Source organism: Pseudomonas fortuita (assembly GCF_026898135.2).
Lineage (GTDB): Bacteria > Pseudomonadota > Gammaproteobacteria > Pseudomonadales > Pseudomonadaceae > Aquipseudomonas > Aquipseudomonas fortuita.
Genome location: NZ_CP114035.2, coordinates 5,137,690 through 5,193,401, shown reverse-complemented (window position 1 = coordinate 5,193,401; position 55,712 = coordinate 5,137,690). Strand labels below are relative to the sequence as shown.

General features: G+C 61.9%; 51 protein-coding genes and 1 other RNA gene (2 of these 52 only partly in view). 36 read left to right on the top strand and 16 right to left on the bottom strand.

Annotated features, from left to right (window positions below):
* Nucleotides 1-297: the 3' portion of a ClpXP protease specificity-enhancing factor gene (locus OZ911_RS23770; RefSeq protein ID WP_016488977.1), read on the top strand. It extends 132 nt beyond the left edge of the window; the window shows 297 of its 429 coding nt (coding positions 133-429); its start codon lies off the left edge, out of view; it ends in the stop codon at nucleotides 295-297.
* Nucleotides 298-348: 51 nt separating this feature from the next.
* Here the strand turns inward: OZ911_RS23770 and OZ911_RS23765 are convergent, their stop codons facing one another.
* The 5 genes from OZ911_RS23765 to OZ911_RS23745 form a co-directional block, all read right to left on the bottom strand.
* Complete coding sequence (locus OZ911_RS23765) at nucleotides 349-567, bottom strand: YgdI/YgdR family lipoprotein (protein ID WP_016488976.1); 219 nt, start codon at nucleotides 565-567, stop codon at nucleotides 349-351.
* Nucleotides 568-728: 161 nt separating this feature from the next.
* On the bottom strand, nucleotides 729-1,307 hold the full coding sequence (locus tag OZ911_RS23760) for a BON domain-containing protein (RefSeq protein ID WP_016488975.1): 579 nt from the start codon (nucleotides 1,305-1,307) through the stop codon (nucleotides 729-731).
* Nucleotides 1,304-1,897 (bottom strand): phosphoheptose isomerase, encoded by a 594-nt coding sequence (locus tag OZ911_RS23755; protein ID WP_012274070.1) that lies wholly within the window; start codon nucleotides 1,895-1,897, stop codon nucleotides 1,304-1,306. The genes OZ911_RS23760 and OZ911_RS23755 overlap by 4 nt, the downstream gene beginning before the upstream one ends.
* Nucleotides 1,898-1,983: 86 nt before the next feature.
* On the bottom strand, nucleotides 1,984-2,355 hold the full coding sequence (locus OZ911_RS23750) for a YraN family protein (protein ID WP_016488974.1): 372 nt from the start codon (nucleotides 2,353-2,355) through the stop codon (nucleotides 1,984-1,986).
* Nucleotides 2,355-4,172: a penicillin-binding protein activator gene (locus tag OZ911_RS23745; RefSeq protein ID WP_016488973.1), complete on the bottom strand. Its 1,818-nt coding sequence runs from the start codon at nucleotides 4,170-4,172 to the stop codon at nucleotides 2,355-2,357. The genes OZ911_RS23750 and OZ911_RS23745 overlap by 1 nt, the downstream gene beginning before the upstream one ends.
* Nucleotides 4,173-4,439: 267 nt before the next feature.
* On the opposite strand from OZ911_RS23745, the gene rsmI reads away from it, so the two are divergent.
* The 18 genes from rsmI to lpxC all read left to right on the top strand — a co-directional run bounded on the left by rsmI (nucleotide 4,440) and on the right by lpxC (nucleotide 23,799).
* Complete coding sequence (gene rsmI, locus OZ911_RS23740) at nucleotides 4,440-5,234, top strand: 16S rRNA (cytidine(1402)-2'-O)-methyltransferase (RefSeq protein WP_231995346.1); 795 nt, start codon at nucleotides 4,440-4,442, stop codon at nucleotides 5,232-5,234.
* Nucleotides 5,235-5,301: 67 nt separating this feature from the next.
* Nucleotides 5,302-5,677: RNase P RNA component class A (gene rnpB / locus OZ911_RS23735), an RNA gene on the top strand.
* Nucleotides 5,678-5,986: 309 nt separating this feature from the next.
* Complete coding sequence (mraZ, locus tag OZ911_RS23730; protein ID WP_019439042.1) at nucleotides 5,987-6,442, top strand: division/cell wall cluster transcriptional repressor MraZ; 456 nt, start codon at nucleotides 5,987-5,989, stop codon at nucleotides 6,440-6,442.
* A complete protein-coding gene (gene rsmH / locus OZ911_RS23725; RefSeq protein WP_016488970.1) occupies nucleotides 6,439-7,386 on the top strand; it encodes a 16S rRNA (cytosine(1402)-N(4))-methyltransferase RsmH in 948 nt (315 codons plus the stop codon). The genes mraZ and rsmH overlap by 4 nt, the downstream gene beginning before the upstream one ends.
* Complete coding sequence (ftsL, locus tag OZ911_RS23720; RefSeq protein WP_016488969.1) at nucleotides 7,383-7,676, top strand: cell division protein FtsL; 294 nt, start codon at nucleotides 7,383-7,385, stop codon at nucleotides 7,674-7,676. The genes rsmH and ftsL overlap by 4 nt, the downstream gene beginning before the upstream one ends.
* A complete protein-coding gene (locus OZ911_RS23715; protein WP_161775544.1) occupies nucleotides 7,676-9,415 on the top strand; it encodes a peptidoglycan D,D-transpeptidase FtsI family protein in 1,740 nt (579 codons plus the stop codon). The genes ftsL and OZ911_RS23715 overlap by 1 nt, the downstream gene beginning before the upstream one ends.
* Nucleotides 9,412-10,902 (top strand): UDP-N-acetylmuramoyl-L-alanyl-D-glutamate--2,6-diaminopimelate ligase, encoded by a 1,491-nt coding sequence (locus tag OZ911_RS23710; RefSeq protein ID WP_016488967.1) that lies wholly within the window; start codon nucleotides 9,412-9,414, stop codon nucleotides 10,900-10,902. The genes OZ911_RS23715 and OZ911_RS23710 overlap by 4 nt, the downstream gene beginning before the upstream one ends.
* The gene (locus OZ911_RS23705; protein WP_023048837.1) at nucleotides 10,895-12,262 is read left to right on the top strand and encodes a UDP-N-acetylmuramoyl-tripeptide--D-alanyl-D-alanine ligase; all 1,368 of its coding nucleotides are present in this window, start codon (nucleotides 10,895-10,897) and stop codon (nucleotides 12,260-12,262) included. Before OZ911_RS23710 ends, OZ911_RS23705 begins: the two co-directional genes overlap by 8 nt.
* Entirely contained in the window at nucleotides 12,262-13,344 is a 1,083-nt protein-coding gene (gene mraY / locus OZ911_RS23700) for a phospho-N-acetylmuramoyl-pentapeptide-transferase (protein WP_016488965.1), read from the top strand. Before OZ911_RS23705 ends, mraY begins: the two co-directional genes overlap by 1 nt.
* A 6-nt stretch (nucleotides 13,345-13,350) precedes the next feature.
* Nucleotides 13,351-14,697 (top strand): UDP-N-acetylmuramoyl-L-alanine--D-glutamate ligase, encoded by a 1,347-nt coding sequence (murD, locus tag OZ911_RS23695; RefSeq protein ID WP_060517484.1) that lies wholly within the window; start codon nucleotides 13,351-13,353, stop codon nucleotides 14,695-14,697.
* Nucleotides 14,694-15,908 carry a putative lipid II flippase FtsW gene (gene ftsW, locus OZ911_RS23690; RefSeq protein ID WP_016488963.1) on the top strand — a complete coding sequence of 405 codons (1,215 nt, stop codon included), beginning with the start codon at nucleotides 14,694-14,696 and terminating at the stop codon, nucleotides 15,906-15,908. The genes murD and ftsW overlap by 4 nt, the downstream gene beginning before the upstream one ends.
* The gene (gene murG, locus OZ911_RS23685) at nucleotides 15,898-16,977 is read left to right on the top strand and encodes an undecaprenyldiphospho-muramoylpentapeptide beta-N-acetylglucosaminyltransferase (RefSeq protein WP_016488962.1); all 1,080 of its coding nucleotides are present in this window, start codon (nucleotides 15,898-15,900) and stop codon (nucleotides 16,975-16,977) included. The genes ftsW and murG overlap by 11 nt, the downstream gene beginning before the upstream one ends.
* A complete protein-coding gene (gene murC / locus OZ911_RS23680) occupies nucleotides 16,970-18,418 on the top strand; it encodes a UDP-N-acetylmuramate--L-alanine ligase (protein WP_016488961.1) in 1,449 nt (482 codons plus the stop codon). The genes murG and murC overlap by 8 nt, the downstream gene beginning before the upstream one ends.
* Complete coding sequence (locus tag OZ911_RS23675) at nucleotides 18,415-19,371, top strand: D-alanine--D-alanine ligase (RefSeq protein ID WP_016488960.1); 957 nt, start codon at nucleotides 18,415-18,417, stop codon at nucleotides 19,369-19,371. Before murC ends, OZ911_RS23675 begins: the two co-directional genes overlap by 4 nt.
* Nucleotides 19,372-19,376: 5 nt before the next feature.
* Complete coding sequence (locus tag OZ911_RS23670) at nucleotides 19,377-20,246, top strand: cell division protein FtsQ/DivIB (protein WP_012274056.1); 870 nt, start codon at nucleotides 19,377-19,379, stop codon at nucleotides 20,244-20,246.
* 14 nt (nucleotides 20,247-20,260) lie between these two features.
* Complete coding sequence (gene ftsA / locus OZ911_RS23665; protein WP_016488959.1) at nucleotides 20,261-21,523, top strand: cell division protein FtsA; 1,263 nt, start codon at nucleotides 20,261-20,263, stop codon at nucleotides 21,521-21,523.
* Between the two features lie 55 nt (nucleotides 21,524-21,578).
* Nucleotides 21,579-22,775: a cell division protein FtsZ gene (gene ftsZ, locus OZ911_RS23660; RefSeq protein WP_016488958.1), complete on the top strand. Its 1,197-nt coding sequence runs from the start codon at nucleotides 21,579-21,581 to the stop codon at nucleotides 22,773-22,775.
* A gap of 112 nt (nucleotides 22,776-22,887) precedes the next feature.
* Entirely contained in the window at nucleotides 22,888-23,799 is a 912-nt protein-coding gene (gene lpxC / locus OZ911_RS23655) for a UDP-3-O-acyl-N-acetylglucosamine deacetylase (protein ID WP_016488957.1), read from the top strand.
* 80 nt (nucleotides 23,800-23,879) lie between these two features.
* Here lpxC and OZ911_RS23650 read toward each other — a convergent pair whose 3' ends face one another.
* Nucleotides 23,880-24,836, bottom strand: coding sequence for a hypothetical protein (locus tag OZ911_RS23650; protein ID WP_016488956.1), 957 nt, complete (start codon nucleotides 24,834-24,836; stop codon nucleotides 23,880-23,882).
* A 90-nt stretch (nucleotides 24,837-24,926) separates the two neighbouring features.
* Entirely contained in the window at nucleotides 24,927-25,403 is a 477-nt protein-coding gene (locus OZ911_RS23645) for a DUF721 domain-containing protein (RefSeq protein WP_016488955.1), read from the bottom strand.
* Nucleotides 25,404-25,734: 331 nt separating this feature from the next.
* Between OZ911_RS23645 and secA the strand changes: the two genes are divergently transcribed.
* From secA to OZ911_RS23625, 4 genes are all read left to right on the top strand, one after another.
* Nucleotides 25,735-28,470 carry a preprotein translocase subunit SecA gene (gene secA, locus OZ911_RS23640; protein WP_016488953.1) on the top strand — a complete coding sequence of 912 codons (2,736 nt, stop codon included), beginning with the start codon at nucleotides 25,735-25,737 and terminating at the stop codon, nucleotides 28,468-28,470.
* 193 nt (nucleotides 28,471-28,663) lie between these two features.
* Nucleotides 28,664-29,881: a bifunctional glutamate N-acetyltransferase/amino-acid acetyltransferase ArgJ gene (gene argJ, locus OZ911_RS23635; RefSeq protein WP_060517478.1), complete on the top strand. Its 1,218-nt coding sequence runs from the start codon at nucleotides 28,664-28,666 to the stop codon at nucleotides 29,879-29,881.
* A 155-nt stretch (nucleotides 29,882-30,036) separates the two neighbouring features.
* The gene (locus tag OZ911_RS23630) at nucleotides 30,037-30,669 is read left to right on the top strand and encodes a glutathione S-transferase family protein (RefSeq protein ID WP_023048840.1); all 633 of its coding nucleotides are present in this window, start codon (nucleotides 30,037-30,039) and stop codon (nucleotides 30,667-30,669) included.
* Nucleotides 30,666-31,610: a Nudix family hydrolase gene (locus tag OZ911_RS23625; RefSeq protein ID WP_016488950.1), complete on the top strand. Its 945-nt coding sequence runs from the start codon at nucleotides 30,666-30,668 to the stop codon at nucleotides 31,608-31,610. Before OZ911_RS23630 ends, OZ911_RS23625 begins: the two co-directional genes overlap by 4 nt.
* Before the next feature lie 140 nt (nucleotides 31,611-31,750).
* Here OZ911_RS23625 and OZ911_RS23620 read toward each other — a convergent pair whose 3' ends face one another.
* Genes OZ911_RS23620 through OZ911_RS23610 form a run of 3 tightly spaced genes read right to left on the bottom strand, consistent with a single transcriptional unit; the run spans nucleotide 31,751 to nucleotide 35,299 of the window.
* Nucleotides 31,751-32,317: a cob(I)yrinic acid a,c-diamide adenosyltransferase gene (locus tag OZ911_RS23620; RefSeq protein ID WP_016488949.1), complete on the bottom strand. Its 567-nt coding sequence runs from the start codon at nucleotides 32,315-32,317 to the stop codon at nucleotides 31,751-31,753.
* A 1-nt stretch (nucleotide 32,318) separates the two neighbouring features.
* The gene (locus OZ911_RS23615; RefSeq protein ID WP_016488948.1) at nucleotides 32,319-34,343 is read right to left on the bottom strand and encodes a sensor histidine kinase; all 2,025 of its coding nucleotides are present in this window, start codon (nucleotides 34,341-34,343) and stop codon (nucleotides 32,319-32,321) included.
* Between the two features lie 38 nt (nucleotides 34,344-34,381).
* Entirely contained in the window at nucleotides 34,382-35,299 is a 918-nt protein-coding gene (locus OZ911_RS23610) for a putative 2-dehydropantoate 2-reductase (RefSeq protein WP_023048841.1), read from the bottom strand.
* A gap of 100 nt (nucleotides 35,300-35,399) precedes the next feature.
* Between OZ911_RS23610 and OZ911_RS23605 the strand changes: the two genes are divergently transcribed.
* From OZ911_RS23605 to OZ911_RS23595, 3 genes are all read left to right on the top strand, one after another.
* The gene (locus tag OZ911_RS23605) at nucleotides 35,400-35,885 is read left to right on the top strand and encodes a YajQ family cyclic di-GMP-binding protein (protein ID WP_016488946.1); all 486 of its coding nucleotides are present in this window, start codon (nucleotides 35,400-35,402) and stop codon (nucleotides 35,883-35,885) included.
* A gap of 114 nt (nucleotides 35,886-35,999) precedes the next feature.
* The gene (locus OZ911_RS23600; protein WP_016488945.1) at nucleotides 36,000-36,842 is read left to right on the top strand and encodes a mechanosensitive ion channel family protein; all 843 of its coding nucleotides are present in this window, start codon (nucleotides 36,000-36,002) and stop codon (nucleotides 36,840-36,842) included.
* A 188-nt stretch (nucleotides 36,843-37,030) separates the two neighbouring features.
* Nucleotides 37,031-38,275: an MFS transporter gene (locus OZ911_RS23595; protein ID WP_023048842.1), complete on the top strand. Its 1,245-nt coding sequence runs from the start codon at nucleotides 37,031-37,033 to the stop codon at nucleotides 38,273-38,275.
* Nucleotides 38,276-38,406: 131 nt separating this feature from the next.
* Here OZ911_RS23595 and OZ911_RS23590 read toward each other — a convergent pair whose 3' ends face one another.
* Nucleotides 38,407-39,954: an AmpG family muropeptide MFS transporter gene (locus OZ911_RS23590; RefSeq protein ID WP_016488943.1), complete on the bottom strand. Its 1,548-nt coding sequence runs from the start codon at nucleotides 39,952-39,954 to the stop codon at nucleotides 38,407-38,409.
* A 43-nt stretch (nucleotides 39,955-39,997) separates the two neighbouring features.
* Entirely contained in the window at nucleotides 39,998-40,351 is a 354-nt protein-coding gene (locus OZ911_RS23585; RefSeq protein ID WP_016488942.1) for an MGMT family protein, read from the bottom strand.
* 151 nt (nucleotides 40,352-40,502) lie between these two features.
* Here OZ911_RS23585 and OZ911_RS23580 point away from each other — a divergent pair, with 151 nt between their 5' ends.
* The 5 genes from OZ911_RS23580 (at nucleotide 40,503) to groL (ending at nucleotide 45,095) form a co-directional block, all read left to right on the top strand.
* Complete coding sequence (locus tag OZ911_RS23580) at nucleotides 40,503-41,513, top strand: DUF481 domain-containing protein (protein ID WP_016488941.1); 1,011 nt, start codon at nucleotides 40,503-40,505, stop codon at nucleotides 41,511-41,513.
* A 91-nt stretch (nucleotides 41,514-41,604) separates the two neighbouring features.
* Entirely contained in the window at nucleotides 41,605-42,336 is a 732-nt protein-coding gene (locus OZ911_RS23575) for a HugZ family pyridoxamine 5'-phosphate oxidase (protein ID WP_023047346.1), read from the top strand.
* 67 nt (nucleotides 42,337-42,403) lie between these two features.
* Nucleotides 42,404-42,865 (top strand): FxsA family protein, encoded by a 462-nt coding sequence (locus OZ911_RS23570; protein ID WP_023047345.1) that lies wholly within the window; start codon nucleotides 42,404-42,406, stop codon nucleotides 42,863-42,865.
* Between the two features lie 244 nt (nucleotides 42,866-43,109).
* A complete protein-coding gene (locus OZ911_RS23565; RefSeq protein ID WP_016488938.1) occupies nucleotides 43,110-43,403 on the top strand; it encodes a co-chaperone GroES in 294 nt (97 codons plus the stop codon).
* Between the two features lie 48 nt (nucleotides 43,404-43,451).
* Nucleotides 43,452-45,095, top strand: coding sequence for a chaperonin GroEL (groL, locus tag OZ911_RS23560; protein WP_016488937.1), 1,644 nt, complete (start codon nucleotides 43,452-43,454; stop codon nucleotides 45,093-45,095).
* A gap of 186 nt (nucleotides 45,096-45,281) precedes the next feature.
* Here the strand turns inward: groL and OZ911_RS23555 are convergent, their stop codons facing one another.
* The gene (locus OZ911_RS23555; protein WP_016488936.1) at nucleotides 45,282-46,010 is read right to left on the bottom strand and encodes a phosphatase PAP2 family protein; all 729 of its coding nucleotides are present in this window, start codon (nucleotides 46,008-46,010) and stop codon (nucleotides 45,282-45,284) included.
* A 183-nt stretch (nucleotides 46,011-46,193) separates the two neighbouring features.
* On the opposite strand from OZ911_RS23555, the gene colR reads away from it, so the two are divergent.
* The 5 genes from colR (at nucleotide 46,194) to OZ911_RS23530 (ending at nucleotide 49,904) form a co-directional block, all read left to right on the top strand.
* Complete coding sequence (colR, locus tag OZ911_RS23550) at nucleotides 46,194-46,877, top strand: two-component system response regulator ColR (RefSeq protein ID WP_016488935.1); 684 nt, start codon at nucleotides 46,194-46,196, stop codon at nucleotides 46,875-46,877.
* Nucleotides 46,867-48,177: a sensor histidine kinase gene (locus tag OZ911_RS23545; protein ID WP_016488934.1), complete on the top strand. Its 1,311-nt coding sequence runs from the start codon at nucleotides 46,867-46,869 to the stop codon at nucleotides 48,175-48,177. Before colR ends, OZ911_RS23545 begins: the two co-directional genes overlap by 11 nt.
* A gap of 108 nt (nucleotides 48,178-48,285) precedes the next feature.
* Nucleotides 48,286-48,966, top strand: coding sequence for a class I SAM-dependent methyltransferase (locus tag OZ911_RS23540; protein WP_016488933.1), 681 nt, complete (start codon nucleotides 48,286-48,288; stop codon nucleotides 48,964-48,966).
* A gap of 6 nt (nucleotides 48,967-48,972) precedes the next feature.
* Entirely contained in the window at nucleotides 48,973-49,671 is a 699-nt protein-coding gene (locus OZ911_RS23535) for a lipopolysaccharide kinase InaA family protein (RefSeq protein ID WP_070086390.1), read from the top strand.
* Complete coding sequence (locus tag OZ911_RS23530; protein ID WP_023047343.1) at nucleotides 49,671-49,904, top strand: hypothetical protein; 234 nt, start codon at nucleotides 49,671-49,673, stop codon at nucleotides 49,902-49,904. Before OZ911_RS23535 ends, OZ911_RS23530 begins: the two co-directional genes overlap by 1 nt.
* A gap of 89 nt (nucleotides 49,905-49,993) precedes the next feature.
* Here OZ911_RS23530 and OZ911_RS23525 read toward each other — a convergent pair whose 3' ends face one another.
* From OZ911_RS23525 to OZ911_RS23515, 3 genes are all read right to left on the bottom strand, one after another.
* Nucleotides 49,994-51,181 (bottom strand): MFS transporter, encoded by a 1,188-nt coding sequence (locus OZ911_RS23525; protein WP_023047342.1) that lies wholly within the window; start codon nucleotides 51,179-51,181, stop codon nucleotides 49,994-49,996.
* Between the two features lie 619 nt (nucleotides 51,182-51,800).
* On the bottom strand, nucleotides 51,801-54,845 hold the full coding sequence (locus OZ911_RS23520) for a multidrug efflux RND transporter permease subunit (protein WP_016488929.1): 3,045 nt from the start codon (nucleotides 54,843-54,845) through the stop codon (nucleotides 51,801-51,803).
* A 12-nt stretch (nucleotides 54,846-54,857) separates the two neighbouring features.
* On the bottom strand, nucleotides 54,858-55,712 hold the 3' portion of the coding sequence (locus tag OZ911_RS23515; protein ID WP_016488928.1) for an efflux RND transporter periplasmic adaptor subunit. The gene runs 294 nt beyond the window's last position; the window shows 855 of its 1,149 coding nt (coding positions 295-1,149); its start codon lies beyond the right edge, outside the window — the gene reads right to left on this strand; the stop codon is at nucleotides 54,858-54,860.

The following is a 55,712-nucleotide window of genomic DNA, read 5'->3' as shown; positions in this document are numbered from 1 at the left end:
CAGATCGTCTTGAATATCTCGCCAAGTGCCGTGCGCAGCCTGCACATGGATAACGACGCAGTCAGCTTCGAGGGCCGCTTCAGTGGCGTGGCCCATTCGCTGTTCGTGCCGGTTGGCGCCATCCTGGGCATCTATGCCCGTGAAAATGGCCAAGGCATGGTCTTCGAGCTGGAGTCGCCGATGGATGGCGACGAGCTGGAAGAGGATGATGTGCAGCCGGACGACGATGGCCCGCCGGAAGGGGGTGGCCAGCCGCCGCGCCCAAGTGGTCGGCCAAGCCTGAAAGTGGTCAAGTAACAAAAAAGGCGATCCAACTGGATCGCCTTTTTCTTTGCCGCCAACTTCGGGTTACAGGTCGCTGATAGTGCGTACCTGGTCCTTGTTGATGCGGGTGCGCTTGCCATCGAGTTGCTGGAACTCGTAGAAGCCTGCATCGCGGTCGTACTTCGGTGCGTCGACAGCCTGGATTTCACGGCCATCGTTGAGGGTGATCAGGCTTGGCGTGGAGCAGCCGGCCAGGGTGGCGAAGGTGCCGATCAGCAGGGCAGGCAGCAGAAGCTTTTTCATGCGGTGTTTCCTGGGTTTCTGAAAGGTGGGGCATTGTTGTTGCTTGTACTGGCCCTTTCGCGGGTAAAACCGCTCCCACAGGAATGCACAAGGCTTGAAAGCTGTGAGATCCCTGTGGGCGCGGGTTCACCCGCGAAGAGGCCGGTGCAGGCAGCAATGAATCAGTCGATGTACTCGAACAGCTTGACGATCTTCTGCACACCCGACACGCCCTGTACCACGGCGGTGGCCGAATTGGCCTCCTGTTGGGTCACCAGGCCGAGCAGATAGACGATACCGTTTTCGGTAATCACCTTGATGCGCGAGCTTGGCACGGCGCTGTCACCCAGCATCTGGGTCTTGATCTTGGTGGTCAGCCAGGCGTCGTTGTTGCGTGCCAGGATGGAGGAGGGTTGCATCACCTGCAGTTCGTTGTGCACTTTCTTGACGCGCTGTACCTGGCTGGCGGTTTGCTCGGCGAGGCTCTTGAGGTCGGCGCGTGGGGTCTGGCCGGCCAGCAGGACGATGCCGTTGTAGCTGCTGACAACAATGTGCGAGCCCTTGTCCAGGTCAGGGCTGGCCTTGGAAATGTTCACCGAGGCCTTGGTTTCGATCAGCGAGTCGTCGATCTTGCTGCCAATGGTGCGCGTACCGCGATCGTCTTCGATCGGCGAATTGCGCGTAGAAGTAAGTACCGAGCTGCAACCGGTGACGCTCAGGCACAGAGTCAGGGCCATCAGGCCGAGGCGCATAGGGGTCATTCTTCACTCCCGAACAGTTGGCTGTCGATCAGATCGCACAGGCAGTGGATCGCCAGCAGGTGGACTTCCTGGATGCGTGCGGTAACCGTCGAAGGTACGCGGATTTCCACGTCTTCGGGCAGCAGCAGCGAAGCCATGCCGCCGCCGTCGCGGCCGGTCAATGCTACGACAATCATTTCGCGGTCATGTGCGGCCTGGATCGCCTGGATGACGTTGGCCGAATTGCCGCTGGTGGAGATTGCCAGCAGAACGTCGCCGGGCTGGCCCAGGGCGCGAATCTGCTTGGAAAAGACTTCGTTGTAGCTGTAGTCGTTGGCGATCGAGGTCAGGGTCGAGCTGTCGGTGGTCAGCGCGATGGCTGGCAGGCTCGGGCGCTCGCGCTCGAAACGGTTGAGCAGTTCCGACGAAAAGTGCTGGGCATCACCGGCCGAGCCGCCGTTGCCACAGGCGAGCATCTTGCCCTCGTTGAGCAGCGCATTGACCATGACCAGGCTGGCCTGCTCGATGTGCGGTGCCAGGATGTCCATTGCCTGTTGCTTGGTATCGATGCTGGCCTGGAACAGCCGGCGAATTCGGGATTGCATGTCCATCTGGTGACCTTAAGTGGGGCGGTGGCCTTTGCGACGCGCAACAACGACCAGCCCGCGAAACATAGAGCAAAAAAAACGAAGTGGGTTCAGCATTCGAAGGCGTTTTTCAGCCATTGAAGCGGCCTGCCTGCATGGTGGCTGCCCTGCAGGGCGACTACGTCGAAGCGGCAGGGGTGGTTGCCCCAGTGGGGCGCCTTCTGCAGGTACCGGCTGGCGGCGAGCACCAACCGTTTCTGCTTGCGCCCGTCGATGCTGGCGAGGGCGCCACCGAAGCACGCGTGCAACCGGTAGCGGACTTCGACGAATACTACTGTATCGGCGTCAAGCATGACCAGATCAAGCTCACCGCCTTTGCATCGCCAGTTACGCGCCAGCAGCTGCAGGCCCTGCCCTTGAAGGTACTCAAGGGCTTGGGTTTCTGCTGCTTGCCCGGCGCTTGTGGGCGACGCTGTTGGCATCAGCGCGCGGTGTCAGGCAGGCGCTTGACCTGGCCGCCGGCAAACTCGGCCCATGGCAGCTGGCGCTCGATACGCTGGTTGGCGTTGATGCTCAGGCTGCCCGAAAGGCCCTGGACACGGTTGTCCGGCAGCGCTTTCAGCTGGCCCAGGCGCGGCGCCAGGCTGTAGGCATCGACGCCCATGGCATACAGGCGGCCAAGGCTGCCAGCGGCCTGCGGCCACTGCTGTACCACTTGCTGGCGCAGGCTGTTGCTGGTGTCGAGCAGCCACGGCGTTTCGCAGAAGCGGATGCCGTTCATGTCATTGTACTGGTTGACGTCGCCGCTGGCGCTGTACAGGTTCGAGGTGGCATAGACCGGGACGTCACCGGCGTACTGGAAGTTCAGGGTCGGCTTGATCTGCTGGGCCTGTTGCGGGGTCGAGGCCAGGAAGATGAAATCGATATCCTGGCGGCGCGACGGTTGTGCGGCGATGCTGCCGCCTACCGTGCTTTGCAGGCTCTTGGCGCGGCCTTCGCTCTGGCGCAGCTGGAACAGGTCGGCGATCTGTTGGGCGAGGGCAACCGGCTGGGCAATGCGCTCGGCAGCGAGCAGGGTGCCGCCATTGCCTTCCCAGTCCTGGCGGAAGGCGGCCAGCACGCGGTCACCCCATTCGCCACTCGGCACCAGGGCCACGGCGCGGACCATGCCGTCGGCGCGAGCGCGGCGGGCGACTTCGCGTGCTTCATCTTCGGCAGCCAGGCCGAACTGGAACAGTTGCGGCGGGGCCTTCTGGCCGGCGTCGGCGTAGTTCAGGGCCAGTGTGGTGATCGGCAGTTGCGGTTTGGCGGCCAGTTGTTTGACCAGTGGCTTTTCAAGCGGGCCGATGACCAGTTGCACGCCGGCGGCCTGGGCCTGGCGATAGAAATCGTCTAGCGAGCCGATGCGCGAGCTGTCGAACACTTGCACCGCAGGCGCTGGCTGGCCAGCTTGCTGGGCCTGGAAGTGGGCGGCCATGAAACCGTCACGCAGGGCGCGGGCAACACCGGCAAGCGGGCCTTCCTGGGGCAGCAGCAGGGCGATCTTGGTCAGTGGCTGGCTGGCCAGCTCCTTGAGCTTGGTCAGCGCCAGCGGCAGTTGCTGGGCGGCAGGGTGGCCTGGGTGCTGTTTGACCCAGGTATCGATGGCCGCTTGCTGCTGCTCCAGGGTGCCGGCGCTCTTCACGGCGAAGGCGAGGCTGGTCCAGCCGGCCAGGGTCTGGTCGTTGGCTGGCTGCTGCAGTTGCTCTGCCGGCAACGAGGCGACCAGTGCCCAGATGGCGTCATTGTTGGCGCTGGCAGCCTGGCCGCTGAGCAGCGGGGCCAGCAGCACGCGCTGTTGCGCGGCAGCCAGGGTCTGGCCGTCGGCTTCAAGGGCGGCGGCGTGCACATTGTAAGTGCGCGCTTGCTGCTCCGCCGGCAGCTCGGCTACACGTTGCAGGCTGGGGTGAGCCAGGGCAGTCAGGGCCGCCTTGGGCTGGTTTCGACTCATGGCCAGCTCGGCCGCGAGGGTGCTGGCGAACACTTGCTGGGCCGGCTTGAGTGTGTCCAGCGGGACTTGCTCAAGAATGCGTGCGGCGCGTGGGAAGTCCTTCTGCTTGTAGGCCAGGTCGGCCGCGCTCAGGCGCAGCAGGGCGGCATCTTCCGCTGACTTGCTGGAAGCGGCTTTTTCGAGCAGTTGCTCGATGCTGGCATCCGGGGTGCGTGGCAGTTCGCCCAGGCTGGATGAGGGCGAGCTGGCGCAGGCTGCCAGCAGGGCAGCGAGGCAGAGGGCTGTGAGCAGCCGCAGGCAAGCGATCATGTAAAGGTCCTGTTACTCGATCAAGTTGGCCGGCAATTGTACCCAAGCACTGGCCGGGGCGCGATGTTGCTGTGCTGATCCTTCACTATAGGTGGCCTGCCGCCGATCGCTGGCGAAGTTCTTTGCGCCCTGTTGCAGGCGCTCGGGCTACAATGGCGCCTTTGATCCGAATGACAGGTGTGCGCAGTGACTGATGTGGCAGGGGCTTCGAAATCCACGGTGGGGACGCTGTATGTGGTGGCAACCCCCATCGGCAACCTCGACGACATGAGCGCCCGGGCGCTGAAGGTGCTGGCGGATGTGGCGCTGATCGCCGCCGAAGACACCCGCCATTCGATCCGCCTGCTGCAACACTTTGGCATCGACACACCGCTGGCGGCCTGTCATGAACACAATGAGCGTGATGAGGGCGGGCGTTTTCTCACCAAGCTGCTGGCTGGCGAGAACGTGGCACTGGTTTCCGATGCCGGCACGCCGCTGATTTCCGACCCGGGCTACCACTTGGTACGCCAGGCGCGGGCTGCGGGGGTGAGCGTGGTGCCGGTGCCGGGCGCCTGCGCCTTGATCGCCGCACTGTCGGCGGCCGGCCTGCCGTCGGACCGCTTCATTTTCGAAGGCTTCCTGCCGGCCAAGCAGGCCGGGCGCCGGGCGCGCCTCGAGCAGGTGAAGGAAGAGCCGCGTACGCTGATTTTCTATGAGGCCCCGCACCGTATCCTCGAATGCCTCGAAGACATGGAGCTGGTTTTTGGTGGCGAACGCCCGGCACTGCTGGCGCGCGAGCTGACCAAGACCTTCGAGACCCTGAAGGGCCTGCCGCTGGCCGAGCTGCGCGCGTTCGTTGCCGGCGACAGCAACCAGCAGCGCGGTGAGTGCGTGGTACTGGTTGGCGGCTGGAGCGCGCCGGAGGGCGAGCAGGCCATCAGTACCGAGGCCCAGCGAGTACTCGACCTGCTGTTGGCCGAGCTGCCACTGAAGCGGGCTGCGGCGCTGGCGGCGGAAATTACCGGTGTGCGCAAGAACCTGTTGTATCAACTTGCGCTGGAAAAGCAGAAAACCGAATAGTGGCAGTTTGATATAATTGCCGGTATTGCTTGTTCTTGTGCGCGCGTGCCGGTAACCTTGGCGGCGGAGAGTCGATCGGACAGTCGCTGCCTGTTTTTGTTCCGCAACTTTTTGTTGTGTGAGCAGCAGGGGGAGGAAAGTCCGGGCTCCATAGGGCAGAGTGCCAGGTAACGCCTGGGAGGCGCGAGCCTACGGAAAGTGCCACAGAAAATAACCGCCTAAGCACTTCGGTGCCGGTAAGGGTGAAAAGGTGCGGTAAGAGCGCACCGCACGTCTGGCAACAGTTCGTGGCTAGGTAAACCCCACTCGGAGCAAGACCAAATAGGGTTCCATCAGGCGTGGCCCGCGTCGGAACCGGGTAGGTTGCTAGAGGCGTCCAGTGATGGCCGTCGTAGAGGAATGACTGTCCTCGACAAAACCCGGCTTACAGATCGACTCTCCACCTTTTCCTCCCCTGCTTGATTCGATAGCAGATCCTCTCTGGTAATACCGAAAAAATCTTACTCTTGATAAATCACTTTAAGTTCGAACTCCATTTGCTTGCGTGGGTTTGATTTTTCTCGTGTTTTCTCTTCCTCGGTAGTGCTTCCACATTCCCTTATCGCGCTAAATCTCGGTCCTGTAAGGCTTTTCCTTATGAACGTGCCTTGACGGTGCTGCGGGCGGATTCCTATAGTGTGCGCAAGTGGCAGAAAGTGGGATGAAGTGGGTTTTCTGGCACAAAAAAGCTAACATTGTGGGGAATCACAGCCTTGTTCCGCGGAGCCAACGCCGTCAGCCTCGATGCCAAGGGACGTCTCGCCATGCCGAGTCGGTACCGTGACGAGCTGGATTCGCGTTGCAATGGCCAGCTGATCGTGACCATTGACGCCGTTGACCCCTGCTTGTGCGTATACCCCCTCGATGAGTGGGAACAGATAGAAGCCAAGTTGCGAGCCTTGCCATCGTTGCGTGAGGAAAACCGCCGTCTGCAGCGTTTGCTGATCGGTAATGCGGTTGACCTGGAGCTCGATGGCAGTGGGCGTTTCCTGGTGCCGCCCCGCCTGCGTGAGTACGCCAAGCTCGACAAGAAGGCGATGCTGGTGGGGCAACTGAACAAATTCCAGCTGTGGGATGAAGATGCCTGGAACACGGTTTCGGCAGCCGACCTTGCAGCTATTCAACAACCGGGCGCCATGCCCGACGAATTGCGTGACCTGATCCTGTGACCATAGATAGCGGCTTCAACCACATTACCGTCCTGCTCGACGAAGCTGTCGAGGCATTGGCCCTGCGCGCCGACGGTTGCTATCTGGACGGCACCTTCGGCCGTGGCGGACACAGCCGGCTGATTCTCAGCAAGCTCGGGCCGCAAGGGCGGCTGCTGGGCTTCGACAAAGATCCACAGGCGATTGCCACGGGGCAAGCGCTGGCGGCCGAAGACGGCCGCTTTGTCATTGTGCAGCGCAGCTTTGCCGAGCTGGGTGCAGAAGTGGCCGAACGCGGCCTGCACGGAAAGGTCAGCGGTGTACTGCTGGACCTGGGCGTGTCCTCGCCGCAACTGGATGACCCAGAGCGTGGCTTCAGTTTCCTCAATGATGGCCCGCTGGACATGCGCATGAACCCGGATCAGGGCATCAGTGCCGCCGAGTTCATCGCCACTGCGCCTGTGGAAGAAATTGCCCGTGTCTTCAAAGAGTACGGTGAAGAGCGTTTCTCCGGCCGCATGGCGCGTGCCGTGGTCGAGCGCCGCGAAAAGGAGCCGTTCACCCGCACTGCCGACCTGGCGGAAGTGCTGAAGGTTGCCAACCCGGCCTGGGAAAAAGGCAAGAACCCGGCTACCCGTGCCTTCCAGGGGCTGCGGATCCATGTCAACAACGAGCTGGGTGACCTGGAGGCTGGCCTGGAGGCCGCGCTGGATGCACTCGAGGTCGGTGGCCGCCTGGCAGTGATCAGTTTCCACTCCCTTGAGGACCGTATCGTCAAGCTGTTCATGCGCAAGCTGGTCAAGGGCGAGGCCGACAACCTGCCACGCAACCTGCCGGTACAGCACAAAGTCTTCGAGCCGAAAATCAAGCTCATCGGCAAGGCCCAGTTCGCCTCCGAAGCCGAGCTCAAGGCCAACCCACGCTCGCGTAGCGCCGTGATGCGTGTGGCGGAGAAACTGCGGTGAGCAGGCTCTTTGCCAAGCCTTTGCCAGGCGGAAGCTTCCTGATGCTTCTGCTGTTTATCGGCGTGCTGGTTTCGGCCGTCGCCGTGTCCTACAGCGCGCACTGGAACCGTCAGTTGCTCAATACCCTTTACGGCGAGTTGAATGAGCGTGACAAGGCCCAGGCCGAGTGGGGCCGGCTGATTCTGGAACAGAGCACCTGGACCGCCGCCAGCCGTATCGAAAACCTGGCTTCCGAGCAGTTGAAAATGCGCGTGCCTGCGGCTGACGAAGTGCGGATGGTGGCGCCATGATGAAGCTCGAAGGCGCACTCTACCCGTGGCGCTTCCGCGTGGTGATCGGCTTGCTGGCAATCATGGTCGGCGCTATCTGCTGGCGCATCATCGACCTGCAAGTGGTCGACCGTGACTTCCTCAAGGGGCAGGGCGATGCGCGCAGTTTGCGTCACATCCCTATCCCTGCGCACCGTGGCCTGATCACCGACCGCAACGGTGAACCATTGGCTGTGAGTACCCCGGTCACCACCCTGTGGGCCAACCCCAAGGAAATGCAGGCGTCCAAAGACCGCTGGCCACAGCTGGCCGCAGCGCTGGGGCAAAACCCGCAGCAACTGGTCGAGCGCCTGACCCAGCAGGCCAGCAAAGAGTTCATCTACCTGGTCCGCGGCCTGACCCCGGAGCAGGGCCAGCACGTGCTCGACCTGAAAGTGCCTGGTGTGTACGGCCTGGAAGAATTCCGCCGCTTCTATCCGGCCGGCGATGTCACCGCGCACATGGTCGGCTTCACCGACCTCGACGACCACGGTCGCGAAGGGGTGGAACTGGCCTATGACGAGTGGCTGGCCGGCGTGCCCGGCAAGCGGCAGGTGATCAAGGACCGGCGTGGCCGGCTGATCAAGGACATCCAGGTAACCAAGAACGCCAAGGCCGGCAAGACCTTGGCGTTGTCGATAGACCTGCGCCTGCAGTACCTGGCTACCCGCGAGCTGCGCAACGCCATTGCCGAGCAGGACGCCAAGGCCGGCAGCCTGGTGATCATGGACGTCAAGACTGGTGAAGTCCTGGCCATGGTCAACCAGCCAACCTACAACCCGAACAACCGCCGCAGCATGTTCCCGGCAGCGATGCGCAACCGGGCAATCATCGACGTGTTCGAGCCCGGTTCCACGGTCAAGCCGATTTCCATGAGTGCGGCACTGCAAAGCGGCCGCTGGAAGCCGACCGACAAGGTCGAGGTTTACCCGGGCAGCTTGCAGATCGGCCGCTACACCATCAAGGACGTGTCGCGCAGCGAGGGCCCGATCCTCGACCTGACCGGCATCCTGATCAACTCCAGTAACGTCGGCATGAGCAAGATCGCCTTCGACATTGGTGGCGAGGCCATCTACCGCGTCATGTCCCAGGTCGGCCTGGGCCAGTACACCGGCCTTGGCTTCCCGGGTGAGCGTGTCGGCAACCTGCCCAACCACCGCGAGTGGCGCAAGGCTGAAACCGCGACCCTTTCCTATGGCTATGGCCTGTCGGTGACCGCCCTGCAGCTGGTGCATGCCTACGCGGCGCTGGCCAACGACGGCAAGATGGTGCCGCTGTCGATCATCAAGGTCGACAAGGCTCCGGAAGCTGTGCAAGCCATTCCGAAGGAAACCGCCGAAACCGTTCAGGGCATGCTGCAGCAGGTGATTGAAGCACCGCGTGGTGTGTTCCGTGCCCAGGTGCCGTTCTATCACGTGGCCGGCAAGTCCGGCACAGCGCGTAAAGCCACGGTGGGGTCCAAGGGGTACACCGAAAACGCCTACCGTTCGCTGTTCGCCGGCTTCGGGCCAATGAGCGACCCGCGCTACGCCATCGTCGTGGTCATCGACGAGCCGGGCAAGGGTGGTTACTTCGGTGGCCTGGTTTCGGCGCCGGTATTCAGCAAGGTCATGTCCGGCACCCTGCGTTTGATGAACGTACCGCCAGACAACCTGCCGCCACCGGCACCCGCCGAACAGTCGCAAGTCAATGCAGCAGCCGCCAAGGGAGGGCGTGGATGATGACAATGCCATTGAGCAAGCTTTTCGCTCACGCCAGCCGTGACCCGCTGATTCGTGAACTGACCCTGGACAGCCGCAATGTACGCCCCGGCGATCTGTTCCTGGCCGTGCCGGGCGCCAAGGTTGATGGCCGCGAACATATCGCCGATGCCTTGGCCCGTGGCGCTGCCGCCGTGGCCTATGAAGAGCAGGGCGCCAACGTGCTGCCGCTGACCGATGTGCCGCTGATTCCGGTCAAGGGCCTGATCGCCCAACTCTCGGACATCGCCGGGCGCTTCTATGGTGAGCCCAGCCGCCAGCTGAACCTGGTGGGTGTGACCGGTACCAACGGCAAGACCAGCGTTACTCAATTGGTGGCCCAGGCGCTTGATGTGCTCGGCCAGCGCTGCGGCCTTATTGGCACTTTGGGGACCGGCTTTTACGGTGAACTGCAAAGTGGTCGCCTGACCACGCCAGACCCGATTGCCGTACAGTCCACCCTTTACGACCTGAAAAAGCAGGGCGCCAAGGCCGTGGCCATGGAGGTTTCCTCTCACGCCCTGGAGCAAGGGCGTGTCGCTGCGTTGGCGTTCGACATCGCGGTCATGACCAACCTGTCCCGTGATCACCTGGATTACCACGGCAGCATGCAGGCGTATGAGGCGGCCAAGGCCAAGCTGTTCGCCTGGCCAAACCTGCGTTGCCAGGTGGTCAACCTGGATGACGACTTTGGTCGTCGCCTGGCCGAAGACTTTGCTCGCCGCCCGAGTGTCGACCTGGTCGAGACCCGGCTGCTCAGCTATAGCCTGGAAAACCCCGACGCCTCGCTGTTCTGCCGCGAGGCCGTGTTCAGTGACGATGGCGTGCGAGCCACGCTGGTGACTGCTCAGGGTGAGCGCACCCTGCGCAGCCAGCTGCTGGGCCGCTTCAACCTGAGCAACATGCTGGCCGCCGTGGCAACCCTGCTGGCGCTGGATTACGCGCTGGACGAAATCCTTGAGGTCACCCCGCGCCTGCAAGGTCCAGTAGGCCGCATGCAGCGCCTGGGTGGCGGTCAAAAACCACTGGTGGTGGTCGACTACGCGCACACCCCGGACGCCCTGGAAAAAGTGCTTGAAGCCCTGCGCCCGCATGCCCACGGCCAACTGTTGTGCCTGTTTGGCTGCGGCGGCGACCGTGATCGCGGTAAGCGCCCATTGATGGCTGAAGTGGCCGAGCGCCTGGCCGACCGTGTGCTGGTCACCGACGACAACCCGCGCACGGAAGACCCGCTGCGCATCTTCGACGACATCCGTCCCGGCTTCACCAAGCCTGAAGACGTCGAGTTCGTCGCCGGCCGTGGCGAAGCCATTGCGCACCTGATCGCCTCAGCCGCTGCCAACGACGTGATCGTGCTGGCGGGCAAGGGGCATGAGGATTATCAGGAGATCAATGGCGAGCGCCATGGCTTCTCCGACCTGACCGAAGCCGAGAAGGCCCTTGCAGCCTGGGAGGCTCCACATGCTTAAGCCGATGACACTCAGCCAGCTGACCACAGCACTGAGTGGTCAACAAGTCGGTACCGACGCCACTTTCACCGGTGTCAGCATCGACAGCCGCAGTGTCAGCGCCGGGCAGCTGTTCGTCGCCTTGGCCGGCCCGCGTTTCGATGGCCATGACTACCTGGCTGATGTCAAAGCCAAAGGCGCAGTCGCCGCCCTGGTCGAGCGTGAGGTGGCCGGTGTCGACCTGCCGCAGTTGCGGGTCAATGATTGCCGGGTAGCGCTTGGTCAGCTCGGCGCCCTGAACCGCGCTGCGTTCGACAAGCCCGTGGTGGCGATTACCGGTTCCAGTGGCAAGACCACGGTCAAGGAGATGCTTGCCAGCATCCTGCGCACCCGCGGCCTGGTGCATGCCACCCGCGGCAACCTGAACAACGACCTTGGCGCGCCGCTGACCCTGCTGGAAATCGCTCCGGAGCACAGCGCTGCAGTGATCGAGCTGGGTGCGTCGCGCATCGGTGAAATCCGCTACACCGTCGGCCTGGCCAACCCTCAGGTGGTCATCATCAATAACGCAGGTACCGCCCACGTTGGCGAATTCGGTGGGCCCGAGAAGATCGTCGAAGCCAAGGGCGAAATTCTCGAAGGCCTGGATGAGGGCGGTGTCGCCATCCTCAACCTGGCCGACAAGGCGTTCGAAATCTGGCGCAAACGTGCCGGCAACCACCGCATCTTCACGTTTGCACTGGATAACCCGCAGGCCGATTTCCACGCCAGCGACATTGGTCGCGACGCGCGTGGCTGCCCGTCGTTCACCCTGCACGGGCCTGATGGCAGCGTGCAGGTACAGCTGAACCTTCTGGGTACCCATAACGTCAGCAACGCCCTGGCTGCCGCCGCTGCCGCCCATGCCGTTGGTCTGACCCTGAACGGCATTGCCGCCGGCCTGGCTGCCGTGCAGCCGGTCAAGGGCCGCACCGTGGCGCAGGTCGCGCCGAACGGTGTGCGGGTGATCGACGACAGTTACAACGCAAATCCCACCTCCATGTGCGCGGCCGTTGATATACTCGCCGGCTTTTCCGGACGCACCGTCCTGGTGCTTGGGGATATCGGCGAATTGGGGCAATGGGCGCAAGAAGGCCACCGTCAGGTGGGTGACTACGCGCGTGGCAAGGTCGACGCCCTGTACGCAGTGGGTTCCAACATGATGCATGCGGTCACGGCGTTCGGCGCCAATGGCCATCATTTCGCTACTCAAGCTGAGCTGATCGACGCTGTTCGCGCTGAAAATGCCAGCGACACCACTATCTTGATCAAGGGCTCGCGCAGCGCTGCGATGGAAAACGTCGTGGCGGCATTGTGCGGTGCCAGCGGGGAGAAACATTAATGCTGCTGCTGTTGGCCGAGTATCTGCAACAGTTCCACAAAGGCTTCGCGGTCTTCCAGTACCTGTCCCTGCGCGGGATTCTTGGTGTACTGACCGCGTTGTCCCTGGCGCTGTGGCTGGGGCCGTGGATGATCCGTACCCTGCAAATTCGCCAGATCGGCCAGGCCGTGCGTAACGACGGCCCGCAATCGCACCTGTCCAAGTCCGGCACCCCGACCATGGGTGGCGCACTGATCCTGTCGGCCATCGCCATCAGCACCCTGCTGTGGGCTGATCTGTCCAACCGCTACGTGTGGGTGGTGCTGATCGTGACCTTGGCATTCGGTGCGATCGGCTGGGTTGACGACTACCGCAAGGTGATCGAAAAGAACTCCCGTGGCCTGCCAAGCCGCTGGAAGTACTTCTGGCAGTCGGTGTTCGGGCTGGCTGCGGCCGTGTTCCTGTACAAGACGGCGCCGACCAGCGTCGAGACCACGCTGATCCTGCCGTTCATCAAGGATGTCACTATCCCGCTGGGCATTGGCTTCGTCGTGCTGACCTACTTCGTGATCGTCGGCTCCAGCAACGCGGTCAACCTTACCGATGGCCTCGACGGCCTGGCAATCATGCCGACGGTGATGGTGGGCGGCGCCCTGGGCATCTTCTGCTACCTGTCGGGTAACGTGAAGTTCGCCGAATACCTGCTGATCCCCTACGTGCCGGGCTCGGGTGAGCTGATCGTGTTCTGCGGCGCGCTGATCGGCGCCGGCCTGGGCTTCCTGTGGTTCAACACCTACCCGGCACAAGTCTTCATGGGTGACGTCGGCGCGCTGGCGCTGGGCGCCGCGCTGGGCACCATCGCCGTGATCGTCCGCCAGGAAATCGTGCTGTTCATCATGGGCGGCATCTTCGTGGTGGAAACCCTGTCGGTGGTGATCCAGGTCGCCTCCTTCAAGCTGACCGGCAAGCGCGTGTTCCGCATGGCGCCGATCCACCACCACTTTGAACTCAAGGGCTGGCCAGAGCCACGGGTGATCGTCCGCTTCTGGATCATCACCGTGATTCTGGTGCTGATCGGCCTTGCAACCCTGAAACTGAGGTAGATGAGCGTGTCTTTGATCGCTTCCGACCAATTCCGCATCGTTGTCGGCCTCGGCAAGAGCGGCATGTCCCTGGTTCGCTTCCTGGCGAGCCGGGGCATTGCCTTTGCGGTCGCCGATACCCGCGAGCAACCGCCGGAACTGGACACCCTGCGCCGTGATTACCCGCAGGTGGAAGTGCGCTGTGGTGAACTGGACGTGGACTTCCTGTGCCGCGCCAACGAGCTGTACGTGAGCCCCGGTCTGGCCTTGGCCACCCCGGCCCTGCAGCAGGCCGCCGCGCGTGGCGTGAAGCTGTCCGGTGATATCGAGCTGTTCGCCCACCACGCCAAGGCGCCGATCATTGCCATCAGCGGCTCCAACGCCAAGAGCACCGTTACCACCCTGGTCGGCGAAATGGCCGCCAAGGCAGGCAAACGTGTGGCTGTGGGCGGCAACCTCGGTACCCCGGCGCTGGACTTGCTGGCTGATGACGTCGAGCTGTACGTGCTGGAGCTGTCCAGTTTCCAACTGGAAACCACTGACCAGCTCAATGCTGAAGTGGCCACTGTGCTGAACATCAGCGAAGACCACATGGACCGCTACAGTGGCCTGCCGGCCTACCACCTGGCCAAACACCGGATTTTCCGCGGTGCCCGCCAGGTGGTGGTCAACCGCCAGGATGCCCTGAGCCGACCGTTGCCTGTGGAAGGCCGCCCATGCTGGACATTCGGCCTCAACCAGCCCGATTTCAAAGCCTTCGGCTTGCGTGAAGTAGACGGTGAAAAATACCTGGCGTTCGAGTTCCAGGCGCTGATACCAGCACGCGAGCTGAAGGTGCGTGGCGCCCATAACCAAAGCAATGCCCTGGCAGCCTTGGCCCTGGGGCATGCGGCCGGCCTGCCGTTCGAGCCCATGCTCGAAGCCCTGCGTGAATTCGGTGGCCTGGCCCACCGTTGCCAGTGGGTACGTGAGCGTAACGGCGTGAACTGGTATGACGATTCCAAGGCCACCAACGTCGGTGCGGCCCTGGCAGCCATCGAGGGCCTGGGTGCCGATATCGAAGGCAAGTTGGTGCTGATCGCCGGTGGCGATGGCAAAGGTGCCGATTTCACTGCGCTACGCGAGCCAGTCAAGCGTTTCTGCCGCGCCGTGGTATTGCTTGGCCGTGATGCCGAGCGCCTGGCCGAGGCCTTGGGTGATGACGTGCCGCTGGTGCGGGTCAAGACCCTGGACGACGCCGTGCAGCAGTGTGCCGAGCTGGCCCAGGCGGGCGATGCGGTGTTGCTGTCGCCGGCGTGCGCCAGCCTCGACATGTTCAAGAACTTTGAAGAGCGCGGGCGCCTGTTTGCCCAGGCAGCGGGAGGCCTTGCATGATCTTCGGCATCTTCAAGCCCTACCCGTCGCCGCTGATCAGCGGTCGTGGCATCGACCTGGACTTCCCGATGCTCGCAGGCTGCCTGGCCTTGCTGGGCCTTGGCCTGGTGATGATCACCTCGGCCTCCTCGGAAGTGGCTGCGGTGCAGTCGGGCAACCCGCTTTACCACATGTTCCGCCACTTGGTGTATGTGTTCCTGGGCCTGGTTGCCTGTGGCGCGACCATGCTGGTGCCGATCGCCACCTGGCAGCGCATGGGCTTCATGATGCTGCTAGGCGCTTTCGGGCTGCTGGTACTGGTGCTGGTGCCGGGTATCGGCCGTGAAGTGAACGGTTCCATGCGCTGGATCGGCTTCAGCTTCTTCAACGTCCAGCCTTCGGAAATCGCCAAGGTGTTCGTGGTCGTCTACCTGGCGGGTTACCTGGTGCGCCGGCAGACCGAGGTGCGCGAAACCTGGATGGGCTTCTTCAAGCCGTTCATCGTGCTGCTGCCCATGGCGGCCTTGTTACTGATGGAGCCGGACTTCGGTGCCACCGTGGTGATGATGGGCGCGGCGGCGGCCATGCTGTTCCTCGGCGGGGTTGGGTTGTTCCGCTTCAGCCTCATGGTGGTGTTGGCGGTACTGGCGGTGTTCGTGCTGGTACAGGCGCAGCCCTACCGGATGGCGCGGCTTATCACCTTTACCGACCCGTGGTCCGACCAGTTCGGCTCGGGCTACCAGCTGACCCAGGCACTGATCGCCTTCGGCCGCGGCGAGTGGCTGGGTGTTGGCCTGGGCAATAGCGTGCAGAAGCAGTTCTACCTGCCCGAAGCACACACCGACTTTGTGTTCTCGGTACTGGCCGAAGAACTGGGCGTGGTCGGCTCGCTGCTGACCATTGCACTGTTCGTGTTCGTGACCGTGCGTGCCCTGTACATCGGTCTGTGGGCCGAGAAGGCCAAGCAGTTCTTCGCCGCCTATGTGGCCTTCGGCCTGGCGTTCCTGTGGATCGGCCAGTTCCTGATCAACATCGGGGTGAACGTCGGCCTGCTGCCAACCAAGGGCCTGACGCTGCCGTTCCTCAGCTACGGGGGCAGCTCGCTGGTGATCTGTTGCGCCTGCGTGGGCCTGTTGCTGCGTATCGAGTGGGAGAGCCGCACGCACCTGGGTAGCGAAGAACACGAGTTCAGCGAAAGCGATTTTGCCGAGGAGACCAGTCATGGCCGCTGACGGCAAAAACATATTGATCATGGCGGGCGGCACCGGGGGGCATGTATTCCCGGCCCTGGCCTGCGCCCGGGAGTTCCAGGCGCGTGGTTTTACCGTGCACTGGCTGGGCACCCCGCGTGGCATCGAAAACGAACTGGTGCCCCAGGCTGGCCTGCCGCTGCACCTGATCCAGGTCAGCGGCCTGCGCGGCAAAGGCAAGCTGTCGTTGCTCAAGGCGCCGTTCACCCTGATCAAGGCGGTACTGCAGGCGCGACGCATCATTCGCCAGCTCAAGCCGGTATGCGTACTGGGCTTTGGCGGTTATGTGACTGGCCCCGGCGGTGTGGCCGCGCGGCTGTGCGGCGTGCCATTGGTGATCCACGAGCAGAACGCCCGTGCCGGTACCGCCAATCGGTTGCTGGTGCCACTGTCTGCGCGGGTCTGCGAAGCTTTCCCGAACACCTTCGAGGCGAGCGACAAGCGTCGTACCACCGGCAACCCGGTGCGCCCGGAGCTGTTCATGGATGCACAACGCGCGCCCCTGGCCCAGCGCCGAGCGCGCCTGCTGGTGCTCGGTGGCAGCCTGGGTGCGGAACCCTTGAACAAATTGTTGCCTAAGGCCCTGTCCGAAGTCCCTGCTGCGCTGCGGCCAGAGGTGTTCCACCAGGCCGGCAAGCAACACGCGCCAATCACCGCCGAGCGTTATCACGAGGCGGGCGTCGAGGCTCAGGTAGAGCCCTTCATCAAGGACATGGCCCAAGCCTATGGCTGGGCCGACATGGTGGTGTGCCGGGCCGGTGCCCTGACCGTTAGCGAGCTGGCGGCAGCGGGCCTGCCTTCGCTGCTGGTGCCATTGCCCCACGCCATCGACGATCACCAGACCCACAACGCCCAATATCTGGCCCGTGAAGGCGCTGCCTTCCTGATGCCACAAGCGACAACTGGCGCAGCGCAGCTCGCTGAACGCCTGAACGAGGTGCTGATGCAACCCGAGAAACTCACCGTAATGGCAGGCACCGCACGGCGCCTGGCCAAACCTGCTGCAACCAGCACCGTGGTCGATATCTGCCTGGAGGTGGCCCATGGTTGAGAGCCAGAAAGCCATGCCCCAGCCCAAGATGGGCCGTATCCGCCGTATTCACTTTGTCGGTATCGGCGGCGTGGGCATGTGCGGTATTGCCGAAGTGTTGCTGAACCTGGGCTATGAAGTGTCCGGTTCGGACCTGAAAGCGTCGCCGGTGACCGAGCGCCTGGAATCGTTCGGTGCCGAGATCTTCGTCGGCCACCGCGCCGAGAACGCCGCCACCGCTGATGTGCTGGTCGTGTCCAGTGCCATCAACCCGGCCAACCCGGAAGTGGCTACCGCCCTTGAGCGACGCATTCCGGTGGTGCCGCGTGCCGAGATGCTCGCCGAGCTGATGCGCTACCGTCACGGCGTGGCGGTTGCCGGTACCCACGGCAAGACCACTACCACCAGCCTGCTGGCCTCGGTGTTCGCTGCCGGTGGCCTGGACCCGACCTTTGTCATCGGTGGCCGCCTGACCGCTGCCGGTACCAATGCCCAGCTGGGCACCAGCCGCTACCTGATCGCCGAAGCAGACGAAAGCGATGCCAGCTTCCTGCACCTGCAGCCGATGGTGGCCGTGGTCACCAACATCGACGCCGATCACATGGCGACCTACGAAGGTGACTTCAACAAACTGAAGAAAACCTTCGTCGAGTTCCTGCACAACCTGCCGTTCTACGGCCTGGCGGTGATGTGCCTGGACGACCCGGTGGTGCGCGAAATCCTGCCGCAGGTGAAGCGCCCGACCGTGACTTATGGCTTCAGCGAAGAGGCAGACATCCGCGCCATCAACGTGCGTCAGCAGGGCATGCAGACCCACTTCACCGTGCTGCGCCGTGACTGCGAGCCGTTGGACGTGTCAGTGAACATGCCTGGCAACCACAACGTGCTCAACGCCCTGGCCACCATTGCCATTGCCACTGACGAAGGCATCACTGACGAGGCCATCATCCAGGGCCTGTCAGGCTTCCAGGGGGTCGGCCGACGCTTCCAGGTATACGGCGAACTGCCGGTCGAAGGCGGTAGCGTGATGCTGGTGGACGACTACGGCCATCACCCGACCGAAGTAGCTGCAGTGATCAAAGCCGTGCGTGGTGGCTGGCCTAGCCGCCGCCTGGTGATCGTTTACCAGCCGCACCGCTACAGCCGCACCCGCGACCTGTACGACGATTTCGTGCAGGTGCTGGGCGATGCCAACGTGCTGCTGCTGATGGAAGTCTACCCGGCCGGCGAAGAGCCAATCCCTGGAGCCGACAGCCGTCAGCTGTGCCACAGCATCCGTCAGCGCGGCAAACTGGACCCGATCTACATCGAGCGTGGCGCAGAACTCGCGCCGCTGGTCAAACCACTGCTGCGCGCTGGTGACATCCTCATCTGCCAGGGTGCCGGTGATGTCGGAGGCCTGGCCCCACAGTTGATGAAAAGCCCGCTGTTCGCAGGCGCCAAGCAGGAGAAGTCGAAATGACCAGCGCCTACGAAAAGCTGCACTCGACCCTGGACGTCAAGGCGTTCGGCCGTGTTGCCGTGCTGTATGGTGGCAAGAGCGCCGAGCGTGAAGTGTCGCTGAAGTCCGGCGCAGCGGTGATCCACGCGCTGACCACGGCCGGTGTCGACGTCGTTGCCATCGACGTGGGAGATGACCTGCTCGAGCGCCTGCAACGCGAGAAGATCGACCGTGCGTTCATCATCCTGCACGGCCGTGGTGGTGAAGACGGCAGCATGCAAGGCCTGCTGGAGTGCCTGGGCATCCCCTACACCGGCAGCGGCATCCTCGCCTCGGCGCTGGCCATGGACAAGCTGCGCACCAAGCAGGTGTGGCAGAGCCTGGGCATTCCGACCCCGCGTCACGCGGTGTTGGCGAGCGAAAGCGATTGTTTGTTGGCCAGTACGGAACTGGGCTTCCCGCTTATCGTCAAACCCGCCCATGAAGGCTCTAGTATCGGCATGGCCAAGGTGAACAGCGCCCAGGAACTGGTCGCCGCCTGGCAGGACGCCGCCAAATACGATTCCCAGGTACTGGTGGAGCAGTGGATCCACGGCCCGGAGTTCACCATCGCGGTCTTGCGCGGCCAGGTGCTGCCGCCGATCGCCCTGGGTACGCCGCACGTGTTCTACGACTACGACGCCAAGTACATCGCCAACGATACCCAGTACCGCATCCCGTGCGGCCTGGATAGCGTCAAGGAACAGGAACTGATCGACCTGACTGCACGTGCCTGTGATGCCATCGGCATCGAAGGCTGGGGGCGGCTGGACGTGATGCAGGACGAGCAGGGCCGGTTCTGGCTGCTCGAAGTCAACACCGCACCGGGCATGACTGATCATAGCCTGGTGCCAATGGCGGCCCGCGCGGCCGGCCTGGACTTCCAGCAACTGGTGCTGGCAATCCTGGCTGAAAGCGTGACGACGCGAGGTTAACAACCATGCAAGGCGCGATGATACGTCAGCAGCAACCCGTTACCGGCCGTAGCAAGCCGGTGCCGCGTGGTGCCAGCCGGCTGGTGGCCGACGAGCCCGTATCGGCGCGCCTGCCGCGGCCAAGCCTGGGAGGCCTCAAGCGCCTGCTGTGGCCGGTGCTGCTGGTGGCGGCCGGCTTTGGTGCCTATGAGGGCGCCATTCGCCTGATGCCGTATGCCGACCGGCCGATCACCAAGATCGACGTGCAGGGCGACCTCAGCTACATCAGCCAGCAGTCGGTGCAGCAGCGCATCGCACCGTACGTGGCGGCGAGCTTCTTCAGCGTCGACCTGCCGGCGATGCGTGCGGAGCTCGAACAGATGCCATGGATCGCTCACGCCGAAGTGCGCCGGGTGTGGCCTGACGAGGTGGTGATCCGCCTGGAAGAACAGCTGCCGGTGGCGCGCTGGGGCGACGAAGCCTTGCTCAACAACCAGGGCCAGGCCTTCACCCCGCGCGAACTGGCCAACTACGAGCACCTGCCGCAGCTGGCTGGGCCGCAGCGTGCTCAGCAACAAGTCATGCAGCAGTATCAGGTATTGAGCCAGATGCTGCGCCCCCTGGGCTTTTCCATCGCTCGCCTGGAGCTGCGCGAGCGGGGCAGCTGGTTCCTGACTACCGGTGCGAGCAGCGCCGGGCCCGGTATCGAGCTGCTGTTGGGGCGCGACCATCTGGTGGAGAAGATGCGCCGTTTCATTGCCATTTACGACAAGACACTCAAAGACCAGATCACCACTATCGCCCGCATTGATCTGCGTTATTCCAACGGACTTGCCGTTGGTTGGCGGGAACCGATTGCACCGACGACGGCCCAACCCGCCGTTGCGAAGAATTAGAGAGAGGCAGGACCATGGCAAACGCGCATAGCGGCAAAATGATCGTCGGGCTGGACATTGGCACCTCCAAGGTGGTGGCGCTGGTGGGCGAAGTGGGCGAAGACGGCACCCTGGAAATCGTCGGGATCGGCACCCATCCGTCCCGCGGCCTGAAGAAAGGCGTGGTGGTGAACATCGAGTCCACCGTGCAGTCGATCCAGCGCGCCGTCGAAGAAGCGCAGCTGATGGCCGGCTGCCGCATCCACTCGGCTTTCGTCGGGGTGGCCGGCAACCACATCCGCAGCCTGAACTCCCACGGCATCGTCGCCATCCGCGACCGCGAGGTCAGCCTGGCCGACCTGGAGCGTGTACTCGACGCTGCCCAGGCTGTGGCGATTCCGGCCGACCAGCGCGTGTTGCACACCCTGCCGCAGGACTACGTGATCGACAACCAGGAAGGCGTGCGCGAACCGCTGGGCATGTCTGGCGTGCGTCTGGAAGCCAAGGTCCACGTGGTCACTTGCGCAGTCAACGCGGCGCAGAACATCGAGAAGTGCGTACGCCGCTGCGGCCTGGAAATTGACGACATCATCCTTGAGCAGCTGGCCTCGGCCTACTCGGTGCTGACCGACGATGAAAAAGAGCTGGGTGTTTGCCTGGTGGACATCGGTGGCGGTACCACCGACATCGCCATCTTCACCGAAGGCGCCATCCGTCACACCGCGGTCATCCCGATTGCCGGCGACCAGGTGACCAACGACATCGCCATGGCCCTGCGTACCCCTACCCAGTACGCCGAAGAAATCAAGATCCGCTACGCCTGTGCCCTGGCCAAACTGGCTGGCGCCGGCGAAACCATCAAGGTGCCGAGCGTGGGCGACCGCCCACCGCGCGAGCTGTCGCGTCAGGCGTTGGCTGAAGTGGTAGAGCCACGTTACGACGAGCTCTTCACCCTGATTCAGGCCGAACTGCGCCGCAGCGGCTACGAAGACCTGGTGCCAGCCGGCATCGTACTCACCGGTGGCACCGCGAAGATGGAAGGTGCCGTGGAACTGGCCGAGGAAATCTTCCACATGCCGGTACGCCTGGGCGTACCGCACAGCGTTCGGGGGCTGAGCGACGTGGTTCGCAACCCGATCTATTCCACCGGCGTGGGCTTGCTCACTTACGGTCTGCTGAAGCAGTCCGAGGACCTGATCCTGACCGGTAACACAAACAGCAGCAACAACAGCTATGGCGATGAACCGAAGGCCCCAGTGCTTGAGCGCTTCAAGAAGTGGGTCCAGGGCAACTTCTAAGTTTCAAAGCAGTAGTGGTAGGCGCAACAACTAGAGAACTGTAAGGAGAGGGAAAATGTTCGAGCTCGTAGACAACGTCCCGCAAAGCCCGGTCATCAAGGTGATCGGCGTTGGTGGTGGTGGCGGCAACGCCGTCAACCACATGGTCAAGAGCAGCATCGAGGGCGTGGAATTCATCTGCGCCAACACCGATGCCCAGGCGCTGAAAAGCATTGGCGCGCGCACCATCCTGCAATTGGGCACTGGCGTGACCAAGGGCCTGGGTGCCGGTGCCAATCCGGAAGTGGGCCGTCAGGCTGCGCTGGAAGACCGTGAGCGCATCGCTGAGGTACTGCAGGGCACCAACATGGTGTTCATCACCACTGGCATGGGTGGCGGTACCGGTACCGGTGCAGCGCCGATCATTGCCGAAGTGGCCAAGGAAATGGGCATTCTCACCGTAGCCGTGGTGACCCGTCCGTTCCCGTTCGAAGGCCGCAAACGTATGCAGATCGCCGATGAAGGCATCCGCATGCTGGCTGAAAGCGTCGACTCGTTGATCACCATCCCCAACGAGAAACTGCTGACCATCCTGGGCAAGGATGCCAGCCTGCTGTCCGCCTTTGCCAAGGCCGACGATGTGCTGGCCGGTGCCGTTCGCGGCATCTCCGACATCATCAAACGCCCAGGCATGATCAACGTCGACTTCGCCGACGTGCGTACGGTGATGGGCGAAATGGGCATGGCAATGATGGGTACTGGCTGTGCCAGCGGCCCGAACCGCGCCCGTGAAGCCACCGAAGCGGCGATCCGCAACCCATTGCTGGAAGACGTCAACCTGCAGGGCGCCCGTGGCATCCTGGTGAACATCACCGCAGGTCCGGACCTGTCGCTGGGTGAGTACTCCGATGTGGGTAGCATCATCGAAGCCTTCGCCTCTGACCACGCCATGGTCAAGGTCGGCACCGTGATCGACCCGGACATGCGCGACGAGCTGCACGTTACCGTTGTGGCCACTGGCCTGGGCGCGCGCATCGAGAAGCCGGTCAAAGTGGTCGACAACACCCTGCAGACCGCTCAGCAGGCATACGAGGCGTCCAATCCTGCGCCGGTACGCCAGGAGCAGCCAGCGGTCAACTACCGTGACCTGGAGCGCCCGACCGTGATGCGCAATCAGGCCCATGCAGGTGCTGCTGCAGCCGCTAAACTGAACCCTCAGGATGACTTGGACTACCTTGATATCCCGGCTTTCCTGCGTCGTCAGGCTGATTAATGGAATTTATCAGGGGTATAAAGGTGATTGGTATTCATCAAAGGTTGGGTCTGTTATCATCCCCAGCCTTTGTTGATACCTGTTCGCAATTTGCGCTGAAGCGGCCAATGCCATGATTAAACAACGCACCCTGAAGAATACCATCCGTGCCACAGGTATCGGTCTGCACTCTGGGGAGAAGGTTTACCTGACCCTCAAGCCCGCACCTGTTGACACCGGCATCGTCTTCCGCCGCGCCGACCTTGACCCTGTGGTCGAGATCCCTGCGCGTGCGGCCAACGTCGGCGAGACAACCATGTCGACGACGCTGGTCAACGGTGACGTCAAGGTCGATACGGTCGAGCACCTGCTCTCCGCCATGGCGGGCCTGGGCATCGATAACGCCTACGTCGAGCTCTCCGCCTCGGAAGTGCCGATCATGGATGGCAGCGCCGGACCCTTTGTATTCCTGATTCAGTCTGCCGGCCTGGAAGAGCAGGACGCAGCCAAGAAGTTCATCCGCATCCTGCGTGAGGTAACCGTGGAAGAGGGCGACAAGCGCGCCACGTTCCTGCCTTTCGAAGGGTTCAAGGTGAGCTTCGAGATCGACTTCGATCACCCGGTGCTTCGCAACCGGACCCAGAGCGCCAGCGTCGACTTCTCCAGCACCTCGTTTGTGAAGGAAGTCAGCCGCGCGCGTACTTTCGGCTTCATGCGTGACATCGAGTACCTGCGCAAGCACAACCTTGCATTGGGTGGCAGTGTCGAGAACGCCATCGTGGTCGATGAAGACGGCGTGCTCAACGAGGACGGCCTTCGTTACGAAGACGAATTCGTAAAGCACAAGATCCTCGACGCCATTGGCGACCTTTACCTGCTGGGCAACAGCCTGATTGGCGAGTTCAAGGGCTTCAAGTCCGGCCACGCGCTGAACAACCAGCTGTTGCGCAAGCTGATTGCTGAAACCGATGCCTGGGAAGTGGTCACGTTCGAAGATGCCAGCACGGCACCGATCTCTTATATGCGCCCTGTTGCGGCCGTGTAAGTTCGAGCACTCTCTCTAGTGATTAAGGCCACCCTCGGGTGGCCTTTTTTATTCGCTGAGTTCCCCAAGCGTGATTGGGGTTATGCGTCGTGGCTATCTCTGTCGTAGGCACTCAGGACAGCATGGGTTTTCAGCAGGATGAAATCGATGTAACTGTGGTCTGTCGAGGTGCACTCCACGCGTGTGATTGGCTTGCCGTACGGCGACCGGAAACTCACCAGAAAGTGCTTGGGTGTGCCGTCGCTCGCCAAGTTGATCGTTTTCAGCGGGTCTGGCTCAGTCGAGGTGAAGAAACTCACGGACCCCTCGTAATGAATCAGGCTCCAGGCGAACTGCATGTACCCGTACTCACCGTTCAGATCCAGTGCGATTTTATTGCTGTCGGAACTTTGGCCTTTGGAAAGTACAATTGCCTTTCCCTCAGCCATGTTTTCGACGGTTTCATTGACTTTCTCAATGCCTGTTTTAGAGCCATAATTGCTACTAAGATGGTGCAGCGTAAAATGCGGAAGTACGAGTGATTGCCCGGGTAGAATGAGCTGCTCGCCAGGTTGCTCCTCGAAATTGATATGCAGTACGTGCGGGTAAATGCGGATATCGTCGAAAGCGAAATGCACATGCGTATTGTCAGGCTCGAAACTGCCAAGTGTCAGGGTATGAGTCGGGGATGTCGCGCGGAAGTCGACAACGAAACGTTGCCAGTCCTGGTGGTTTTCAAGCTTTGAGCGATGCTGGACAGTATCGTCTATGTACCAGGTGAGGTGTGGGACGGGGTCCTTGGGGAATCGCTTGACACGCAAGCTGATAGAGTAGAGGTGTCCCTGGACCAGACCGCTTATCGTCTTCTGGATCAGCAGCACGCCATCGTGTCGGGGAAGCGGTGGGAGGTTTGGCGGCGAGTCATATTCAACATAAATGTTGCTTTGATTTGCGGTGTTGAATGTTAATGAGTGTCCGCTGCGTATTGCGTTCCAGCCGTTGTATGCCTTGTCAGTGAAAGTTGTATGTTCGCTATAGTCAGTCGTGGGCAGGGTCATGATGCAGTTCCTGGGTTAAGAACGCTCAATAAACCATCTCCAAAATCTACCGGCTACTGGTAAAATTGTCAGTCTTAAAGTGCAGGTTTTTTAGCTTGTTTTATTCTGAAGGCTTTTTTTGCGCGAAGCATTGTTAGCCAAACGCTCCAATGCGGCGCGCAGCTTCTCGTCGGTAATGCCTTCAGCGGAACCGCGAATACTCTGCGCGGCATTGGCCGACAGCTCGGTGGTGTTTAGGCCACGCTTGGCCGGCACCAGCGGTGGCTGCACCTTAAACAGGATGCGCCTGAGGTTGCCGAACGCCTCCATGGCCTGCAATGCCGCCAGCAGGCGCTTCTGCTGGTAGCGCAGGCGGGTTGCCCAATGGCCGTCGGTCACAACCAGCAGCAAGGTGCCATCGCGCCATGACGCGACATGGCAGTGCTCGCGGGCAGCGGGTTGCAGCTGGCTTTCCAGCAGGCGTTGCAGGTGCTCCAGGCGCTCGGCCTGGTTCAGCAGCAGGCGCAGCGGGCGGACCTGGCGCAGCAGTGCGGAGGGCGGCTGGGCAGGGGAGGGTTTGTAGGCCATGGGACTGTGCATGAGGTTCAAGGTCAGCAGTTTAACACCTCTGTAGCCGGTGCCGGCCTCTTCACGGGCTTGCCCGCTATTACAGGCATTCCCCAGTGCAGGCCAGATAAGACCAATTCTCGATAGCTTTCATGTTGCCAAGCCTTGAACTCACGGAGAATGCCCCTATCTAAGACAAGCCCCTGCCAAAACGCTGTAATAGCATCGTGGAAATCCACCACTTTCCTCACCATCGTTTCCGGGTAGAATGCTCGTTCGCATGCGGCCTCAGGGCTGCACGGGCGACTCATGGGGCCGCCCTCCATCCCTACGTGTGGAAGATCCTGCCGATATGTTTGCGCCTTTGTTAAAAAAACTTTTTGGAAGCAAGAACGAGCGTGAAGTGAAACGCATGCTCAAGACGGTGAGTATCGTCAATGCCTTCGAAGAGAAGATGGTGGCCCTCTCCGACGAGCAACTGCGGGGCAAGACCGCAGAGTTCAAGGAGCGCCTGGCCAAAGGCGAGACACTGGACCAATTGCTGCCTGAAGCTTTCGCCGTGGCCCGAGAGGCCGGCAAGCGTGTGATGGGCATGCGCCACTTCGATGTGCAGCTCATCGGTGGCATGACCCTGCACGAGGGCATGATCGCAGAAATGCGCACCGGTGAAGGCAAGACCTTGGTCGGTACCCTGGCCGTGTACCTGAACGCACTGTCCGGCAAGGGCGTGCACGTGGTCACCGTCAACGACTACCTGGCCCGCCGTGACGCCAACTGGATGCGTCCGCTGTACGAGTTCCTCGGCCTGTCGGTCGGTATCGTCTCGGCCTTCCAGCCGCCAGAAGAAAAGCGTGCCGCCTATGCGTCCGACATTACCTACGGCACCAACAACGAATTCGGGTTTGACTACCTGCGCGACAACATGGCGTTCAGCCAGGAAGAGAAGTTCCAGCGTGAGCTGAACTTCGCCGTGATCGACGAAGTCGACTCCATCCTCATCGACGAAGCACGCACCCCGCTGATCATCTCCGGCCAGGCTGAGGACAGCTCCAAGCTGTACATCGAGATCAACCGCCTGATCCCGCGCCTGACCCAGCATATCGAAGAAGTGGAAGGCCAGGTCACCCAGGAAGGCCACTTCACCATCGACGAGAAGAGCCGCCAGGTCGAGCTCAACGAAGCCGGTCACCAGTTCATCGAAGAAATGCTCACCCAGGCCGGCCTGCTGGCCGAGGGCGAGAGCCTGTACTCAGCGCACAACCTGGGCCTGCTGACCCACGTTTACGCTGGCCTGCGCGCGCACAAGCTGTTCCACCGCAACGTCGAGTACATCGTCCAGGACGGCCAGGTCCTGCTGATTGACGAGCACACCGGCCGCACCATGCCGGGCCGTCGCCTGTCCGAGGGCCTGCACCAGGCCATCGAGGCAAAAGAAAACCTGAATATCCAGGCCGAGAGCCAGACCCTGGCTTCGACCACCTTCCAGAACTACTTCCGCCTGTACACCAAGCTGTCCGGCATGACCGGTACCGCCGACACCGAAGCGTTCGAGTTCCAGTCCATCTACGGCCTCAACGTGATGGTGATCCCGCCGAACAAGCCGCTGGCACGTAAAGACTTCAACGACCTGGTGTACCTGACCGCCGACGAGAAATACGCCGCGATCATTGCCGACATCAAGGAAAGCATGACCCAGGGCCGCCCGGTGTTGGTGGGTACTGCGACCATCGAAACCTCCGAGCACATGTCGAACCTGTTGCTCAAGGAAGGTATCGAGCACAAGGTCCTGAACGCCAAGTACCACGAGAAGGAAGCCGAGATCATCGCGCAGGCTGGTGCTCCAGGCGCACTGACCATCGCCACCAACATGGCCGGCCGTGGTACCGACATCCTGTTGGGTGGTAACTGGGAAGCCGAAGTGGCCACCCTGGAAAACCCGACCGCCGAACAGATCGCCCAGATCAAGTCCGACTGGCAGAAGCGTCACCAGCAAGTGATCGAGTCGGGCGGCTTGCACGTGATCGCCTCCGAGCGCCATGAGTCGCGCCGTATCGACAACCAGCTGCGTGGCCGTTCGGGCCGTCAGGGTGACCCGGGCTCCAGCCGCTTCTACCTGTCGCTGGAAGACAGCCTGATGCGCATCTTCGCCTCTGACCGGGTGAAGAACTTCATGAAGGCACTGGGCATGCAGTCGGGCGAGGCCATCGAACACCGCATGGTCACCAACGCGATCGAGAAAGCCCAGCGCAAGGTTGAAGGCCGCAACTTCGACATCCGTAAGCAATTGCTCGAATACGACGACGTGGCCAACGAACAGCGCAAGGTGATCTACCACATGCGCAACAGCCTGCTGGCCGCCGAGAACATCGGCGACACCATCGTCGAATTCCGCAAGGAAGTGCTGGACGCTACCATCAGCCAGCACATCCCGCCGCAGTCGCTGCCAGAGCAGTGGGATGTGGCCGGTCTGGAAGCCTCGCTGGCCAGCGATTTCGCCATGAAACTGCCGATCCAGCAGTGGCTCGACGAGGACGATCACCTCTACGAGGAAACCCTGCGCGAGAAGCTGCTGAACGAGATCACCACTGCCTACACCGAGAAGGAAGACCAGGCCGGTATCGAAGCCCTGCGTACCTTCGAGAAGCAGATCCTGCTGCGCGTGCTGGACGACCTGTGGAAAGACCACCTGTCGACCATGGACCACCTGCGCCACGGTATTCACCTGCGTGGCTATGCGCAGAAGAACCCGAAGCAGGAGTACAAGCGCGAGTCGTTCAGCCTGTTCCAGGAGCTGCTCGAGTCGATCAAGCGCGACACCATCCGCGTGCTGTCGCACGTTCAGGTTCGCCGCGAAGATCCGATCGAGGAGGAAGCACGCCTTCGCCGCGAGGCCGAGGAACTGGCCAGCCGCATGCAGTTCCAGCATGCCCCTGCCCCAGGGTTGGAAAGCGAGCAACTGAGCGAGGAGGGCGCCGAAGTGGCGGTGGCCGCAGCGCCAGTGCGTAACGACCAGAAACTGGGCCGCAACGAGCCGTGCTGGTGTGGTTCGGGCAAGAAGTTCAAGCATTGCCACGGGCAGATCGAGTGATCTGATTCATTGCTGTAACGTGACAAACCGGGGCCGCTTTGCGGCCCATTCGCGGCACAAGGCCGCTCCTGCAGGGAACGCGCCCGACCGGAAGGCTGCGATGTCCTTGTGGGAGCGGCCTTGTGCCGCGAATGGGGCGCGAAGCGGCCCCGCTCTTCCATCATCACTTCACCGTTTTTCTAGGAGCGCTCTAATGGCTGTTGGTCTTGGTCCTTTGCCCACCCTGCACCCGGTACCGGGTTTTGAACTCGGCATCGCTTCTGCCGGCATCAAGCGCCCGGGGCGCAAGGATGTGGTGGTCATGCGCTGTGCCGAAGGCTCCAGCGTGGCTGGTGTGTTTACCCTCAACGCCTTCTGCGCAGCACCGGTGATCCTGGCCAAGCAGCGTGTACAGGGCACCGTGCGCTACCTGCTGACCAACACCGGTAACGCCAACGCAGGCACGGGCGCGCCAGGCTTGGCCGCAGCCGAACGTACCTGCGCCAAGCTGGCCGAGCTGGCTGGCGTGCCGGCCGAGTCTGTACTGCCGTTTTCCACCGGCGTGATCGGCGAGCCACTGCCGGTCGAGAAGATCGAAGGTGCACTGCAGGCTGCCCTCGACAACTTGTCGGAAAACCACTGGGCGGAAGCTGCCACCGGCATCATGACTACCGATACCCTGCCCAAGGGTGCCAGCCGCCAGTTCCAGCACGATGGCGTGACCGTTACCGTCACCGGCATCAGCAAGGGGGCAGGCATGATCCGCCCGAACATGGCCACCATGCTCGGCTACATCGCTACCGACGCCAAGGTTGCCCCGGCGGTACTCAAGGACCTGATGCTGGACGGCGCCAACAAGTCGTTCAACCGCATTACCATCGATGGCGACACCTCGACCAACGATTGCTGCATGTTGATTGCCACCGGCAAGGCCAACCTGCCAGAGGTCACCGAAGCCAGCGGCGCGCTGTTCGAAGCCCTGAAAAAGGCGGTGTTCGAAGTGTGCATGGAAGTGGCCCAGGCCATCGTCCGTGACGGCGAAGGCGCCACCAAGTTCGTGACCGTGCAGGTCAACGGTGGTGGCAACCACCAGGAATGCCTGGATGTCGGCTATGCCGTGGCCCACTCGCCATTGATCAAGACCGCCCTGTTCGCCTCCGACCCGAACTGGGGCCGCATCCTGGCCGCCGTTGGCCGTGCTGGCGTGCCGGAGCTGGATGTAAGCCTGATCGACGTGTACCTGGACAGCGTGTGCATCGCCAGCAAAGGTGGCCGCGACCCGAGCTACACCGAAGCACAGGGTTCGGCAGTGATGGCCCAGGAAGAGATCACCATCCGTATCGAACTGGGCCGTGGCCAGTGCAGCGAAACCATCTGGACCACCGACCTGTCCCACGAGTACGTGAAGATCAACGCTGAATACCGTACTTGATCTACTGATCCGAAGGCCTCTTCGCGGGCAAGCCCGCTCCCACAGGTTTTGCAAGGCCTGTAGGAGCGGTGCGGTCCTTGTAGGAGCGGGCTTGCCCGCGAAAGGCTGCGCAGCAGCCTGCGGGTTTTGCAATACAAACCTGATGGAGCCGAACCATGAGCTATCACCTGATCATCGGCGACAAGCTGTATTCCTCCTGGTCGCTGCGTGGCGCCCTGGCCCTCGAGCTGGCCGGCGTGCCCTACGAAGAAACCGTGATCAAGCTGAACCAGCCTGATACTCGTCAGCGTATCCTTGCATTTTCCTCCACTGGCAAGGTGCCGTTGCTCAAGAGCGAGCACGGTGTGATCGCCGATTCTCTGGCCATCGCCGAATACCTCAACGAACAGCACCCCGACGCTCAACTGTGGCCTGCTGACGCAGCCGCCCGCGCCCAGGCCCGTTCGGCTTGCGCGCAGATGCACAGCGGTTTCTTTGCCCTGCGCGGGGCCATGCCGTTCGACTTGTCGCGTGACCAGGCCCTCGACACTGTGCCGCTGGACGTGCAGGTCGACATCGACCGTATCGTCGCGCTGTGGTCCGAATGCCGCGTGGTGGCCAAGGACAGCGGCCCGTTCCTGTTCGGCAAGCCGACCCTGGCCGACGCCTTCTTCGCCCCGGTGGCCGTGCGCCTGCGCAGCTACCGCGTGGAGGTGCCGGCAGAGGCGGCAGCCTATATCGAAACCATTTATCAGTGGCCAGCCTTCCAGGCGTGGCAGCAGGCCGGCCTGGCGGAGCGTGAAGGGTGAAACGGATACATGTTGTAGCGGCGGTCATTCGAGGTACTGACGGCCGCATTCTGATTGCACGCAGAGCCGATACCCAGCACCAGGGCGGCCTGTGGGAGTTTCCCGGCGGCAAGGTGGAAGAGGGCGAAGGCGTTGAAGCGGCCCTGGCCCGTGAACTGCGCGAAGAGTTGGGCATCGAGGTGACCCGTTCGCGTGCACTGATCAAGGTCAGCCATGACTACCCGGACAAACAGGTGCTGCTGGACGTGCGCGAGGTCGAAGCGTTCACGGGCGCACCTCATGGCGCAGAAGGGCAGCCGCTGGAGTGGGTGGCCCCGCGGGATCTGTCGCACTATGAATTTCCTGAAGCCAACAAGCCCATCGTTGCTGCGGCGCGGCTGCCGGATCAGTACCTGATTACCCCGGATGGCCTGGAGGTGCCACAGATGCTCAAGGGCATCCAGAAGGCGGTGGCCAACGGTACTCGCCTGATCCAGCTGCGGGCGCCGGACATGTACGACCCCAAGTATCGCGATGTCGCGGTGGATGCAGTCGGGCTGTGTGCAGGCAAGGCACAGCTGATGCTCAAGGGGCCGCTGGAGTGGCTGGGTGACTTCCCTGCGGCCGGCTGGCACCTGACGGCCGCGCAACTGCGCAAGTACGCGGCCAAGGGCCGGCCATTTCCCAATGAGCGCTGGCTGGCAGCGTCCTGCCACAGCGCCGAGGAGCTGGCGCTGGCGGAGCAGATGGGCGTGGACTTTGTCACCTTGTCGCCGGTGCAGGCGACCCAGACCCACCCTGAGGCAGTGCCGCTAGGGTGGGATGAGGCGCAGCGGTTGATAGCCGGGTTCAACAAACCGGTCTACCTGCTGGGTGGGGTAGGGCCTGATCAGCGCGAGCAAGCCTGGGAAGCCGGGGCACAGGGTGTTGCCGGGATCCGGGCGTTCTGGCCCGAGAGGTGAGTTGCCTGAACAGGGGCCGCTGCGCGGCCCATTCGCGGGGCAAGCCCGCTCCCACAGGTAATGCGCCGAACCTCAGGGCAGTGAGGTACCTGTGGGAGCGGGCTTGTCCCGCGAATGGGCTGAAAGCAGCCCCAGAAATATCAGCCTTTGGGTTTCTCGGCAGGCTGCCACAAAACCTCATCCACCCCCTGGCGCCGCCCGATGATCCGCGCCGCCACGAACAACAGATCGGAAAGCCGGTTGATGTACGCCAACCCAACGCCTTCCAGTGGCTCCACGGCATTCAACTGCTGACAACGTCGCTCTGCACTGCGCGCCAGGCTGCGGCACACATGCGCTTGCGCCACCAGCGCCGAACCACTGGGTAAAATGAAGTTCTTCAACGGCCCCAGCTCTTCGTTCCACACATCGATGGCTGCTTCCAGGCGTTCCACCTCCGCCAGGGTCAATGCCTGGTAGCTCGGCATCGCCAGCTCACCGCCCAGGTCGAACAAGCGGTGCTGACACGGCATCAGTACGGCGCTCACCTCGTCCAGGCCTTGCTCGTCCAGCCCCGCAAGCAGCAAGCCCAACTGGCTGTTCAGGCTGTCCACCTCGCCAATTGCCTCGATCCGCGGGTGGTCTTTGGGCACCCGGCGTCCGTCGCCCAGGCCGGTTTCGCCCGTGTCGCCGGTGCGTGTGTAGATCTTCGACAGGCGGTAGCCCATGTCACTTCTCCGTGTTGGCCGGCGTCGCCGGCTGGCCAAGGGGCAGGCGCAGGGTAAAGCAGGTGCCCTGGCCGGGCGTGGACTGCACTTCCATCTGCCCCTTGTGGTTGTTGGTGATGATGAAATACGAAACCGACAGGCCCAGGCCGGTGCCTTGGCCTATTTCCTTGGTGGTGAAGAACGGCTCGAAGGTGCGTTTGCGCACCGCCTCGGGCATGCCGACGCCATTGTCCTCGACCTGGATTTCCGCCCATGGCGGGTTCAGCCGGGTGCGCAGGGTGATGCGCCCGGGCTCGCTGGGCTGTGGCCGCACGTGGATGGCCTGAGCCGCATTTTTCAGCAGGTTGAGCAGTACCTGTTCCAGTTCGTTGGCGGTGCATGGCACAGGGCCCAACTCCGGGTCGAATTGGCGCACGATGGCCTGGCCCTTGAAGTCGAAGCCGATGGCCAGGTCAAAGTCATTGCCAGCAATTTCCACCGCCTGGTCGATCAGTGCCGGCAGGTCGCACGGCGCCAACTGGCGGTTGCTGCGGCGGCTGAAGCTGAGCATGTGGGTAACGATCTTCGCTGCCCTGGCACCGGCCTGCTGAATGCCATCGAGCAACTGTGGCACCTCACGGCTGTCCAGGTAGCGGTTGACCGTGGCCAGGTCGATGCCCAGCTCTTCGGCCTGCTCCTGGTTGCGCGGCAGCTCGGACGACAGGCGCCGGCGAATGTTTTGCACGTTGTGCAGGATGGCGCCCAGCGGGTTGTTGATCTCGTGGGCCATGCCCGCCGCCAGTCCACCGACCGAGAGCATCTTTTCGGATTGCACCATCATCTCTTCCAGCGACAGGCGCTGGGTAATGTCATCGATACGGATCACCACGCCGCGCCCACCGCCGCCGGTCAGGGGGTAGAAGGTCAAAGCGTAGTGGCGCAGGTCATCGCCTTTGGGCCAGGTGACCCGCTCGATTTTCGCGACGCGGTGCTTTTCCACGGTTTCCTTCAACTGTGGCAAGAACGGCTTGAGCGGCTCGAAGGCAATGAATACTGGCTGGTTCAGCGCTTCGTCCAGTGGCGTACCGGAAAGCACCGTGGCTTCGTGGTTCCACTGGGTCACGTAGAGCTGTTCGTCGAGGGCGATCAGCGCCGAGGGCATCGAGTCGATGATGCTGTTGAGGTAGTTCTGGAAGCCTGTGAGTTTTTTCTCGATCTTGCTGCGCACCTGCACTTCCAACTCAAGTTTGCGGTTGGTATGGCGGGTTTCCTCGGCCAGGCCCTGGGCCTGGTCGTAGGCGCTCTGGAATTCGTCTCGTGCGCGTTTTAGCTGCTGCTCGCGGCCTTCGATGCGCGAGAGCATGGTGTTGAAGGCTTCGGCCAGGCTGCCGATTTCGTCGTCGTTGCCGCGCTTGGCCCGCAAGGCGTAGCTCTCTTCGCGGGTGACCTGGCGGCTGAGCTCTTCGAGCTGGTTGATCGGCTGGGTGATCAGGCGTTTTATCTGCCGGGCGACCACAATCCACAGCAGGATGCTGAACACCAGTATGCCCAGGCTGGCGCTCAGTGTGCCGGTGTAGAACGCCATGGGCAGCTCGCTGCTGGCCACCAGCAGCAGGTGTGCAGGCGGGTTGGCGTCGCGCGGTATGCGGATCAGCTGGGTGCTGCGAAACTCCATCAGGCGCCAGCCGTCTATGTTGCGAAAACGCTTGGGCAGGGCCAGCGGCTCGCCATGCTGCAGCTGTGCCAGCATACGCCCGTCGCCGCCGTAGACAGCGGCGGCGCGTAGCGGCGTGTAGCTGTCCAGTTCCTTGAGCAGGGCACTGGCGGTTTCCGGGGTGTCGCCAGCGCGGGCCGCCAGCTGCGGGTTGGCCACCAGCCGGCCGATGGTCTGCAGTGCCTGCGGCGCCATGCTTTCCTGGGTGATCCAGTAGGCGGCGCTAATGAAGGTGAGGTTGGCCACCAGCAGGATGGTCACCAGCAATACCAGCAGGGCCGCCAGCAGCTTCTGCCCGACCGGGAGGTTTTCCAGGCGTTGGCGCAAGGTCATGGGCTAGGCAATGTCCGTATCCGGTTGAAAGGGGCGCGTCAGTCGCAGGGCAAGCCACGCATGCGCAAGTTATCGACCAGGCGCTGCAGCAAGTGTTCAAGCTGTGGCAGTTGCAGGCCGTGGCGCCCGGCCGCCCGACAGGCATGGCCGAGCAGGTAGTGCACCTCGGTGCGTCGGCCCGCGCGCACATCCTGATACATGGAAGAGTAGTTGGCTGCGGTGGCAAGGATCACCCGCTGCACTTCTTCGCTGAGCTCATCTGCCGCTTGCGGCTGGCCGCAGCGCCGCAGCAACTGGACCAGTTCGGCGCACAGCGCATCGACTTCAGCCAGGTGCCCAAGCAACCCGCCGTTCTGGCATTCGTGGAGCACGGTCAGCGGGTTGATGGCGCAGTTGAGCGCCAGCTTGCGCCACAGGCGGGTGAGGATATCGACCGTCCACTCGGCAGGTATGCCGGCTTGGTGCAGGTCATCGAACCAGGCGGGTGTTATCGGGTTGCGTGGGTCGCCCAGCCAGTTGAAACCGTGGCCGGCAAAGCGCACCTGCCAGTCCCCCTCGCGAAAGGCCCCTTCAGTGCTGGAGGCGAAGATGCAGCGTGCGTGGGGCACCAGGTCGGCCACTTCGTCCTGGCTGCCCAGGCCGTTTTGCAGCAACAGTACTTCGGCCCCCTCGGCCAGACGCGCTGCCACACTGGCGATCGCCGGTGCAGCGTCGTAGGCCTTGCAGGCCACCAGCAGGCGGTGGATGGGGCCCTGTGCCTGCGCGGTTTCGGCAGGGATGGCGTAGTGCTGGGAGTGGTCCTGTTCGACCAGTGTCAGGCCGCCAGCCTGCTGATAAGCCTGCAGCCGTTGCCCGTCACGCAGGATCAGGCGCACTGCCTTGCCTGTGCGCGCCAGGCGGCAGGCCCATAGGCTGCCCAGGCTACCGGCGCCGAGAATATGCCAGGTGCTGCTCATATGCGTTTCGCAACCCGTTATAATGAGTCCGCATTTTAACCGTCAAACCCAGCGCGCTCCATCTTCAGCCTGAGCGCGCTTTTATTTTGGGAGAACAACCATGCCTTCGTTCGACGTGGTATCGGAACTGGACAAGCACGAAGTGCAGAACGCCGTTGATAACGCCATCAAGGAACTTGATCGCCGTTACGACCTGAAAGGCAAGGGCACCTTTGAGTTCAAGGACAAAGATCAGACCGTGATGCTCACCGCCGAGGAAGAATTCCAGCTCGAAGCGATGCTGGAAATCCTGCGCCTTGCATTGGTCAAGCGCAAGATCGACGTGAAGTGCCTGGAAACCAAGGACCCGTACCCTTCCGGCAAGGAAAAGAAGCAGGAAGCCAAATTCCGCGAAGGCATCGACAAAGACCTGGCGAAGAAGATCGTTGCCACCATCAAGGATGGCAAGCTGAAAGTGCAAGCCGCCATCCAGGGTGAGCAGGTGCGGGTCACCGGCAAGAAGCGTGACGACCTGCAGGAAGCCATTGCGCTGCTGCGCACCAAGGAATTCGACATGCCGCTGCAGTTCAACAACTTCCGCGATTGATGCGGTTGCGGGCCGGAACCCCGATGGCGCAATGATGTCCATGGGGGCCGGGGCTGTGTGAATGCGCGCAGCCTGTTCTACCGTGTACTTGCCGCTCGGCATCAGGAGATGAATATGGATTTGAACGCTGAAGTCGATCAGCTCGTCCGCCAATCCCAGACCTGGATCCCCTTGATCATGGAGTACGGCAGCCGTGTGCTGCTGGCACTGCTGACCCTGGCGGTGGGCTGGTGGATCATCAACAAAGTCAGCGCACGCCTCGGCAAGCTGGTGGGCTTGCGCAACGCCGACCTGGCGCTGCAGGGTTTCATCAGCACCCTGGCGAACATCGTGCTGAAGGTGCTGCTGTTGGTCAGCGTGGCCTCGATGATCGGCATCGAGACCACCTCGTTCGTGGCCGCTATCGGTGCTGCGGGCCTGGCTATCGGCCTGGCCTTGCAGGGCAGCCTGGCGAACTTTGCCGGTGGTGTGCTGATCCTGATGTTCCGCCCCTTCCGCATCGGTGACTGGATCGAGGCGCAGGGCGTTGCCGGGACAGTCGACAGCATCCAGATCTTCCACACCGTGTTGCGTACCGGTGACAACAAGACTGTGATCATGCCTAACGGCAGCCTGTCCAACGGCATCATTACCAACACCAACCGCCAGCCTACCCGCAAGGTGGTATTCGATGTGGGTGTGGACTACGAGGCCGACCTGCAGAAGGCCCGCAACGTGCTGCTGGAGCTGGCAAAGGACCCGCGTGTTCTGCCCGACCCGGCACCGCAGGCAGTAGTGGCGACGCTGGGCGACAGCTCGATTACCGTCTCGCTGCGCTTGTGGACCAAGACGTCCGATTACTGGGACGTGATGTTCATGCTCAACGAGCAGGCGCGTGACCGCCTGAAAGCCGAGGGGATCGACATTCCGTTTCCGCAGCGGGTGATTCGTGTGGTGCAGGAAACGGCCACGCAGTAGTACCGCGTTGTCATCAAAGGGGCCGCTGCGTGCCCCTTTCGCGGGCTTGCCCGCTCTCACAGGGATTGCTTGACCTCTGTGGAAGCGGGCAAGCCCCGAAGCGGCCCCGGTTTTACACTTGTTCACAGCAATTGCTCGACTTTTCTGGCATATACCCTGGCCCCACCTGCCACACCCGATATGCCATCATGAAACCACTGCTGTACATCACCCCGCTGCGCGCCTTGTTGTTCGGCCTGACCCTGGCCTTGTTCGAGCTGCTGACTTATTTGGCCAGCGACGCCGTCATGCCGGCCATGCCGGTGGTGGTGGGCGACCTGAACGCCAGCCCCGACTACATCCCCCATGCCCTGAACCTCTATCTGTTGGGGGGCGTGGTGCTGCAATGGCTGATCGGTCCACTGGCCGACCGTTATGGCCGGCGTCCGCTGCTTCTGGTTGGCTGCGCGTTTTTCGGCCTGGCCTGTCTGGCCACCTTCTGGGTTCACGACATTGGCCTGTTCAACCTGCTGCGCCTGTTGCAGGGCATCGGCCTCGGCTTTGTCGTCACAGTCAGCTACCCGGCCCTGAACGAAGCCTTCAGCGAGGCTGACGCTGTGCGCATGATGGCCTTGCTGGCCAACATCGCCTTGCTGTCACCCCTGCTTGGGCCATTGGTGGGAACCCTGCTGCTGCAGTGGCTGGACTGGCGCTGGCTGTTCGTGGCCTTTGCCATTGGCGCGGTGCTGGTGTGGGGGCTGTTGTACCGCCTGATGCCGGAGACTCTCGGTGTGGAACGCCGCGACGGCTCGCGCCTGGCGTTCACGCCGATTCACCTGCTGCCACTGCTGGCGGGCTACGGTCAGTTGCTGACGAACCGGCGCTTTGTCGCTGGCAGCGCTGCGTTGGGCCTGGTCGGTTTGCCGCTGATTGGCTGGATCGGCCTCTCGCCGGTGCTGCTCATCCACGATGAGGGGCTGAGCACGATGGAATATGCGTTGTGGCAGCTGCCGGTGTTTGGCGGGCTGATCCTCGGTAACCTGATCATCAACCGCATCGCCGATCGCTACCCACTCCCGGCCCTGGTGCGTGGCGCGCTATGGCCTTACCTGGCCGGCTTGTGCCTGATGGTGCTGGCGACCTGGTACTGGCCGAGCGTTACCAGTGTGGTGGCGGGCATGTCGCTGTACGCGCTGGGGCTGGGTGTGGCCAACGCTGTGCTGTACCGCATGACATTGTTCTCCAGCGAACAGAGCAAAGGCCTGGTCTCGGCCATGCTGGGCATGATCACCATTGCCCTGCTGGGGTTGGGCGGTGCGGTGCTGGCGATGATCGGCGCCGGGGCCAGCTTGTTGCACTTTGCCATGGCGGCGGGTGTGGCGGGGGCTCTGGCGTTGTGGCCGTTGTGGTTTGTCGTCGGTGGGCGGCCTGGGGAAGGGGCTGTTGCTCAGTAAATTCAGTTGGCTGTACCGGCCCTTTCGCGGGTAAACCCGCTCCCACAGGTACGGCACCGTCTTTGAGCGCTGTGCAGTACCTGTGGGAGCGGGTTTACCCGCGAAAGGGCCGGTACAGGGATAGAGTTCTTTCAGGGCCGCTCAGCGGCTGAACCTTCCTCTGCCACCGGCTTGCCTCGCCCGGCTTCCTGGCGCCACTGCAGGGCGATCAGAATCAGCGTAGGCACACCCAGCAATGCGGTGATCAGGAAGAAGTCGTGGTAGCCGAACTTCTCCACCATAACCCCTGAATACCCGCCGATCAGCCGCGGCAACAGCAGCATGATCGAGCTAAGCAGCGCGTACTGCGTCGCCGAGAACTTCAGGTTGGTCAGGCTCGACAGGTAGGCAACAAAGGCCGAGGTGGCCATGCCGGAGCTGAAGTTGTCCAGCGAGATGGTCACCACCAGCATTTCCAGGTTCGGCCCCATGTCGGCCAGCATCAGGAACAGGATGTTGGTGCCGGCCGAGGCTATACCGCCGATGAACAGGATCGGCATGATGCCAAAACGCACGATCAGCAGGCCGCCAACCCCGGCGCCGACCAAGGTCATGATCAGGCCGAAGATCTTGCTGACACTGGCGATCTGGTCCTTGGTGAAGCCCATGTCGATGTAGAACACGTTGGCCATCACGCCCATCACGGTATCCGACATGCGATACGTGGCGATCAGACCAAGCAGCAGCAGGGCCTGCCAGCGATAGCGGGTGATGAAGTCGTTGACCGGGGTCAGCACCGGGGCCAGGCCCCGGCGGCCCAGGCTGGACAGGCACGCCCAGCTCAGCAGCACATAGAGGATCAGGCGCAGGAACGCGCGGTCTTCCAGCAACAGGTCGAGCGGCGTGGCATCACCGGAAATGACGCTGGACCAGCCGGTATTGAACATCTGGGTAAAGCTGGCGGGTACCGACACCAGCAGGATGATCAGTACGAACACCGACGCCAGCTGGTGCATCAGCCCATAGCGCGCTGCCGACAATTGGGTACGCATGGGCACTGGCGGCTCGCGCATGACCAGCGTGGTGAACAGGGCGGGCAGCATCATCACCCCGAACATCACATACGTGCCGGCCCAGGCCTTGTGCAAATAGCTGAAACCCGTGGAGCCGAACCATTCGGCGAAGAACAGTGCGCCTGCCGTGGCGAGCAATGCGGCCACCCGGTAACCGGCCATGTAGCTGGCGGCGAGTGCGGCCTGGCGTTGGTCGTCGGCGATTTCCAGGCGATAGGCGTCGACGGCGATATCTTGTGTGGCAGAGGCGAACGCTACCAGCACCGCCATGGCAATCAACCACGACAGGTGTTGTTGCGGGTCGCACAGGCTCATGCCAACCAGCCCGACCACCACCAGCGCTTGCGACAGCAGCAACCACGAGCGCCGGCGCCCCAGGCCGCCGAGTAGCGGCAGGCGCCATTGGTCCAGCAGCGGCGACCACACCCATTTGAAGGCGTAGGCTAGGCCGATCAGGCTGGCGTAACCAATGGTTTCGCGGGCAACGCCGGCTTCACGCAACCACACGGACAGGGTCGAGAACACCAGCATGTAGGGCAGGCCAGCGGCGAAACCGAGCAGCAAAAGTACCAAGGTTGACGGGCTGGCATAGGCAGCAAGCGCAGCGCGCCAGGTTTTACGGGGCATGGGCCAACATCTGCCTCAAGTTTACGAAAACAAAGCGCGCACTCTAACCGCTGTGCTCCATTGGGCGCCAGCCATGGCGCGACATATCCACACGATTGTTGGCTACATTCACACCCTCTGCGCGTAATCGCGCCCGCTGTTCATCCCCTGATGGCGTACCCAATGCCAGGCTCAGCCGGCCACCTGCGCCGAGTACCCGGTGCCAGGGCAGCCGGGTGTCTGCCGGCAGCTGCCCAAGGGTGCGCCCGACCCAACGTGCCGCGCGGCCAAGCCCCGCCAGCTCGGCCAGTTGGCCGTAGCTCACCACCTTGCCGGGCGGCACTTGGCCGAGTACCGAGTACAACACCGTTCGTCGGCCCTCGGCACTCCCCAGTGCGTGCTCATATCCATCAGACATCACGCCCCCCTTGGGCTGCAGATGAAACTGGACCGGTGGTCCGGCAAATGAGAGTTGAACTCAACGCCATGTGCTCGGTCTGTCCTTGCTCTGGCCGTCGGTATCTGGATAATGCCCGGCTTTTTTGTCAAATCGAACCCATAGCCCGCTTATGTATTCTAGATCGTTGTTGTGCCTGCTAGCTGCCTCCTTGTGCGCCTCTCCGGTGTTGGCCGACACCGTATGGATGAAGAACGGTGACCGGCTCAGTGGCAAGATCAAAGTCTTCGACGGCGGCAAGCTGCTGCTGGAAACCCCGTACGGTGGGTCCATTGCGCTGGACTGGAAACAAGTCCAGACCTTGGAAAGCGACCAGGAGATGCTGGTCAAGCAAGACGCCTACACCGGTGAAAAAGCCAAGTCGCTGAAAGCCGCAGAGCCCGGCAAGGTGACCTTGGCCAACGGCGAGGCGCCGAAGACTGTGGAACTGGCCAGCATCGAGCAGATCATGAAGCCCAAACCGCTGGTCGAGGACTTCGTGTGGAAAGGCAACGTCGATGTGGCGCTGGACTACAAGCGCGCCGAGAACGACACCGACGATTACGACGTAGGCTTCAAGACCACCGCTCGCCATGGCCGCTGGCGGCACAATGCCGAAGGCGAATACAACCGCGAGACCAAGGACGACGTCACCACTACCGACAACTGGAGCGCCGAGTACGCACTGGACCGTTTCATTACCGAGAAGTGGTTCTGGCAGGGGCGTGCGGAATACAAGCGTGACCGCATCGAAGACCTGGCCCGTCAGCGCACTGTCGGTACCGGCCCGGGTTACCAGTTCTGGGACGATGAACTGGGGGCGTTCTCGCTGGGTTCACTGATCAACCGCACCGACTTCGAGTACCAGGACGGCGGCAAGGACAACTTCTATTCCGCAGCGGTAAAGTGGGACTACACCCGCTACCTGATCGGCAAGAACGTGCAGCTGTTTACCAACGGCGAGTTCGCCAAGCCGCTGGGTGGCGTGGCCGACTACTCGCTGGATGCCGAAGTTGGCCTGCGCTACAAGGTCACCGAGTGGGCCTCGCTCAACCTCAAGGCTGAAAAGGACATCATCACCGGCACGCGTGAAAGTGACCTGGACAAGACCCGCTATACCGCTGGCTTCGGCGTCACCTGGTAAATCGCCGGGGGCTGCACGGCAGCCCCATTGGCAGCATTGGGTGATAATGCTTATCTTGTCCCCCTCCCAGTCCGCCAGGAGCTGCCCTCAAGTGAGTACCAACGCCATCCGCCCAGCCCGGGAACTGCTGCTCAAGGAGTACCGCGGCGTGCTCTCGACCCATTCCAAGTCAATGCCGGGCTACCCGTTCGGCTCGGTCGTGCCGTATTGCCTTGACGCCGACGGTAACCCGTTGATCCTGATCAGCCGCATCGCCCAGCACACCCACAACCTGCAGAAAGACCCCAAGTGCTCGCTGCTGGTGGGTGAGCGCGAGGCCGAGGATGTGCAGGCAGTAGGGCGCCTGACCGTGATGGCCGAGGCGCACAAGCTGGTCGACGAGGCCACTGTGGAAGCGGCTGCCGAGCGCTACTACCGCTATTTCCCGGACGCAGCCAACTACCACAAGGCCCACGACTTCGACTTCTGGGTATTGCAGCCCGTGCGTCACCGCTACATTGGCGGCTTTGGCGCGATCCACTGGCTCGACCAGGTGACCTTGCCCAACCCGTTCGCCGGCAAAGCCGAGGCGAGCATGGTCGAGCACATGAACAGCGATCATGCCAACGCCATCGCCCACTATGTAGCGCTGACCGACCTGCCACAGCATGTGCCGGCGCAGATGGCCGGGGTGGACAGCGAGGGCATGCACCTGCGCATTGGCCAGGCGGTGCACTGGTTGCCTTTTCCCAGTATTTGCAATACGCCGACACAAGTCCGCGAAGCCCTTGTTTTGCTGGCGCGCGCTGACCAGTGGCCTACTGCGGCGCAGGTCGAGGGTTGAAAAACCGAGCATCTGCATCCATCTGTAGGTCTTACAGGAAGGTTGTCTTCCAACGAGGATTGCTTTGATGCGTGCTTTTCTACTGTTGTTTCTGCTGTTTCCCGTGCTGGAGCTGTTCGTGTTCGTGAAGGTCAGTGCCGCGATCGGGTTCTTCCCGGCGCTGCTGCTGATCATCGCCGGCTCCGCCTTGGGCGTGCTGGTGATGCGGGTGGCCGGGCTGGCCACCGCATTGCGTGCCCGTGAGAGCCTGCAGCGCGGTGAACTGCCCGCCGAAGACATGTTCCAGGGCATGATGCTGGCCGTCGGTGGCGGCCTGCTGCTGTTGCCAGGCTTCATCAGCGACGTGCTCGGCCTGGTGTGCCTCCTGCCGTTCACCCGTCATCTGGCTGCGCGCAAGATGCGCGAGCGTGCCGAGGCCCAGGCCATGCGCCAGCGAGCGTTCCAGGACGACCCGTTCCAGGCGCAGCCGCGTGAGGGCGGCCATCGCCCGAACGTGATCGAAGGCGAGTACGAGCGCCGCGACAAGTAGAACGCACCGGGGCCGCAAAAGCGGCCCCGGTCTTTTTCGGCCTGATGAAAAATTTTGTGTACCTAGCCTTGTAATTGATTATGGCGGCCTCATGTATGTGGTCACCGCAAGGTTTCTGGTGGCAACACCAGACATTACACAAGTGGTTCGCCCAACGCGGGCCACTTCCCGGCAACGCCGGACAGCATCAACCCGCCGGTGTCGATACCGGCCGATGAAAACCACAATTTGGGAGAGATCGACAATGAAGCTTCGTCCTCTGCATGACCGCGTAGTCATCCGTCGCAGCGAAGAAGAATCGAAAACCGCTGGCGGTATCGTCCTGCCGGGTTCGGCCGCTGAAAAACCAAACCGCGGCGAAGTTGTAGCCGTCGGCACCGGTCGCATCCTGGACAACGGCGAAGTTCGCGCGCTGGCCGTGAAAGTGGGTGACAAAGTGGTCTTCGGCCCTTACTCGGGCAGCAACACCGTGAAAGTCGATGGCGAAGACCTGCTGGTCATGGCCGAGAACGAAATCCTCGCCGTTGTCGAAGGCTGATTTCCCCGACTTCCCGTTACTCCAAAGAATTTCAAGGATTAAACGATCATGGCTGCTAAAGACGTAAAGTTTGGCGATTCCGCTCGTAAGAAAATGCTGGTTGGTGTCAACGTACTGGCTGACGCTGTAAAAGCGACCCTGGGCCCGAAAGGCCGTAACGTGGTACTGGCCAAGAGCTTCGGCGCGCCAACCATCACCAAGGACGGCGTTTCCGTCGCCAAAGAAATCGAGCTGAAAGACGCCTTCGAAAACATGGGCGCCCAGCTGGTCAAGGAAGTTGCTTCCAAGGCCAACGACGCTGCCGGTGACGGCACCACCACCGCTACCGTTCTGGCTCAGGCCATCGTCAACGAAGGCCTGAAAGCCGTCGCTGCCGGCATGAACCCGATGGACCTGAAGCGCGGCATCGACAAGGCGACCGCCGCCGTTGTTGCCGAGCTGAAAAACCTGTCCAAGCCATGCGCCGACTCCAAGGCCATCGCTCAGGTAGGCACCATCTCCGCCAACTCTGACGACTCCATCGGCAACATCATTGCCGAAGCCATGGAAAAAGTCGGTAAAGAAGGCGTGATCACCGTTGAAGAAGGCTCGGGCCTGGATAACGAACTGTCTGTTGTAGAAGGCATGCAGTTCGACCGCGGCTACCTGTCGCCGTACTTCGTCAACAAGCCGGACACCATGGTTGCCGAGCTGGAAGGCCCACTGCTGCTGCTGGTCGACAAGAAGATCTCCAACATCCGTGAGCTGCTGCCAGTTCTGGAAGCCGTTGCCAAGGCCGGCCGCCCTCTGCTGATCGTTGCCGAGGACGTTGAAGGTGAAGCGCTGGCTACCCTGGTAGTCAACAACATGCGCGGCATCGTCAAGGTTGCTGCTGTCAAGGCTCCGGGCTTCGGCGACCGTCGCAAGGCCATGCTGCAGGACATCGCTGTCCTGACCGGCGGCCAGGTCATCTCCGAAGAAATCGGCCTGTCCCTGGAAACCGCTACCCTGGAGCACCTGGGTAACGCCAAGCGCGTCATCCTGTCCAAGGAAAACACCACCATCATCGACGGCGCTGGCGTTGAAGATGACATCCAGGCACGCGTCAAGCAGATCCGTGCCCAGATCGAAGAGACTTCCTCGGACTACGACCGTGAGAAGCTGCAAGAGCGTCTGGCCAAGCTGGCTGGCGGTGTTGCCGTGATCAAGGTCGGTGCCGGCACCGAAGTTGAAATGAAAGAGAAGAAAGCCCGCGTTGAAGACGCCCTGCACGCTACCCGTGCAGCCGTTGAAGAAGGCGTGGTGCCTGGCGGTGGTGTTGCCCTGGTTCGGGCCCTGAACGCAATCGTTGACCTGAAAGGCGACAACGAAGACCAGAACGTCGGTATCGCCCTGCTGCGTCGCGCTGTTGAAGCGCCGCTGCGCCAGATCACTGCCAACGCCGGCGACGAGCCAAGCGTTGTCGCTGACAAGGTCAAACAAGGTTCCGGCAACTACGGTTACAACGCTGCTACCGGCGAATACGGCGACATGATCGAGATGGGTATCCTGGACCCGGCCAAGGTCACCCGTTCGGCCCTGCAAGCTGCTGCTTCGATCGGCGGTCTGATGATCACCACCGAAGCCATGATTGCTGACGCTCCGAGCGAAGCCCCAGCTGGCGGCGGCATGCCAGATATGGGCGGCATGGGTGGCATGGGCGGCATGATGTAAGCCAGCCTTTCCCCCCTGCACCATTAAAAAGCCCCGGTTCGTGAGAACCGGGGCTTTTTATTTTCCTGTGAGGGCCTCTTCGCAGCACAAGGCTGCTCCTACAGGTATCGCGTGCAGTCCGGCACCGACGCGTACCCTTGTAGGAGCAGCCTTGTGCTGCGAATGGGCCGCAAAGCGGCCCCTCTGTCAGGCGACGCTAGGTTCGACAGATGGCGCTTCCACCACGCCCCGCCGATACAGAACCAGGTAATACGACCCTAACCCGATCAACCAGCAGAACACGGCCGTCCACACGTTGTGCGACAAAAAGTGCGCCCCCTGCATCATCCGCCCCACACCCAGCACCGATCCGGCTATCAGCGCCACTACGAACGCCACCCGTGCCAACCGCGGCTTGCGATCACGCAGCATGAAGAACAGACCAAACAGGCAGAACCCGGTAGCTGCATGCCCACCCGGCCAGCACAGCCCAGGCTTGTCGGTGGCCGGACGCGGCTCCAGCAGCTTGCTGTAGGTTTCCGTGCCGCCAAACTGGGTCAGGCTCCACGGGCACTGCACCTGGGTCACCTTTTTCAGCGGCGTGACAAAGGCTGTGGACAGGCCCAGGGCCAGCACCAGGCAGCCCAGTTCGCGGCGCCAGCCGAACAGGCGCTTCCAGAAGAAACTGGCGGCAAACGTCAGCAGCGACAACACACCCAGCAAGATCACCAGTTGCTTGACCCGGTCGTGCAGGATGGTTTCCAGCAGATAACTGTGGCGGCCAATGAACTGCCCGGCAGCGGGATCGAAGAACAGGTTGGCCACATCCATGTCGACTGAAGTCAGCTCCAGCAGGATCAAGGCCAGCGCAGTCGCCAAGGGTATGCCGAGGTACAGCCAGTAATTGATCGGGCGAGGGCGGGTTCGTTGCTGCATGACGGCTCCAGGGCACGAAAAAGATCGGGCATTGTCGGCCGCCCGCTATCCTGTGTCCGTGAAGGATCAGTGAAAAAACCGTCAAGTGCGGTGAATTTTGCTTGGGGCTGGCACCATGCAGGCATTGGCCTTAAGCTGCGCCTGCCGCGCACCACAGCGAGAAGCGCCGCACAGGAGAAACCGATGCGCATTCTTTTGGTTGAAGACAACCGCGATATCCTGGCCAACCTGGCCGATTATCTGGGCATGAAGGGCTATACCGTCGACTGCGCCCAGGACGGCCTGTCCGGCCTGCACCTGGCGGCCACCGAACACTACGACCTGATCGTGCTGGACATCATGCTGCCCGGCATCGATGGCTACACCCTCTGCAAGCGCTTGCGTGAGGACGCCCGCCGCGACACGCCGGTGATCATGCTTACCGCCCGCGACCAGCTGGACGACCGCCTGCAAGGCTTCCGCTCCGGTGCCGACGACTACCTGCTCAAGCCGTTCGCCCTGTCGGAGCTGGCGGCCCGCATCGAAGCGGTGCTGCGCCGTGCCCAGGGCGGTGGGCGCCGCACGCTGCAGGTGTCCGACCTCAGCTACGACCTCGACACCCTGGAGGTTACCCGTCAGGGGCGCTTGCTCAAGCTCAACCCGGTCGGTCTCAAGCTGCTGGCAGTGCTGATGCAGAAAAGCCCGCACGTACTGCGCCGCGAAGTGCTGGAAGAGGCTTTGTGGGGCGACGACTGCCCTGACAGCGACAGCCTGCGCAGCCATGTACACCAGCTGCGCCAGGTGATCGACAAACCGTTTGAAAAACCGTTGCTGCATACCGTCCATGGCGTCGGCTATCGCCTCGCCGAGGGTCGCGATGGAGTTTAAGCAAAGCCTTGCCCAGCGCATCATCATCGCCTTTGCCTTGATGAGCGCGCTGGTGGCCGGGGCGTTCGCCTTCGGCATCGTTGCCACTGTGCACCTGGTCGAAGAGCGGTTGATTTCCTCGGTATTGGGCGGTGACCTGCAGCGCCTGCTGCGCATGGACAGCGTCAGCGACTGGAGCCACCGGCCACGCCCCGATCAGCTGTTCTACTTCAGCGGCGGGCGTGACGACTTCGAGCTGCCCAAAGACCTGCGCCACCTCGACCGGGGCTTTCACGAGGTGTTTCGCGACCAGCTGTCGTACCACGCCATGGTCGAGATCGTCGATGGCCGCCGTTATGTGCTGCTGCAGGACCAGAGCGACTTCGAAGAACGCGAGCGCGTGCTGTTCGCGGTGGTGGTGGTGGGCTTCGTGCTCAGCCTGGTGCTGGCCGTTATCCTCGGCTGGCTGGTGGCGCGCCGGGTGATGGCGCCGGTGATCCGCCTGGCTCGCCAGGTACGCCACCGTGACCAGCTGCTGGGCCTGGCCCCGCCGCTGGCACCGGACTATGCCGCGGACGAAGTTGGCCAGTTGGCAGTGGCTTTCGATGACACCCTGGGCCGCCTGCGCGACGCACTGACCCGCGAACGGCTGTTCACCAGTGACGTCAGCCACGAACTGCGTACGCCTTTGATGGTGTTGGCCACGTCCTGCGAACTGCTGATGGAGAACCCCAACCTCGACGCCCGCGCGCGTAGCCAGGTGGAGCGCGTGGCGCGGGCCACCGAAGAAATGCGCGAACTGGTCAAGACCTTCCTGATGCTGGCGCGGGCGCAGCGTGACGAGGGGGCGGTGGCTTCGCAGGCGACCCTTCGCGAAGTGGCCGACGAGCTTATCGGCGTGTGGCGCGATACCATCGAGCAGAAGGGCCTTACCCTGTACTTCGATGGCCGCGTCAGCGCAAGCCCGGTGCTGTACAACGCCACTTTCCTGCAGTCAGTGATGGGTAACCTGTTGCGTAATGCTGCGCACTACACCGACAGCGGCTACATCCGCCTGAGCCTGGAAGCCAACGGTTTCAGTGTGGAGGACAGCGGTGTGGGCATTCCCGAAGAGCAGCGCGAGGCCATGTTCAAGCCGTTCGTACGCGGCGATGAGCGGCGCGGTGAGGGCCTGGGGCTGGGGCTTTCGCTGGTACAGCGGATCTGTGATGACCAAGGCTGGCGTGTCACCCTGACATCCACCTTGCCGCATGGTTGCCGTTTCCAGGTAGACCTGAGCAGTACCACGGGCAAAGGCGACCTGAACGCCATGGCCGAGTAATGGCTTGTAACAGGTCGAAGGGAGGGCAACATTTTTTTCACATTGGCGTGACCTGATTCCAACGCTTGCTTGCCTAAGGTGAGCGGCACTGGAGTCAGGAGATGCCCAATGCGTAGCCCCATCAAGCTTGAATTTTCCGAGAAGTACGACAAAGACCATGCGCGTGAGTACTTTCTCAAGCACCAGGACGGCCTGGCGCGACGCCTTTCCCACAAGCGAGATGAGCAACTGGCGCGCCGCGCCCTGGCATTGGCAGGCGAGCCTGGCCTGGTACTGGACCTGCCGTGCGGTGCGGGCCGCTTCTGGCCGCTGTTGGCAGAAAAGCCCAACAGGGTGATTATTGGTGCCGACAATTCTGAAGCGATGATCGAGACAGCGTGCGCCGCGCAACCGCCAGAAGTGGTGGCGCGGGTACGTCCTTTGCAGACGTCAGCGTTTGCCATTGACCTGCCGGATAACGCGGTGGACAGCATTTTCTGCATGCGCCTGTTCCATCACATTGGCGAATCTGCCCACCGAAAGACCATTCTTTCAGAATTTCAGCGGGTTAGCCGTGATAGTGTGATCCTTTCACTGTGGGTGGATGGCAATTTCAAGGCCTGGCGCCGGAAGAAACTGGAACACCGCCGCAGTGCCAAGGCCGAGCAGGACAATTACCAGAACCGTTTCGTGTTACCTGCCGAAACGGTTGAAGAAGAATTCAGGGCCGCCGGCTTCAGAATCCAGGAACGCCTCGACTTCCTGCCGTTCTATGCCATGTGGCGGGTCTATGTATTGCGTAAGGGGTAGTGTTTGATGGCTGTAGCCCAGAACGGGGAGTCGCGGTTCGATTTTTACTGGCGCCAACAGGGCGAGTGGGTCGAGGAGCCTAACCAGCGCCGCGGCGGCGAGAGTGGTGTGCAACGCCTCAACGATGCCAGCGGCAAGCTGCTGTATGCCAAGCGCCAGGTCGGGCATATCTACCGCAGCCTGCTGCACCCTTTCGGCCGGCCGACCGTATTGCGTGAACTCGATGCGTTGAACAGTTTCGAGCAACTGGGTGTGCGTGTACCCCGCATTGTCTTCTGTGGCGCCGAACGCGATGCCGACCACCAGTGGCGTGCGCTGCTGGTGAGCGAAGCGCTGGATGGTTTTGTCGAGCTAGACACCTGGCATGCCGAAGGTGCCCGCGAGCGCTACCCGCAGGTGGTGCATGAGCGCATGCTCAAGGACCTGGCGGATAACCTGGCGCGTATGCACCTGGGGCACTGGCAGCACGGCTGCCTGTATGGCAAGCACGTATTCATCAAGGTGATTGGCGAAGGCGAGCAAGCGCGCGTCGAAGTGGCGCTGCTGGACCTTGAGAAGTGCAGGCGGCGCATCAGTTGTCAGCGTGCGGCTGGCAACGACCTGCGCCAACTGCGCCGCCATTCGTCGCTCAATGACGCGGAATGGCAGACGCTGCTCTACTTTTACCAGATGGCGTTTGGCAGCGCTGTCAAAGGGTTAGGGTAATGAAACTAGAAATAGCTCGAGCTTTGTTCCTGGTAGCTGGCCTGGCGGTCACCACCGTGGCGGTGGCTGCCTGGGAAGAGCCCAGGCCGACCGTGTTCAGCAAGGCTGAAATGGCCGACCAGTGCGCGTTGCCGCGGGAAGCGAAACAGCAGCAGCAGGCACAGGTTGCGCCGGACCAGGACCTTTTGCTGTTCCTGTTTGGTTTGCGTCAGGGGTTACGGCCATTTGGTTGAACCCTGCGGTAGCTAGAAATGCCAGAGGCCTCGCGATTGCGGGGCCTCTGGCATTTTTGTGTCGGGCTTTCTGGCCTCTTCTGCAAAAGTTAGCAGTGCTGCAGGCTATTGCCTTTGAGGCGCGTGAGCAGCAGGAAACCGCCAAGGGCGCTGCTCAAGAACAGAATCCCCAGGCTCAATGGAAGCAGCTGTTCAGCTGACGCAATCACAGTGCCTGCGAAACCACCCCCGGCAAATAGCACTGTTGTGTTGAGCGACGCTGCTGCCCCTGCCTGCTGCGGATAGCGGGCTAATGCTTGCGTAGCCGCAGCGGGGCGTACCAACGTCGTTCCTGCTGTACATAAAATCATCGGTATCATGAGGCCTATTACTGTCAGCCCTGCCACCCACTGCCAAATCAATAGGGCCGCACCTGCGGAGCCCATCAGTAGAAATCCCGCGCAGATCTGAGCTTGTGCGCTGATGCGATTGTTCAAGAAAGTCGCGATGGCACCACCAACGACATACGCCAGCCCGTAGGCGATGAATACAACGGAAAACTGATACGGCGTAAGGCCTAGCTGCTCCATCAGTACCAGTGGTGCAACGACGATGAAGGAAAAATGGCAGGCGAACGCTAAAGGGGCCTGTAGGGAATAGGTTACATAGAAGGCGTCGCGCAACATCACAATATAACTTTGAACACCTGAATTACCCGCGCATAAAACAGGTGTTTCGTTCAGCAGAACCCATGCAAGCACGATGACTGAGATGGCTATTCCAATAAATACAGTAAAGCTGCCTGTCCAGCCGATTGATTGTTGGATAGCTGCACCGGCGACGGGCGAGATGGATATGAATAAACCACTTGCACTCGTCAACAAGATGCGCATGGTGTTGCGCTGCTTTCCACTATACAGGTCCTGTACAAGTGCTTGGCCAAGAACCAAGCTGCCACAGCCGGCGGCTTGCAACAACCGAAATGCCAAAAAAATCTCATAGTCAGTTGAAATTAGGCAGCCAATAGCCCCAGCAATGGATACCCCCAAACCAACGATTAATAGCCTTTTACGCCCAGTTCGGTCAGACAGAGGGCCAATAAATATTTGCGCCACAGCTACGCCAAACGCGAATAAGCTTACAGAGTAAGCTATTTGCTTTGGTTCTACTTGAAAGGCTTCTGAAAGCGCAGGGAACGAAGGAAGGATGACGTCCAGAGGAAAAACGCCTAATAGACATAAAAGAATCAAAAGCAATGGGCGAAGAATGGTGATTTTAAAGTTTTTGGCCTGACTCATAGAGAGACGATTCCCGCTGCCCTGAACTGTAACGTATAGCCTGAATCTTTCAATACATCGGTGCGTTTAATTGCCAGCATCGTGATTTTGGATATTGCGGATATCCGAAGCATGCAATTGTCTTTTAGAGGGTCAATAACCACCTTGCCGGTAGAGGGGTGGTTTTTGAAAATTATTGATTTATCCATGTGTGCGTCGCGTCATTGCGACGTTTTTGATAATAGCGTTAAGCCCAAGATGTACAAGCCGAAGAGGGTGGCGAAACTTCTGATCAAGGTGTAGGATTTTTTACCGAAGCCATTTCCAGGAGTGTTTGAATTTTGCTGGAAGACGTCTGGCTCGCGGGTAGCCTGCCATTCTGAGTCTAATAGTTACCGGGCAGAGTGGATGAGACAGTTGTTCAGTCTTTCACTGGCGAGCAGGAAGATCAGCCGTGAATCTGAATGATGTGGGAGCTTGTGAGCGGTAATTATTAGATTGTGTTGCGTAGCAGTGATTTTCTATCGGCCTTCTGTACCCATACTGCCTCTTCGCGGGCTTGCCCGCTCCCACAGGTACTGCACCCATGTCAGGCCCGATGCCCTGTCTGCGGGAGCGGGCAAGCCCGCGAAGAGGCCGGTCAGGCTATTGCAGGTTCCTTGGCATTCGTCTTGTGCGCCAACAAGGTGTAGATACAAGGCAGCACGAACAAGGTAAACAGTGTGCCAATCGACATCCCGGTGGCGATCACCGTCCCGATGTCAAAACGGCTGACCGCCCCGGCGCCGGTCGCCAGAATCAGCGGCACCATGCCGAACACCATCGCCGCCGTAGTCATCAGCACCGGCCGCAGGCGAATGGCCGCCGCTTCTTCGATGGCCTCGCGCACGCTCAGGCCGCGCTCCTCACGCAGCTGGTTGGCGAACTCGACGATGAGAATGCCGTGCTTGCTGATCAGCCCGATCAAGGTCACCAGCCCCACCTGGGTGTAGATGTTCATGCTCGATATACCCAGGAACAGCGGCAGCAGCGCCCCGCAGATGGATAATGGCACCGTCACCAGGATTACCAGCGGGTCGCGGAAGCTTTCGAATTGCGCTGCCAGCACCAGAAAGATGATCGCCAGTGCCAGGCCGAAGGTCACCCACAGCGCGCTGCCTTCCTGCACGTATTGGCGGGCCACGCCGGCATAGTCGAAGGCGAAGCCTTCGGGGGCCTCTTCGCGGGCAATGTCCTGCACGGTCTTCAGCGCTTCGCCCAGGCTGACCATGGGCACGCCCTGGATGATCGCCGAGTTCAACTGCTGAAACTGGTTGAGCTGGCGCGGGCGGGCGCGGTCGGTGAGGGTGATCAGGGTCGAGAGTGGCAGCAGTTGGCCCTGGTCGTTCTTCACGTAGTAGTTGTTCAGCCAGCCGGGGTTGTCGCGGTATGGCCGCTCGACCTGGGCAATTACCTTGTAGCTGCGTCCTTCCAGCGTGAAGCGGTTGATTTCCGCCTCGCCCAGCAAGGTGGCCAGTGTGCCGCCCAACGTGTCCATCGACACCCCCATCTGCGCCGCCTTGGCCCGGTCGATGTCGACCACCACTTCAGGCTTGTCGAAGGCCAGGTCGATGTCGAGGAAGGCGAACTTGCCAGATGCCTGGGCGCGCGTCTTGATGCGCTGGGCCACCTCCAGCAGCGCCGGGTAGTCGCCAGCGGTATTGATCACGAACTGGAACGGCAGGCCCTCGCCAGTGCCGGGCAACGAGGGCAGGTTGAAGCCGAAAATCTGCAGGCCGCCGACTTCCTCAAGTTTGGCCTGCACCAGCGGCAGCAGCTCCATCTGTGTACGTTCGCGCTCGTTCCAGGGCTTGAGCAAAAAACCACCAATGCCGCTCTGCACACCATTGAAACCATTGATCTGGAACGACGAGTAATACTCGGGGAAGGTTTTGAACAGGGGTGTGAACTGGTCGGTGTAGGCGTTGAGGTAATCGAGGTTGGCCGGCTGCGGCGAGCTGCTGATCATGAAGATCACCCCCTGGTCCTCGTTGGGTGCCAGTTCGTTCTGGGTAAACTTGAGCAGCACCGGGATCAGGCACAGCACGATCACGGCAAACACCAGCACCACCGGCCGACTGTCGAGGGTGGCGTGCAGCAGGCGCTGGTAGCGTACCTTCAGGCGTTCGAACAGCTGGTCAAGGCGATGGGCCAGGCCGCTGGGGTTCTGCTCCCGGCGCAGCAGCAGGGCGCACATCATCGGTGAAAGGGTCAGGGCCACGATGCCGGAAATGATCACCGCCCCGGCCAGGGTCAGGGCGAACTCCTTGAACAAGGCCCCTGTAAGCCCGGTGAGGAAGCCGATCGGCGCATAGACGGCAGCCAGGGTGATGGTCATCGACACCACTGGCATGGCAATTTCCCGGGCGCCCTCAAGTGCCGCGTCGAACGGCGACTTGCCTTCCTCCATGTGCCGGTGGATGTTCTCCACCACGACAATGGCATCGTCCACCACCAGGCCGATGGCCAACACCATGGCCAGCAGGGTCAGCAGGTTGAGCGAGTAGCCCATCATTTGCATGAAGAACAGCACGCCGATCATCGACAGGGGAATGGTCACCACCGGGATCAGTACCGAGCGCAGGGCGCCGAGGAACAGGAACACCACCACGATGACGATCAGCACCGCTTCACCGAGGGTTTTGACCACTTCGTCGATGGAGGCCTGGATGAACAGGGTGGCGTCGTAGGCGATCGACACCTTGAGCGCCGAGGGCAGCTGGCTTTCCAGCTCGGGCATGATGCGCCGAACTTCCTTGATCACATCCAGCGGGTTGGCTGCCGGGGTGGCCTTGATGCCGATATACACCGACGGAGTACCGTCGAACGAACTGACCGTGTCGTAGTTTTCTGCCCCCATCTCGACTCGCGCAACATCGCCCAGCAGCACACGGCTGTCACCGCTGGTCTTGACCGGCAAGGCGGCGAATGCCTCGGCCGATTTCAGCTCGGTACTGGCGTTGATACTGGTGACCACGTACTCGCCCTTCACCTCACCGGCGGCAGACAGGAAGTTGTAGCGGCGTACCGCATTGGTCACGTCAGTGGCAGACAGGCCGAAGCCGGCCAGCTTCACCGGGTCGATCCAGATCCGCATGGCAAACACCTGGTTGCCGAGAATCTCCGCCTCGGCCATGCCTGGCAACGTGGCCAGCTTGGGCTGGATGACCCGCGACAGGTAGTCGGTGATCTGCGGGTTGCTCATTTCCTTGCTGTAGAAGCTGACGTACATCAGCGCCGAGGCATCGGCGGCTTCCTTGCTGAGCACCGGGTCTTCGGAGTCCTGAGGGAGTTTGTTGCGCACTTCGTTGGCCTTGGCCAGCAGCTCGGTGAACAACCGGTCGCTGTCGGCGCCGATACGCGCGTAGATGGAAATGATCGAGAAGTTCTGCCGGCTCACCGAAGTCATGTAGTCGATGCCTTCGGCGCTGGCCAGGCTTTGCTGCAGCGGCTGGGTGATGTAGCCCTGGATGGTCTCGGCGTTGGCCCCGGGGTAGGCGGTGGTCACCGTGATCAGGGCGTTTTCCATTTGTGGGTACTGGCGGATCTGCAGCTTGTTCCAGGCCTGGAAGCCCAGCAGCAGGATCAGCAGGCTAACCACGCTGGCCAGCACCGGGCGACGGATGAACGGATCGGTAAACGCCATGCCAGCCTCCTGTCAGTCCTTGCCCGGGACGCCCTGTTCGGGCTTGAGGGCTTGGTCCTGGCCGATGCGGATCGCGGCGCCCGGGGTGAGCTTCAGTTGCCCGGCGGTGACCACCTGTTCGCCGGCCTGCAGGCCCTTGCTGACCACCACCACACCGTCGCGGCGCTCGCCGGTTTGAACCGTGCGTTGTTCGGCGACCAGCCTGGGTTGGCCCTTGTCGTCGGTTTCGGGCTGGCCATCCTTGTCCTTCTTTGGCGTGGCGACGTACACCGAGTTGCCATACAGGGTGTAGGTGATCGCGCTTTCCGGCACCACCACTTGTGATTGAGGGTTTGGCAACAAGATCAGCAGGTTGGCGAACATGCCTGGCAGCAGCTTGCCGTCGGGGTTGGCCAGGACGGCACGGACCAGCAGGTTGCGTGTGGTTTCTTCCACCTTGGGGTTGATGGCGCTGAGGCTGGCGGGGAAGGTCTGGCCCGGGTAGGCGGCCACCTGTAACAGCACCTGCTGGCCCAGGCTCAGCTTCGGCAGGGCCTGTTCCGGTACGTTGAAGTCGACGTACAGGCTGGACGTATCCTGCAGGGTGGCGATCATCGTGCCGGCGGCGAGGTATTGGCCGATGTCTACCTGGCGGATGCCGATGGTGCCGCTGAACGGGGCGTTGATGCTCTTCTTGATCTTCTGCGCCTTGAGCTGCTCGACCACCGCCTGGTTTCGGCGGTACTGGGAGCTTAGGCGATCAAACTCGCCACGGGAGATGGCCGAGTCACCGACCAGCTGGCTGCCCCGGCCAAAATCGACCTTGGCCAGGCCCAGGTCAGCCTGGGCGGTGCCGAGCAGGGCCGTTTCCTGGTCGTCGTTGAGTTG

What these genes read in the sequence shown, in the direction of transcription:
- OZ911_RS23750 (WP_016488974.1), bottom strand. Translation starts at nt 2,355, where the DNA reads ATGCCAACAGCGTCGCCCACAAGCGCCGGGCAAGCAGCAGAAACCCAA.
- argJ (WP_060517478.1), top strand. Translation starts at nt 28,664, where the DNA reads ATGGCTGTTGGTCTTGGTCCTTTGCCCACCCTGCACCCGGTACCGGGT.
- OZ911_RS23525 (WP_023047342.1), bottom strand. Translation starts at nt 51,181, where the DNA reads ATGAGTCAGGCCAAAAACTTTAAAATCACCATTCTTCGCCCATTGCTT.
- OZ911_RS23595 (WP_023048842.1), top strand. Translation starts at nt 37,031, where the DNA reads ATGAAACCACTGCTGTACATCACCCCGCTGCGCGCCTTGTTGTTCGGC.
- groL (WP_016488937.1), top strand. Translation starts at nt 43,452, where the DNA reads ATGGCTGCTAAAGACGTAAAGTTTGGCGATTCCGCTCGTAAGAAAATG.
- OZ911_RS23675 (WP_016488960.1), top strand. Translation starts at nt 18,415, where the DNA reads ATGACCAGCGCCTACGAAAAGCTGCACTCGACCCTGGACGTCAAGGCG.
- OZ911_RS23590 (WP_016488943.1), bottom strand. Translation starts at nt 39,954, where the DNA reads ATGCCCCGTAAAACCTGGCGCGCTGCGCTTGCTGCCTATGCCAGCCCG.
- OZ911_RS23630 (WP_023048840.1), top strand. Translation starts at nt 30,037, where the DNA reads ATGAGCTATCACCTGATCATCGGCGACAAGCTGTATTCCTCCTGGTCG.
- ftsW (WP_016488963.1), top strand. Translation starts at nt 14,694, where the DNA reads ATGATCTTCGGCATCTTCAAGCCCTACCCGTCGCCGCTGATCAGCGGT.
- OZ911_RS23570 (WP_023047345.1), top strand. Translation starts at nt 42,404, where the DNA reads ATGCGTGCTTTTCTACTGTTGTTTCTGCTGTTTCCCGTGCTGGAGCTG.
- OZ911_RS23520 (WP_016488929.1), bottom strand. Translation starts at nt 54,845, where the DNA reads ATGGCGTTTACCGATCCGTTCATCCGTCGCCCGGTGCTGGCCAGCGTG.
- murG (WP_016488962.1), top strand. Translation starts at nt 15,898, where the DNA reads ATGGCCGCTGACGGCAAAAACATATTGATCATGGCGGGCGGCACCGGG.
- murC (WP_016488961.1), top strand. Translation starts at nt 16,970, where the DNA reads ATGGTTGAGAGCCAGAAAGCCATGCCCCAGCCCAAGATGGGCCGTATC.
- OZ911_RS23540 (WP_016488933.1), top strand. Translation starts at nt 48,286, where the DNA reads ATGCGTAGCCCCATCAAGCTTGAATTTTCCGAGAAGTACGACAAAGAC.
- mraY (WP_016488965.1), top strand. Translation starts at nt 12,262, where the DNA reads ATGCTGCTGCTGTTGGCCGAGTATCTGCAACAGTTCCACAAAGGCTTC.
- OZ911_RS23620 (WP_016488949.1), bottom strand. Translation starts at nt 32,317, where the DNA reads ATGGGCTACCGCCTGTCGAAGATCTACACACGCACCGGCGACACGGGC.
- ftsZ (WP_016488958.1), top strand. Translation starts at nt 21,579, where the DNA reads ATGTTCGAGCTCGTAGACAACGTCCCGCAAAGCCCGGTCATCAAGGTG.
- OZ911_RS23710 (WP_016488967.1), top strand. Translation starts at nt 9,412, where the DNA reads ATGATGACAATGCCATTGAGCAAGCTTTTCGCTCACGCCAGCCGTGAC.
- OZ911_RS23535 (WP_070086390.1), top strand. Translation starts at nt 48,973, where the DNA reads ATGGCTGTAGCCCAGAACGGGGAGTCGCGGTTCGATTTTTACTGGCGC.
- OZ911_RS23555 (WP_016488936.1), bottom strand. Translation starts at nt 46,010, where the DNA reads ATGCAGCAACGAACCCGCCCTCGCCCGATCAATTACTGGCTGTACCTC.
- OZ911_RS23580 (WP_016488941.1), top strand. Translation starts at nt 40,503, where the DNA reads ATGTATTCTAGATCGTTGTTGTGCCTGCTAGCTGCCTCCTTGTGCGCC.
- OZ911_RS23545 (WP_016488934.1), top strand. Translation starts at nt 46,867, where the DNA reads ATGGAGTTTAAGCAAAGCCTTGCCCAGCGCATCATCATCGCCTTTGCC.
- OZ911_RS23760 (WP_016488975.1), bottom strand. Translation starts at nt 1,307, where the DNA reads ATGACCCCTATGCGCCTCGGCCTGATGGCCCTGACTCTGTGCCTGAGC.
- OZ911_RS23715 (WP_161775544.1), top strand. Translation starts at nt 7,676, where the DNA reads ATGAAGCTCGAAGGCGCACTCTACCCGTGGCGCTTCCGCGTGGTGATC.
- OZ911_RS23670 (WP_012274056.1), top strand. Translation starts at nt 19,377, where the DNA reads ATGCAAGGCGCGATGATACGTCAGCAGCAACCCGTTACCGGCCGTAGC.
- OZ911_RS23745 (WP_016488973.1), bottom strand. Translation starts at nt 4,172, where the DNA reads ATGATCGCTTGCCTGCGGCTGCTCACAGCCCTCTGCCTCGCTGCCCTG.
- OZ911_RS23605 (WP_016488946.1), top strand. Translation starts at nt 35,400, where the DNA reads ATGCCTTCGTTCGACGTGGTATCGGAACTGGACAAGCACGAAGTGCAG.
- colR (WP_016488935.1), top strand. Translation starts at nt 46,194, where the DNA reads ATGCGCATTCTTTTGGTTGAAGACAACCGCGATATCCTGGCCAACCTG.
- OZ911_RS23705 (WP_023048837.1), top strand. Translation starts at nt 10,895, where the DNA reads ATGCTTAAGCCGATGACACTCAGCCAGCTGACCACAGCACTGAGTGGT.
- rsmI (WP_231995346.1), top strand. Translation starts at nt 4,440, where the DNA reads ATGAGCGCCCGGGCGCTGAAGGTGCTGGCGGATGTGGCGCTGATCGCC.
- OZ911_RS23600 (WP_016488945.1), top strand. Translation starts at nt 36,000, where the DNA reads ATGGATTTGAACGCTGAAGTCGATCAGCTCGTCCGCCAATCCCAGACC.
- OZ911_RS23610 (WP_023048841.1), bottom strand. Translation starts at nt 35,299, where the DNA reads ATGAGCAGCACCTGGCATATTCTCGGCGCCGGTAGCCTGGGCAGCCTA.
- ftsA (WP_016488959.1), top strand. Translation starts at nt 20,261, where the DNA reads ATGGCAAACGCGCATAGCGGCAAAATGATCGTCGGGCTGGACATTGGC.
- OZ911_RS23650 (WP_016488956.1), bottom strand. Translation starts at nt 24,836, where the DNA reads ATGACCCTGCCCACGACTGACTATAGCGAACATACAACTTTCACTGAC.
- OZ911_RS23765 (WP_016488976.1), bottom strand. Translation starts at nt 567, where the DNA reads ATGAAAAAGCTTCTGCTGCCTGCCCTGCTGATCGGCACCTTCGCCACC.
- secA (WP_016488953.1), top strand. Translation starts at nt 25,735, where the DNA reads ATGTTTGCGCCTTTGTTAAAAAAACTTTTTGGAAGCAAGAACGAGCGT.
- OZ911_RS23565 (WP_016488938.1), top strand. Translation starts at nt 43,110, where the DNA reads ATGAAGCTTCGTCCTCTGCATGACCGCGTAGTCATCCGTCGCAGCGAA.
- OZ911_RS23530 (WP_023047343.1), top strand. Translation starts at nt 49,671, where the DNA reads ATGAAACTAGAAATAGCTCGAGCTTTGTTCCTGGTAGCTGGCCTGGCG.
- OZ911_RS23755 (WP_012274070.1), bottom strand. Translation starts at nt 1,897, where the DNA reads ATGGACATGCAATCCCGAATTCGCCGGCTGTTCCAGGCCAGCATCGAT.
- lpxC (WP_016488957.1), top strand. Translation starts at nt 22,888, where the DNA reads ATGATTAAACAACGCACCCTGAAGAATACCATCCGTGCCACAGGTATC.
- OZ911_RS23615 (WP_016488948.1), bottom strand. Translation starts at nt 34,343, where the DNA reads ATGACCTTGCGCCAACGCCTGGAAAACCTCCCGGTCGGGCAGAAGCTG.
- OZ911_RS23585 (WP_016488942.1), bottom strand. Translation starts at nt 40,351, where the DNA reads ATGTCTGATGGATATGAGCACGCACTGGGGAGTGCCGAGGGCCGACGA.
- OZ911_RS23645 (WP_016488955.1), bottom strand. Translation starts at nt 25,403, where the DNA reads ATGGCCTACAAACCCTCCCCTGCCCAGCCGCCCTCCGCACTGCTGCGC.